Source organism: Myxococcus sp. CA056 (assembly GCF_013336715.1).
Classification (GTDB): domain Bacteria; phylum Myxococcota; class Myxococcia; order Myxococcales; family Myxococcaceae; genus Myxococcus; species Myxococcus llanfairpwllgwyngyllgogerychwyrndrobwllllantysiliogogogochensis.
In genome coordinates, this window is sequence record NZ_JABUMT010000019.1 from 115,344 (window position 1) to 171,008 (window position 55,665).

50 protein-coding genes and 1 pseudogene (2 of these 51 running past the window's edge) are annotated in these 55,665 nt (G+C 68.5%); 24 read left to right on the forward strand and 27 right to left on the reverse strand.

Annotated elements, in window-relative coordinates; genetic code table 11:
• A protein-coding gene (locus tag HUA76_RS40605) for a nucleotidyltransferase domain-containing protein (RefSeq protein ID WP_174463925.1) crosses the window boundary here: on the forward strand, nt 1-95 show its 3' portion. The gene continues 760 nt to the left of window position 1, outside the view; the window shows 95 of its 855 coding nt (coding positions 761-855); its start codon lies beyond the left edge, outside the window; its stop codon occupies nt 93-95.
• A gap of 11 nt (nt 96-106) precedes the next feature.
• Here the strand turns inward: HUA76_RS40605 and HUA76_RS40610 are convergent, their stop codons facing one another.
• The gene (locus HUA76_RS40610; protein WP_174463926.1) at nt 107-1,531 is read right to left on the reverse strand and encodes a M1 family aminopeptidase; all 1,425 of its coding nucleotides are present in this window, start codon (nt 1,529-1,531) and stop codon (nt 107-109) included.
• Nucleotides 1,532-1,749: 218 nt separating this feature from the next.
• Here HUA76_RS40610 and HUA76_RS40615 point away from each other — a divergent pair, with 218 nt between their 5' ends.
• From HUA76_RS40615 to HUA76_RS40630, 4 genes are all read left to right on the forward strand, one after another.
• On the forward strand, nt 1,750-3,180 hold the full coding sequence (locus tag HUA76_RS40615) for an FAD-dependent oxidoreductase (protein WP_371823592.1): 1,431 nt from the start codon (nt 1,750-1,752) through the stop codon (nt 3,178-3,180).
• 153 nt (nt 3,181-3,333) lie between these two features.
• The gene (locus HUA76_RS40620) at nt 3,334-4,770 is read left to right on the forward strand and encodes a S28 family serine protease (protein WP_174456317.1); all 1,437 of its coding nucleotides are present in this window, start codon (nt 3,334-3,336) and stop codon (nt 4,768-4,770) included.
• 33 nt (nt 4,771-4,803) lie between these two features.
• Nucleotides 4,804-7,623: a DUF4157 domain-containing protein gene (locus tag HUA76_RS40625; protein WP_174463928.1), complete on the forward strand. Its 2,820-nt coding sequence runs from the start codon at nt 4,804-4,806 to the stop codon at nt 7,621-7,623.
• A gap of 8 nt (nt 7,624-7,631) precedes the next feature.
• A complete protein-coding gene (locus HUA76_RS40630; protein ID WP_174456319.1) occupies nt 7,632-7,979 on the forward strand; it encodes a hypothetical protein in 348 nt (115 codons plus the stop codon).
• A 48-nt stretch (nt 7,980-8,027) separates the two neighbouring features.
• Here HUA76_RS40630 and HUA76_RS40635 read toward each other — a convergent pair whose 3' ends face one another.
• Nucleotides 8,028-8,372, reverse strand: coding sequence for a helix-turn-helix domain-containing protein (locus HUA76_RS40635; RefSeq protein WP_141640352.1), 345 nt, complete (start codon nt 8,370-8,372; stop codon nt 8,028-8,030).
• 74 nt (nt 8,373-8,446) lie between these two features.
• On the opposite strand from HUA76_RS40635, the gene HUA76_RS40640 reads away from it, so the two are divergent.
• Complete coding sequence (locus HUA76_RS40640) at nt 8,447-9,472, forward strand: NAD(P)-dependent alcohol dehydrogenase (RefSeq protein ID WP_141640353.1); 1,026 nt, start codon at nt 8,447-8,449, stop codon at nt 9,470-9,472.
• Entirely contained in the window at nt 9,469-10,302 is an 834-nt protein-coding gene (locus tag HUA76_RS40645) for an NAD(P)H-dependent oxidoreductase (protein WP_141640354.1), read from the forward strand. Before HUA76_RS40640 ends, HUA76_RS40645 begins: the two co-directional genes overlap by 4 nt.
• 32 nt (nt 10,303-10,334) lie before the next feature.
• Here the strand turns inward: HUA76_RS40645 and HUA76_RS40650 are convergent, their stop codons facing one another.
• Nucleotides 10,335-11,162, reverse strand: coding sequence for a hypothetical protein (locus tag HUA76_RS40650; protein ID WP_174463929.1), 828 nt, complete (start codon nt 11,160-11,162; stop codon nt 10,335-10,337).
• 246 nt (nt 11,163-11,408) lie between these two features.
• Nucleotides 11,409-12,344, reverse strand: a complete 936-nt coding sequence (locus HUA76_RS40655; protein ID WP_141640356.1) for a LysR family transcriptional regulator — start codon at nt 12,342-12,344, stop codon at nt 11,409-11,411.
• Nucleotides 12,345-12,405: 61 nt separating this feature from the next.
• On the opposite strand from HUA76_RS40655, the gene HUA76_RS40660 reads away from it, so the two are divergent.
• Both HUA76_RS40660 and HUA76_RS40665 read left to right on the forward strand, forming a co-directional pair.
• Nucleotides 12,406-13,122, forward strand: a complete 717-nt coding sequence (locus HUA76_RS40660) for an SDR family oxidoreductase (RefSeq protein WP_141640357.1) — start codon at nt 12,406-12,408, stop codon at nt 13,120-13,122.
• A gap of 559 nt (nt 13,123-13,681) precedes the next feature.
• Nucleotides 13,682-14,956: a hypothetical protein gene (locus HUA76_RS40665; protein WP_174463930.1), complete on the forward strand. Its 1,275-nt coding sequence runs from the start codon at nt 13,682-13,684 to the stop codon at nt 14,954-14,956.
• Nucleotides 14,957-15,063: 107 nt separating this feature from the next.
• Here HUA76_RS40665 and HUA76_RS40670 read toward each other — a convergent pair whose 3' ends face one another.
• Nucleotides 15,064-15,357 carry a hypothetical protein gene (locus tag HUA76_RS40670; protein ID WP_254614798.1) on the reverse strand — a complete coding sequence of 98 codons (294 nt, stop codon included), beginning with the start codon at nt 15,355-15,357 and terminating at the stop codon, nt 15,064-15,066.
• A 373-nt stretch (nt 15,358-15,730) separates the two neighbouring features.
• Here HUA76_RS40670 and HUA76_RS40675 point away from each other — a divergent pair, with 373 nt between their 5' ends.
• Nucleotides 15,731-17,890 (forward strand): molybdopterin cofactor-binding domain-containing protein, encoded by a 2,160-nt coding sequence (locus tag HUA76_RS40675; protein WP_174456324.1) that lies wholly within the window; start codon nt 15,731-15,733, stop codon nt 17,888-17,890.
• Between the two features lie 2 nt (nt 17,891-17,892).
• Nucleotides 17,893-18,378: a (2Fe-2S)-binding protein gene (locus HUA76_RS40680; RefSeq protein ID WP_141640360.1), complete on the forward strand. Its 486-nt coding sequence runs from the start codon at nt 17,893-17,895 to the stop codon at nt 18,376-18,378.
• 78 nt (nt 18,379-18,456) lie between these two features.
• Here HUA76_RS40680 and HUA76_RS40685 read toward each other — a convergent pair whose 3' ends face one another.
• Complete coding sequence (locus tag HUA76_RS40685; RefSeq protein WP_254614800.1) at nt 18,457-18,891, reverse strand: DUF2147 domain-containing protein; 435 nt, start codon at nt 18,889-18,891, stop codon at nt 18,457-18,459.
• 531 nt (nt 18,892-19,422) lie between these two features.
• Between HUA76_RS40685 and HUA76_RS40690 the strand changes: the two genes are divergently transcribed.
• Complete coding sequence (locus HUA76_RS40690; RefSeq protein ID WP_174463931.1) at nt 19,423-20,412, forward strand: aldo/keto reductase; 990 nt, start codon at nt 19,423-19,425, stop codon at nt 20,410-20,412.
• A 130-nt stretch (nt 20,413-20,542) separates the two neighbouring features.
• A pseudogene (locus tag HUA76_RS40695) lies at nt 20,543-20,710 on the forward strand (deaminase); the annotation flags it as partial.
• A 31-nt stretch (nt 20,711-20,741) separates the two neighbouring features.
• On the opposite strand, the gene HUA76_RS40700 reads toward HUA76_RS40695, so the two are convergent.
• Nucleotides 20,742-23,069 (reverse strand): arylsulfatase, encoded by a 2,328-nt coding sequence (locus HUA76_RS40700; RefSeq protein WP_174463932.1) that lies wholly within the window; start codon nt 23,067-23,069, stop codon nt 20,742-20,744.
• 184 nt (nt 23,070-23,253) lie between these two features.
• Here HUA76_RS40700 and HUA76_RS40705 point away from each other — a divergent pair, with 184 nt between their 5' ends.
• On the forward strand, nt 23,254-23,514 hold the full coding sequence (locus tag HUA76_RS40705) for a hypothetical protein (protein WP_174456327.1): 261 nt from the start codon (nt 23,254-23,256) through the stop codon (nt 23,512-23,514).
• A gap of 211 nt (nt 23,515-23,725) precedes the next feature.
• Nucleotides 23,726-24,820 (forward strand): SGNH/GDSL hydrolase family protein, encoded by a 1,095-nt coding sequence (locus HUA76_RS40710; protein ID WP_371823593.1) that lies wholly within the window; start codon nt 23,726-23,728, stop codon nt 24,818-24,820.
• Nucleotides 24,821-24,882: 62 nt separating this feature from the next.
• Here HUA76_RS40710 and HUA76_RS40715 read toward each other — a convergent pair whose 3' ends face one another.
• The 9 genes from HUA76_RS40715 to HUA76_RS40755 form a co-directional block, all read right to left on the reverse strand.
• Nucleotides 24,883-25,314, reverse strand: a complete 432-nt coding sequence (locus HUA76_RS40715) for a DoxX family protein (protein WP_174463933.1) — start codon at nt 25,312-25,314, stop codon at nt 24,883-24,885.
• Nucleotides 25,315-25,532: 218 nt separating this feature from the next.
• The gene (locus tag HUA76_RS40720) at nt 25,533-25,736 is read right to left on the reverse strand and encodes a cold-shock protein (RefSeq protein ID WP_141640366.1); all 204 of its coding nucleotides are present in this window, start codon (nt 25,734-25,736) and stop codon (nt 25,533-25,535) included.
• 237 nt (nt 25,737-25,973) lie between these two features.
• Nucleotides 25,974-27,869, reverse strand: a complete 1,896-nt coding sequence (locus tag HUA76_RS40725; protein ID WP_254614801.1) for a bifunctional UDP-sugar hydrolase/5'-nucleotidase — start codon at nt 27,867-27,869, stop codon at nt 25,974-25,976.
• A 248-nt stretch (nt 27,870-28,117) separates the two neighbouring features.
• Nucleotides 28,118-30,259: a M28 family peptidase gene (locus HUA76_RS40730; protein ID WP_174463934.1), complete on the reverse strand. Its 2,142-nt coding sequence runs from the start codon at nt 30,257-30,259 to the stop codon at nt 28,118-28,120.
• Nucleotides 30,260-30,267: 8 nt separating this feature from the next.
• A complete protein-coding gene (locus tag HUA76_RS40735; protein WP_174463935.1) occupies nt 30,268-30,648 on the reverse strand; it encodes a GFA family protein in 381 nt (126 codons plus the stop codon).
• Nucleotides 30,649-30,670: 22 nt separating this feature from the next.
• Nucleotides 30,671-31,261: a DKNYY domain-containing protein gene (locus HUA76_RS40740; protein ID WP_174456331.1), complete on the reverse strand. Its 591-nt coding sequence runs from the start codon at nt 31,259-31,261 to the stop codon at nt 30,671-30,673.
• Between the two features lie 149 nt (nt 31,262-31,410).
• The gene (locus HUA76_RS40745; RefSeq protein ID WP_141647839.1) at nt 31,411-31,782 is read right to left on the reverse strand and encodes a hypothetical protein; all 372 of its coding nucleotides are present in this window, start codon (nt 31,780-31,782) and stop codon (nt 31,411-31,413) included.
• A complete protein-coding gene (locus tag HUA76_RS40750) occupies nt 31,779-32,870 on the reverse strand; it encodes an acyl-CoA desaturase (protein ID WP_217440866.1) in 1,092 nt (363 codons plus the stop codon). The genes HUA76_RS40745 and HUA76_RS40750 overlap by 4 nt, the downstream gene beginning before the upstream one ends.
• Before the next feature lie 431 nt (nt 32,871-33,301).
• Nucleotides 33,302-34,312, reverse strand: a complete 1,011-nt coding sequence (locus HUA76_RS40755; RefSeq protein ID WP_174463936.1) for a zinc-dependent alcohol dehydrogenase family protein — start codon at nt 34,310-34,312, stop codon at nt 33,302-33,304.
• 238 nt (nt 34,313-34,550) lie between these two features.
• Between HUA76_RS40755 and HUA76_RS40760 the strand changes: the two genes are divergently transcribed.
• Nucleotides 34,551-35,354: a helix-turn-helix domain-containing protein gene (locus HUA76_RS40760; RefSeq protein ID WP_174463937.1), complete on the forward strand. Its 804-nt coding sequence runs from the start codon at nt 34,551-34,553 to the stop codon at nt 35,352-35,354.
• A 12-nt stretch (nt 35,355-35,366) separates the two neighbouring features.
• Here the strand turns inward: HUA76_RS40760 and HUA76_RS40765 are convergent, their stop codons facing one another.
• On the reverse strand, nt 35,367-36,191 hold the full coding sequence (locus tag HUA76_RS40765; RefSeq protein ID WP_174463938.1) for a hypothetical protein: 825 nt from the start codon (nt 36,189-36,191) through the stop codon (nt 35,367-35,369).
• A gap of 115 nt (nt 36,192-36,306) precedes the next feature.
• Between HUA76_RS40765 and HUA76_RS40770 the strand changes: the two genes are divergently transcribed.
• On the forward strand, nt 36,307-37,542 hold the full coding sequence (locus HUA76_RS40770; RefSeq protein WP_174463939.1) for a hypothetical protein: 1,236 nt from the start codon (nt 36,307-36,309) through the stop codon (nt 37,540-37,542).
• A gap of 232 nt (nt 37,543-37,774) precedes the next feature.
• Here HUA76_RS40770 and HUA76_RS40775 read toward each other — a convergent pair whose 3' ends face one another.
• Entirely contained in the window at nt 37,775-38,617 is an 843-nt protein-coding gene (locus HUA76_RS40775; protein WP_174463940.1) for a dienelactone hydrolase family protein, read from the reverse strand.
• A gap of 92 nt (nt 38,618-38,709) precedes the next feature.
• Here HUA76_RS40775 and HUA76_RS40780 point away from each other — a divergent pair, with 92 nt between their 5' ends.
• Nucleotides 38,710-39,666, forward strand: a complete 957-nt coding sequence (locus HUA76_RS40780; RefSeq protein ID WP_141647833.1) for a GlxA family transcriptional regulator — start codon at nt 38,710-38,712, stop codon at nt 39,664-39,666.
• A gap of 91 nt (nt 39,667-39,757) precedes the next feature.
• On the opposite strand, the gene HUA76_RS40785 is transcribed toward HUA76_RS40780, so the two are convergent.
• Both HUA76_RS40785 and HUA76_RS40790 read right to left on the reverse strand, forming a co-directional pair.
• Nucleotides 39,758-40,183, reverse strand: a complete 426-nt coding sequence (locus HUA76_RS40785) for a PaaI family thioesterase (protein ID WP_174463941.1) — start codon at nt 40,181-40,183, stop codon at nt 39,758-39,760.
• An 86-nt stretch (nt 40,184-40,269) separates the two neighbouring features.
• The gene (locus tag HUA76_RS40790; RefSeq protein ID WP_174463942.1) at nt 40,270-41,232 is read right to left on the reverse strand and encodes an AraC family transcriptional regulator; all 963 of its coding nucleotides are present in this window, start codon (nt 41,230-41,232) and stop codon (nt 40,270-40,272) included.
• Between the two features lie 145 nt (nt 41,233-41,377).
• On the opposite strand from HUA76_RS40790, the gene HUA76_RS40795 reads away from it, so the two are divergent.
• From HUA76_RS40795 to HUA76_RS40810, 4 genes are all read left to right on the forward strand, one after another.
• Nucleotides 41,378-41,821: a DUF4267 domain-containing protein gene (locus tag HUA76_RS40795; protein WP_174463943.1), complete on the forward strand. Its 444-nt coding sequence runs from the start codon at nt 41,378-41,380 to the stop codon at nt 41,819-41,821.
• 243 nt (nt 41,822-42,064) lie between these two features.
• Complete coding sequence (locus tag HUA76_RS40800; protein WP_174464686.1) at nt 42,065-42,718, forward strand: hemolysin III family protein; 654 nt, start codon at nt 42,065-42,067, stop codon at nt 42,716-42,718.
• Between the two features lie 76 nt (nt 42,719-42,794).
• Nucleotides 42,795-43,577 carry a polymer-forming cytoskeletal protein gene (locus HUA76_RS40805; protein WP_174463944.1) on the forward strand — a complete coding sequence of 261 codons (783 nt, stop codon included), beginning with the start codon at nt 42,795-42,797 and terminating at the stop codon, nt 43,575-43,577.
• Between the two features lie 506 nt (nt 43,578-44,083).
• Nucleotides 44,084-45,115: a class I SAM-dependent methyltransferase gene (locus HUA76_RS40810; protein WP_141641500.1), complete on the forward strand. Its 1,032-nt coding sequence runs from the start codon at nt 44,084-44,086 to the stop codon at nt 45,113-45,115.
• A 26-nt stretch (nt 45,116-45,141) separates the two neighbouring features.
• On the opposite strand, the gene HUA76_RS40815 is transcribed toward HUA76_RS40810, so the two are convergent.
• The 3 genes from HUA76_RS40815 to HUA76_RS40825 are packed head-to-tail and all read right to left on the reverse strand — an operon-like array spanning nt 45,142 to nt 48,698.
• Complete coding sequence (locus HUA76_RS40815; protein WP_174456341.1) at nt 45,142-45,954, reverse strand: hypothetical protein; 813 nt, start codon at nt 45,952-45,954, stop codon at nt 45,142-45,144.
• A gap of 39 nt (nt 45,955-45,993) precedes the next feature.
• Nucleotides 45,994-46,590 carry a hypothetical protein gene (locus HUA76_RS40820; protein WP_174456342.1) on the reverse strand — a complete coding sequence of 199 codons (597 nt, stop codon included), beginning with the start codon at nt 46,588-46,590 and terminating at the stop codon, nt 45,994-45,996.
• Nucleotides 46,591-46,646: 56 nt separating this feature from the next.
• Nucleotides 46,647-48,698 carry a PAS domain-containing sensor histidine kinase gene (locus HUA76_RS40825; RefSeq protein WP_174463945.1) on the reverse strand — a complete coding sequence of 684 codons (2,052 nt, stop codon included), beginning with the start codon at nt 48,696-48,698 and terminating at the stop codon, nt 46,647-46,649.
• Nucleotides 48,699-49,013: 315 nt separating this feature from the next.
• Here HUA76_RS40825 and HUA76_RS40830 point away from each other — a divergent pair, with 315 nt between their 5' ends.
• Nucleotides 49,014-49,718, forward strand: coding sequence for an NADPH-dependent F420 reductase (locus HUA76_RS40830; protein WP_174456344.1), 705 nt, complete (start codon nt 49,014-49,016; stop codon nt 49,716-49,718).
• Nucleotides 49,719-49,774: 56 nt separating this feature from the next.
• On the opposite strand, the gene HUA76_RS40835 is transcribed toward HUA76_RS40830, so the two are convergent.
• From HUA76_RS40835 to HUA76_RS40850, 4 genes are all read right to left on the reverse strand, one after another.
• Entirely contained in the window at nt 49,775-50,191 is a 417-nt protein-coding gene (locus HUA76_RS40835) for a hypothetical protein (protein WP_174463946.1), read from the reverse strand.
• 141 nt (nt 50,192-50,332) lie between these two features.
• Nucleotides 50,333-52,183, reverse strand: a complete 1,851-nt coding sequence (locus HUA76_RS40840) for a M48 family metallopeptidase (RefSeq protein WP_174463966.1) — start codon at nt 52,181-52,183, stop codon at nt 50,333-50,335.
• Between the two features lie 137 nt (nt 52,184-52,320).
• The gene (locus tag HUA76_RS40845; protein WP_174463947.1) at nt 52,321-53,121 is read right to left on the reverse strand and encodes a GNAT family N-acetyltransferase; all 801 of its coding nucleotides are present in this window, start codon (nt 53,119-53,121) and stop codon (nt 52,321-52,323) included.
• Between the two features lie 75 nt (nt 53,122-53,196).
• Nucleotides 53,197-54,024 carry an AraC family transcriptional regulator gene (locus HUA76_RS40850; protein ID WP_174456347.1) on the reverse strand — a complete coding sequence of 276 codons (828 nt, stop codon included), beginning with the start codon at nt 54,022-54,024 and terminating at the stop codon, nt 53,197-53,199.
• 230 nt (nt 54,025-54,254) lie between these two features.
• On the opposite strand from HUA76_RS40850, the gene HUA76_RS40855 reads away from it, so the two are divergent.
• Nucleotides 54,255-55,665, forward strand: the 5' portion of a protein-coding gene (locus HUA76_RS40855) for a PAS domain-containing protein (protein WP_371823594.1). 548 nt of this gene lie beyond the right edge of the window; 1,411 of the gene's 1,959 nt are visible here — the first part of the coding sequence; the start codon lies at nt 54,255-54,257; its stop codon lies beyond the right edge, outside the window.

A 55,665-nucleotide genomic window follows, 5' to 3' on the forward strand; every position in this document is an offset into this window, starting at 1 on the left:
CGGACGCCAGTCACTTGCGGCCTCGCCTTCACGCCCTGGAGAAGCTGGTCGCGGAGACAAAGGCCCTGTGCCAGGCGAAGTTCCCGGAGCTGTAGCGAGGCGTACGTCACGGCTTGGGCCCCGACGTGATGGGCGACGTGGCGGGGACGCCCAGCCCTCGCAGCCAGCCCTGCGCGAGCGGCCCGGGGTCATGGCCCGTCTCTGATTTCACGAAGTCGAGCAGTTGCTGCATGCGCGCGGCCTTGCCCACGTGGAGCTGGTAGAAGCGCGCCAGCACGCTGTCCAGCGCGGCGGTGCCCACCTGCTTCTCCAGCTCATGGAAGAAGAGGCTTCCTTTCAGATAGGGCAGCCCAGAGGCGAGCGGGTGCGTGCTCATGTCAATCGCATTGCACGTGGCGTCAGGCAGGACCACCGTGTCGCGCCGGACCACCAGCGCCTCGAGCGTCTTGCGCCTCGACTCCCACAGCTTCGCCTCCGCCTCCTCGCCCTCGGTGGCGCGCACCGCGCGGGCCGTGAGGTAGTCCGTCGTCCCCTCCGAGAGCACGAAGTCCTCCCAGCACTGGATGCGCACGCCATTCCCATACCAGCCATGCGCCGCCTCATGGTGATGCACCAGACTGTCCCCCATCGACTCCGAAGCCAGATGCCAGAACGGATGGTGCTCCATGCCCCCCTTGGCCTTGGGCCCCCAGTTCGCCGACACCGAGCCGACCTTGTCGCCAAAGGTATACGGCCCATACCGCGTCTCGAAGAAGTCCATCGCGTCCCGCAGGTGGCGCGTGCCCGCCAGCGCGGCCTCTTCCTCGCCCGGCAGATACCAGACGGACACCTGCGTCCCCGCGCGCGTGGCGCCCAGCGGTCGCTCCGTATAGGCCCCCACGGCCCATCCCAGCATGTACGCCGGGACATCGCCCGCGACCTGCTTCGGATACACCGCCACCTGCCCCTCCGGCAGGTCTCCGAGCCGCAGCGAGAACTTCACGCCGTCGTCGGGTGACGGATGGCAGGGAAACAGGTTCCCGCAGAAGGCCGGCCACGTGTACGTGGTCCCCGTGCGCCGGTACCCGTCGGTCTTCTCCGTCGAGGTGAACGTGTAGTCGACGACCACGGTGGTCGCCCACTCCGGCACACCGATGTCGAGCCGCCCGTCCTTCACGGTGTACTTCAGGTCGCCGCAGCGCCCCCGCACACCGGTGATGTTCAGCGTGCCCACCATCAACGACAGCCCAGGCTCCTTCGACTCCCCCACCTGGAGCGTGGCCGTGCCGCGCATCGCGCCCAGCTTCACGTCCAGCGCCGTCGCGATGAGGTCGCGCGTCAGCCCCTCCCGAGGTGGCGGCGCGGGCAACTGTCCCACGGCATCGCAGAGCTGGGGGCACGCGGAGAGGGCCCCGCCCTCCCCTGGCGTGGAACAGACCTGGGCTTCCCGGAGCCCGGCCCTGGACAGGTCTGGAGACTCCCCGCACTTGCACGCGCCCATGCCACCCATGAGCAGCAGGAGGATGGCGGTACTCGGAATGACACGCTTCATGATGTGAACCCCCTGGAGACGGAGAGCGCCCTCCGTCAGCTCACCAACACCCTGCTGGACATGACACACATCGCGGCGAAACCGCGCACGCGGCTCCTCGAAGCAGACATCCTCCGGTAGCACCTCCACCCACTGCCCGGATGTCAGACCACCGACGTGGAATGCCTCGGGCCAGGACTTGGACCGGAGAGATATCCTCTCACAACAGGAGCATGAACATGGCGGGGCGCGGATTGGGCGGTGCCGTGGTCATCGGCGGCAGCATGGCGGGACTGCTCGCCGCACGGGTGCTCGCGGACCACTTCGAGAAGGTCATCCTCGTGGAGCGGGACCTCCGAGCGGAGGGGCCTGTCCCCCGGAAGGGCCTCCCGCAGGGGGTGCACCTCCACGTACTGCTGGATACGGGCCGTCGCATCCTCGACCAGTCCTTTCCAGGCCTCTTCGAGCAGCTCCAGGAACAGGGAGCCGAGCTCATCGATTCGAGCCGCGACGTCGCCTGGCACCACTTCGGCGTCTGGAAGAAGCGCTACACCAGCGGCATCCCCCTGTTGCTCTGCACGCGAACCCTCCTCGAGTGGAACGTGCTGCGCCGGGTGAAGGAGCGGCCCAACGTGGAGTTCCGCGAGGGGTGCTCCGTCGAGGGCCTGCTCGCCGACGAGCGCGGCGGTCGCGTCACGGGCCTCCGCGTGAAGACAGCCCAGGGCGAGGAGTCCTGGGAGGCGGACCTCGTCGTGGATGCGAGCGGTCGGGGCTCGCGCATGCCTCAATGGCTGGAGGCACTCGGCCATGCGCGTCCGGAGGAGGAGCAGGTCCAGGTGGACCTCGCCTATACCTCGGGGCTCTATGCGCCCCCTCCCCGCTTCCACCGCGAATGGAAGGCGCTCATACAGTACCCCCGCCCTCCCTCGACCTGGCGCGCGGGCTTCATCTCCAGCGTGGAGGGTGGCAGGTGGCTGGTCACCCTCAATGGCTACTTCGGAGACCACGCGCCCACCGAGCCCGAGGGCTTCCTCGAGTTCGCCCGCTCGTTGAGCCGTCCGGACCTGTACGACTACCTGCGCGACGCCAGGCCCCTGGGGCCCCTCACCACGCACAAGGTGAAGGACACCCGCTGGCGGCACTACGAGCGGCTGGCCCGGTTTCCCGAGGGACTGGTGGTCCTGGGAGACGCCGCCTGTGCCTTCAATCCACTCTTCGGCCAGGGCATGTCCGTGGCGGGACTGGGCGCGGAGCTGCTGGACACCTGCCTGCGCGAGCAGGCCCACCGTGGTGACCTCACCGGCCTCGCCCAGCACTTCCGGCGGCGACTTCCCGAAGTCATCCGGCTGCCCTGGTTCATGAGCACGAGCATGGACCTCCAGTATCCACAGGCCACGGGCGAACGGGCCCCAGGCCTGGGCGCGCTGCATTGGTACATCCGTCAGTTGATGGAGCGCTCATCGACCGACGCGGGCGTCCATCGCCGGTTCAACCGGGTGCTCCATCTCCAGACCGGATTGGGAGCGGTCCTCCACCCCTTCGTGGCCCTGCCCGTGCTGACCCATGGGGCCCGGTCACTCGTCGTGCCGCTCCAGCGACTGGCGAATACCGAGACACGACCGCCACCTCCGGAGCCCATGAGCCTGAGCACCCCGCCGCGCGATGAGTGACGCGGTGTGCAAGCTGGCGCCCTCGGAAAGCGGCACGACGCTGCTCCCTCTCCTGAGCCAGCACCGCCTTCGCCGGACGCGATATCCAGCGGGTCCGATATGGGGACATCCGCGAGGCATTTGAACGGCACCTCGACCCCCCAGGTGCATCGCATGATGAAGATTCATAGGACGCCATGGCTGCTGGCCATGAGCGTGTTGCTGCACGCGTGTGGTGATTCATCTCTCGCGGAGCCTGACGCCCCGGAGCCAGCGGAGCAGGCGTCGGCCACTCAGGAGACCACGGCACAGCCCGAGGACATCCTCACCCAGCTCCAGTCCATCCCCGGGCTCACCGTCGTCCTCGAGCAGCCCTCTCCCTTCCCGGGCACACGTTTCTTCGTGCTGAGCTTCGAGCAGCCCCTGGACCACGAGCGCCCGCTCGGGGAGCGCTTCCAGCTCCGGATGACGCTCCTGCACCGCTCGGTGGACGCGCCCATGGTGCTCTCCACCGAGGGCTACATCGTCGCAAGCACACCCTCGCAGGCGGAGCCCACCGCGCTGCTCGGCGCCAACCAGCTCTCCGTGGAGCACCGCTTCATGGGTGTCTCGCTACCCGAGTCCCGGGACTTGCGGATGCTCACCCTCTCCCAGGCCGCGAGCGACAGTCACCGCGCCGTCCAGGCCTTCAAGCCCCTGTACCCCGCGCGCTGGCTCTCCACGGGTGGAAGCAAGGGCGGCGTCGCGGCCGTGTATCACCGCTACCTCTACCCGGATGACGTGGACGCCACCGTGCCGTACGTCGCGCCCAGCAGCCACGGGCTGCGCGACGGTCGCTATGTCCACTTCCTCGCACAGGTGGGGGATGAAGACTGCCGCGCGAAGTTGGAGGCCTTCCAGGTGGATGTGCTGCGACGCCGCGAGGAGCTGCTCCCCTTCGTGGAGGCGCTGGCCACGCAGTTCAACACCACCTTCACGGTGGTCGGCGGCGCGGACCGCGCGCTGGAGTTCTCCGCCGTCGAGACGTCCTTCTACTTCTGGCAATACGGCACGGCGTCCACCGCGTGCCCGCGCATCCCCGCGCCCGGCGCGCCGGCGGCGCAGACCTTCGCCTTCCTGAACGCCGTCGTCGGCGTGGCCTACACCTACTCGGACCGCTTCATCGCGCCACTCGAGTACGCCTACTACCAGGCCGCGACGCAGATTGGCTGGTCACGCTTCCCCACCCGACACCTGCGCGGGCTGTTGCGCTATCCCGGGGAGAACACGCCGGACCTGTACTTGAGCTTCCCCGTGACGGAGCCGTTCGATTGGGGCGCCATGCTCCGCGTGGAGCACTGGGTCCGCAATCACGGCGAGCGGATGCTCTTCATCTACGGGGAGAATGACCCCTACTCCGCCGCGGCTTTCTCCGTGCGCGCGAGGAACGACTCATTCCGCTACTTCGCCCCGCAAGGCAACCACGGCTCCAGCATCAGCCGCCTCGCCGAGCCGGAGCGGACGCTCGCGCTGGAGCGCCTCTTCACCTGGATGGGAATGAGCGCGCCCTCCCCATCTCACCTCCAGGGTGAGGTCCCAGACAGGCTCCGTATGAATTCACTCGGAGAGTGAGTAGAATTGGCATGAGCCTTCCTGGAGGGCCTCATGTTCGCGTTCGACCGTAAGCCCCAGCCGTCCGCGGCTCGGGCTCCCGCCGCGAAGACCGAGCCGCGGCGCTCCTCCCAGGCACGCCAGGCGGAGCCGACAGACCCGGGGCCCCGGTTCGACTTCGCCCGCATCAGCGTCATGCCCCCGACGCCGCGAATCCAGCCCAAGCTTCGCATCGGCGCCCCCGATGATGCCCTGGAGCGCGAGGCCGACGCCGTGGCGGACCGCGTGGTGGGGGGAGGCGACGCACAAGCCTCCCAGCCCACGATGCGAGACCGCATCCAGCGCAAGTGCTCGACGTGCGAGGACGAGGAAGGACCCTCGCCTCTCATCCAGCGCAAGTGCGGCAAGTGCGCGGAAGAGGAGACGGAAGGAACCCTTCAGCGCAAGGCGGACTCCGGAGCCACCGCGTCCGCCCCCGACTTGCAGAGCCAGCTGAGCGGGTCGTCGGGAGGGCAGCAGCTCCCGACGGCCCTCGGAGGACAGCTGGGCGCGGCGATGGGCACCCCGTTCGACCGGGTCCGCATCCACACGGATGACCACGCGGCCCGGATGAACAGCTCCCTGGGAGCGCGCGCCTTCACCCACGGAACCCACATCTACTTCAATCAAGGCGAGTACAACCCGGGCACGCGCGCGGGCCGGCATCTGCTCGCGCACGAATTGGCGCATGTCGCGCAACAGGGCGGTGCGGGGCACACGCTGCGGAGGAAGGGGGGCGCGCCCGCGTCCGGCGTGTCGCTCGTGGAGATCGCCTGCGCGGACAACACGATTACGTTCCACGCCAGCACGGGGCCGGTCTCCTACCAGCTCACCCAGTGCGACATCGTCGACGGCGAGTTCGATGCCAACGTCGTCATCGACGCGGCGAGCAACAGCGTCCGCTTCGACATCCAGTCGAACGAGGTCGCCGCCGAGGCCTTCCAGTTCGGCTTCTCCATCGCCCCCGGCCAGCTGAACCCCGTCACCCTCTTCCGCGGCCAGAAGACGGTCAAGCTCTCCGCGAAGAGCGGCATGACGACGCTGACGGCGGCGACGTCGCTGGCGGAGTTCAAGCAGCGCGTGAAGGAGGCGGGCAAGCTGCGGATGGACAGCAACAAGGCCCGCCTGGAGGAATGGAAGAAGTTCTTCACCGAGAAGCTCAGCGCCAATCAGGTCCAGGGCCAGGTGATGGCCAGCCGGGCCAACGAGCTGGGGATGCTGGCGGCCAGCGAGGGGGGCATGACCATGCTCACCTTCGACAAGTGGGCCAGGACGGACAACCCGCTGCTCGGCTGGGTCTACGAGCAGCAGATTGAAGGCCGGTACCGCGCCTGCACCGGGTGCCACGCCCTGGTGCAGGCAGAGGACCGGTGGCGCAACCGCCCCGCGTTCGTCGCGCCGGCGCGCAGCCCTGTCTCATCGCTCCAGGAACACGCCCAGGCGGAGTCCGCGAACCCCGCCCCCCGGCTCCACGAGGGGCCCGACGCGGAGAGCACGGTCGCCGACCCGAACAAGTTCACGGGCTACGAATCCGCCCAGCAGGCGATGCAGGCCGTCAAGACTCTCAGGCCCTATCTGGATGAGCTGGGCCCGGCCCGGTACGACATCCTGCCGCTCGACATCTTCTCGACGAACCGGTCGCCCGCCGCGCTGCTGGCGAGAATCATCTCCAGCATCGACAAGCGTCAGGCCGACTACGACCTCTTCAAGACGAAGATCGACTCGGCGGACTTCGACTACCTGCTCCTGCGTCCCATCGTCCAGGACCTGATGGTGCTGGCGACGCCGGAGGTCCAGCAGCAGGTCCTCGACGAGATTGCCTCCGCGCAGCGGTGGGAAATCGCCCAGGCCATCGTCATGGGCGCGGCGACGGTTGGCCTGCTGGTGCTCACCATCTTCCCGCCCACCTCGGCGGTGGGTGTCGCCGGAGTCATCGCGCTGGAGACGTCGCTCGCGACGTATGGCGCCGTCAGCGGCCTCAAGATGTATCAGGAGGGCTCGATGCTCTCTCTGACCCAGGGCGCGAACAACGTCGTCGACCCGGCGCAGCAGAAGGCGGCCGACACGATGATGGCCATGGGCCTGGTGTCGGTGGGCTTGTCGGCCCTGTCACTGGGGACGACGGGCATCCGGGCGGTCACCATCATCCGAGGCGCGCGCACCGGCGAGAAGACCGTGGGCGCGGCGGTGGCCATCGAGGCCCAGCTGCAGAACGGCGGCACGGTCAAGATCTCCGAGCTCGTGGGAGGCAGCCCCCGGGTCGTCGTGCTCGGGAAGGATGGCGAGCTGCTCGCGGAGGGAGTCCTCACGGACGCCGCGCTCTTGGGCTCCAAGCCCACGAAGCTGGCCCAGCTCCCCGACCAGGGCATCCAGGGCGTCACGCCGAGGGCCGCTTCGCCCGGCAGGCCCCTCTCCTTCCAGGGGCCGGCGCCGACCTGCGGCCCGGTCTCCTGCGAGATGATTGCCAGCATGGGCGGGCCCGTCAGTCCGACCCTCCTCAAGGACATGCTCAAGGGGGCGGGCCCCTCGGGCACCACCATCGAGAAGATGGTGGAGATGCTGAAGTGGAACAGGGTCGCCGCTGAAGCCAAGACAGGCTGGAAGGTGGCGGACCTCGCGTCGGCGACACAGGGCGGCAACCCAGCCATCGCCGTCATCAAGACCAACAATCCCACCCATCCGCTGCATGCGGTGGTCATCGACGGCGTCACCGTCAGAAGCGGGGTCAAGGTGGTGGCGGTGCGAAACCCCTGGGGCATCCAGTACTTCCAGTCGGAAGCGGAGTTCTCGCAAATCTTCACCGGTCAGGCCGTCAAGGTGCTCCACTGGTACTGACGAACCCCATGGAAACTCCCATCTCGGTCGAGGCGCTCCTCGCACAAGCCCAGCGGTACGACGGCCAGCCCGTCGCCGTGGAGGGACAGTTCATCGCGATGTTCTCCAAGGCGTTCATCAGCGCGCCGCGAGAGTCGCTGGAGCTGACACCCGAGCGGCCCCGAATCCAGCTGGAGTACCCGAACATCGAGGACCGCTGCTTCCAGGTGGTGTCCGCCTACGTGGGGGGCCCCTGGTACTACAACGACCCCGCCGTCGTGCGCGGCCGGTTCCTCGCGGGGCCGGAGCCTCGGCTGGTGGAGCTCTCGGAGCTCATCATCCGGAGACCGGACGCCGAGCACCGGGTGGCACTGTAGCGGCGGGCTGGACCCAATGATGCGGTCGGGTGGGCAGGCCCGGTGCGCTCAGGCCGCGCGCTGCAACCGGCGCTTGTACTTCTCACCCCACTCCCGCAACCCCATCAGCACCGGCTCCAGGGAACGACCGAAGGCGGTGAGTTCGTACTCCACGCGCGGCGGCACCTCCGCGTAGACGGTGCGCTTCACCAGTCCGTCTTCCTCGAGTTCGCGCAACTGCAAGGTGAGCATCCGCTGGCTGCAGTTCGGCAACCGCTTGCGCAGCTCGCCGAAGCGGTGCGTGCCCTTCAACAACCAGTACAGCACCACGCCCTTCCAGCGCCCGCCGATGACGCCCAGGGACGCCTCCACCGCGCAGTTGGTCTTCGAATCGTCGTCGCGTTTCCGGGCCATGGTTCCCTTTTTGTGCGTACTCACCAAACTTGTGCGTACTTGCGAAGAAATAACCTGAATCGTACGTCTTCACCATGAAGACATGGGAGCTGCAGCCGAAGCCGGGGTTTGATGCACTCACGCGGGCCGAGCGCCCCTCGCCCAGCGTGGGCGCGGGTGAGGTGAAGGTGCGCGTGGAGGCGGTGTCGCTCAACTACCGCGACGTGCTCATCGCGAAGGGCGCCGAGAAGAACCTCAAGTCACCGCGCGTGCCCACCTCCGATGGCGCCGGCGAGGTCATCGAGGTGGGTCCTGGCGTCACGCGCTGGAAGGCAGGCGACCGGGTGATGGCCAACTTCTTCCCTCACTGGGTCGACGGCGAGCTGAGCGACGCGCACCACGCCAGTGCGCTCGGCGGCAGCGGGGTGGACGGCATGCTTCGCGAAGAGGTGGTGCTGCCGGAGCACAGCTGGGTGCGAATCCCTGCGGGGTACTCGTTCGAGGAGGCCTCGACGCTCCCCTGCGCCGGGCTCACCGCGTGGCAGGCGCTGTTCGAGGTCACGTCGCTCCGGCCGGGTGAGACGGTGCTGCTCCAGGGCTCCGGCGGCGTCTCGGTGTTCGCGCTGCAGCTCGCGAAGGCCGCTGGCGCGCGCGTGCTGATGACGTCGAGCAGCGCGGACAAGGCGGCGAGGCTGCGCGAGCTCGGCGCCGAGGAGGTCATCGACTACCGGGCCGAGGCGAAGTGGGGCGAGCGGGCGAAGGCGCTCACGGGCGGGCGCGGCGTGGACCTCGTGGTCGACGTCGGTGGACAGGCCACCTTCGACCAGTCCTCCGCGGCGCTGCGCTACGGCGGCACGATGAGCATGCTCGGCGTACTCACCGGCGGACGGGGCGAGGTGAACCTGCACTCGGTCTTCTACCGGCGGCAGACCGTGCACGGCGTGTACGTCGGCTCGGTCTCGATGTTCGAACGCTTCGTCGCGGCGCTCGAGCACACCCGCATCAGGCCCGTCATCGACCGCGTGTTCGGCTTCGACGATGCGCGCGCCGCCTGGGAGCACCTCGCGAGCGGCCAGCACCTGGGCAAGGTCGTCGTGAGCCGCGCCGGGAGGACGTCATGAACGTCCTGCTGGTCTATGCCCACCCCGAACCGCGTTCACTCAACGGGGCGCTGAAGGACCTCGCCGTGAACCACCTGACCGCGCTGGGTCACGAGGTCCGCGTCTCCGACCTCTACGCCATGGGATGGAAGGCGGTCGCCGATGGCGCTGATTTCCTGAACCATGATGCCAGGGAGCGACTGTCCTACGTGGGGGCGTCGAAGCACGCCTTCGCCAACGGCTCTCAGAGCCCGGACATCGAGGCCGAGCAGGAGAAGCTGCTCTGGGCCGATGCGGTGCTCTTCCAGTTCCCGATGTGGTGGTTCTCGATGCCGGCCATCCTGAAGGGTTGGATTGACCGGGTCTTCGCCTACGGTTTCGCCTACGGCGTGGGCGAACACGGAGGCGAGCGCTGGGGCGACCGCTATGGCGAGGGCACACTGGTGGGCCGCCGCGCCATGCTGTCCGTCACGATTGGCGGGCGCGCGCCGCACTACACCGAGCGAGGCGTCAACGGCGCCCTGGATGACCTCCTCTTCCCCATCCAGCACGGGGTCCTCTTCTATCCCGGCATGGAGGTCCTGCCGCCATTCACGGCGTATCACGTGGACCGCCTGACAGAAGAGCAGTGGCCGTCCATCGCGGCGGCGTTCAAGGCGCGCCTGGACGGCTTGTTCACCGATGACGTCATCCCGTTCCGGAGGCAGAACGGTGGCCACTACGACACCCAGCAGGTGCTCAAGCCCGGCCTCGGGCACGCGGCCTCCGGCACCAGCATCCACCTGGTCAAACCGGGCGAGCCGGAGCAATTGCCAGTCGAAGTGAGCCCGCGCGCGACGGGAACGCGCTGAGCACTCGCCCGGAGCGAGCGACGACGTCCAGCTCAGCTGAAGGTCGTGGTCAGGTTCAACGGACCCGCGGGGACGCCCACATCGCGGCCCGCGGGGTCATCCGAGGGCGTCTGCCAGGCGTTGGCCTGCGTCACGGTGGCGCCCCCGGCGTCGTTCTTGATGGACATGTTTCCATTGTGGCCCGCGGGGCTGATTTGACTGGTGTCGTAGCCGCTCCAGCCCGTGCCGGCATTCGCGAACGTCGCCTCTCCCCAGGTCTGACCTGAGTTCGCGCCGGGATTCGCCGTACCGTCCTTGGACACGCACCACGCCACGCTGCTGTTGGTGTCGAACGCCACGACCTGCGACTGGCCGGGCTGCAGGGTGAAGGTCTTCGGCGTGCTCTTGTCTAAGTTCTGCCCATCATTCGGACCGCCATTCTCACCCGTCTTGTTCCAGAGGGTGACGGTCTGCGGCTGGCCCGTGTTGTTGGTGAACGTGTTCGTGTACGTGTACTGGCTCTTCTGGCCCGGGTCGATGAGCAGCATGTTGCTGTTGTAGGGCGAGCCGACGTTGTTGCGGCTCAGCCACGGCTCACTCGGGTTCGCCTGCTGCGTGGACCCGGCGGAGGGCGCGCCGAACCCGGGCCCCGCGTCACTGGATGATGAAGCCCCCGAGGGCACGCCCGCCGCGCGAGAGCTTCCTGGCCGGGTCGGGGCCGGCTCGAAGGAGTCCGTCATGAGCTTCTGCCACACGTCGTTGCGCGGCTGGCGCGCGGCAGTGCTCTCCACTCCCTGGACCGGAGCCGAGACGGGCTGGCTGGTGGAAGTGCCCGCGTGGGGAAGGGAGAAGCAGGAGCGATTGAGGACCGAGATGGACATATCAGACCCGGGGAAGTCGAAGAGTGGGGGCAAGCCCAGGGAGGACACCCAGGCCGCCATGGCGAGGCACGCGGGGGCATAGAGCAGGACGCATGCCACCCCGCCGGCCCCATCACCCACCAAGGGCGTGGCGCTCCTCCTCGTGGGAGATCAAGCACTTGGGGCGGACGCACGCGACAGCTCAGCCCGCTCGACACCGGGGAGCCCGATGACGGCATTCATCCCCCTGATGTCCCGTGTCATCAGCTACTCGTGAGCGCGGGTTGCCCGCTGCTTCGCCGATGGGGCCGTCGAGCCGTGCTTCATCACCCAGTCGAGCACCCGGCGCGCCCGCGTGGAGAGCTGCCGGCGTGAGGGATACACCGCGAAGACGTCTCGCGGCTCCAGGGTATGCCCCTTCACGGTGAGGGACACGAGCGCGGTGCCTTGCTGCTCGACCATCTCCCTGATTCCGCTGACCACGCCCAGCCCCTCCTGGGCAGCGGCCAGGGCCACCCGGGGGTCATTCACCGTGACGCGAACATCCCTGGGGCGGACTTCTTCGACTCGGCCGTCGCGGCGGCGCAGACGCCAGACACCTTGAGGCTGCGAGAGCACCGCTGGCACGTCCTGGAGTTCCTCCCGGGTCAGCAGGGTTCGCCCCTTCAAGACGTCTTGCACGAAGCGTGGGGAGGCCACGAACACCGACTCGATGCTCCACAACCGTCGGGCCACCAGCTCGGCGTCGAGGATGGGGCCGACTCGGAAGGCGATGTCGAAACCCTCTTCCACCAGGTCCACCTTCGAATTGGTGAGCAACAGCTCCACGTCCACGCGGGGATGCCGGGCCATGAAGGAGAACAACAAGGGGGCGATCCGCTGGGCTCCGGACGTCACGGGCGCTGTCATCCGCAACCTGCCCGCGGGCTCCTCCTCCCGGTCCATGGTCTGGTCGAGCACTTCGCCCAACTGGTCCAGGAGCGGCCCCGCGCGCTCCAGCAGTCGAGCCCCCTCCAGCGTCAACCCGACCCTCCGCGAGGTGCGCTGAAGGAGCCGAGTCCCCAGCGATTCCTCCAGGAGCGCCACCCGACGGCTCACCGTGCTGGTGGGAATGCCCAGGCGCCTCGCGGCCTCCACGAAGCTCAGCTGTCGTGCCACGGCCACGAAGAGGCGCAGGTTCTCGCTCATCATCATCCCATCCATGGGATGGAGTCTTTCATTTCATCCCGTGGTTGCAATCGTCTTCGAGCGCTAGTCATGCGTCATGACCCTCGAACAACAACATGTCGTGGTGGTGGGAGGCTCCTCGGGCATCGGGCTCGGAGTGGCCCAGGCGGCGCTGGAGCAAGGCGCGCGTGTGACGCTCGTGAGCCGTTCCCCTGAAAAGCTGGCCCAAGCCGCCGAGCAGCTCGGGAGCCCGGACCGTGTGCGAACCGTCTCAGCCGATGCAACCGAGGAGGACGCGGTGCGCCGGCTCTTCGAAGTGCTCCCCCCGGTGAACCACGTGGTCGTCACGGCGGTGGAGGCTCGCTACCTTCCCATCAAGGAGATGGATTTCGCCGCCGCGCGCCGCATCATCGACTCCAAGCTCATGGCCGCGTTCCATGTCGCGAAGCATGCGCGGCTCCAGCCCGGCGGTTCGCTCGTCTTCACCACGGGAATCGCCTCGGTGCGCCCCATGAAGAACGGCTCTGTCATCGCGGCGGTGAACGGCGCCATCGAGTCCGCCGTGCGTGCCTGGGCCTTGGAGCTCGCGCCGGTGCGAGTGAACGTCCTGTCGCCCGGCTGGATTGACACCCCCGTCTGGGACGCGGTCGCGGGGGACGCCAAGGGCCCGCTCCTCGAACAACACGCGCGCCGGCTCCCTGTGGGACGCATCGGCACCACGACCGACACGGGCCATGCCGCGGTGTTCCTGATGAGCAACGGGTTCACCACGGGAGAGGTGCTGCACGTGGATGGTGGACATCCCCTCGTCTGACCACGGCCCGCCAGGCCAGTGGACCTTCCTCCCCCGCTCAGACGTCAGTTCGAGGTCCCTCCATCGGCACCGTCCGAGAAGGAGCTCCCACCAGCGTGTGAGCAGCCGTTGAACGCGGTGGGGCTCGAGGAGGAGAGTCTCCTGGCCCACCCGCTCTGGAAGGAGTGGTTCGCGGGGAGTGGGCTCCAGGACCCAGTGTTGGCTCTCGGCTATCCACAAGCCTTTCAGGAGGATTGCCTCAGGACTTCGCGAGCCGGAGCTTCAATTCCGGTGTCCCCTTCACCTCTTTCAAGGACTCTTCGCATGGGCGCGATTTCCACGAAGGATGGCAGGCAGCCCTTCGACGAGGACCGCGGACAGGGGCACCTCATCGAGTCCTCGCACGGCAGGCTCCTCACCAGCGCGGCCTGACACACTTCCAGCAGTTCGACATCCCGACGCCGACGCGCCACGAGGACGTTGAGCGACCCGTCCCGCCGAGCCTCGGTGTCTCAGTTCACCTTTCGTGGGGGGTCAGCGAATGCGGAATCGACAATCATGGTGGTGTGGGGCCGCGGTGATGATGACGGTCCTGGTGCCGGCAGCGGCGCGGGCCTTCGCCGAGGACGTGTGCTACCCGAAGGGCTCGGGGACGGTGGCGAACTGCACGACGTTGCCCAAGAGCTGTTCACTCAAGGAGCCGACGAGCCCCCGGTGCCGCGCCGAGGCGCTGGAGGTGCTCCTCTCGGCCCCGAACAAGTTCGACGGAGGGCGGAGCGTCGTCCATTCCGACGCCACCTACCTCATGGCGCGGGCTGTGGGCTTCTCCTTCTCCGATGCCTATTGGATTGCGGCCTACGACGAGGCGACCGACCTCGGTCAATTCATCCCGCGAGACATTTATGGGCAGCCCGTGCCGGGTGCGGCGGACCTGACCACGGTCGACGTCAGTGGACTGGTGCGCACCAACCTCAGCACGGGAGGCGTGCTCTACCACTACCTGGCGCCCTACAACGGCGTGCTGGCGGTGCCGCCCACGGGGGTGAATGGGCTCGCGCCCGAGGTCGATGACGCGGACACCGAGGTGATGCTCGCCCACACGCGTGCATGGGCGATGGAGGGCGCGGGCGCCGCCGCGCCGTTGTGCACCGCGGGCCTGACGGTGGCGAGCCCCGGGGGAGACCTCGCGACCGGCTCGGCCTGCTACACCGACAAGGGCGGCGAGTCGGTGGAGGTGAAGGGGCTCATCGGCCTGTACGACGACCTGGCGATTCCCTTCACCCTCTCCACGGGGGAGCAGGTGATCTCCGTGTCTTCCGACAGCGGCACGCCTCCCGTGCTCTCCAATCAATTCGACACCTGGGTCGGTGGCAGCGCGTCCCATGTGGCGGACGCGCGGCTCGGCATCCACCTGCACGCGCTGGCGGACCGCATCTCCCACCACGTCTGCACGGACCGCGCGGAGTTCGTCGGCCCCCTTGGCGTCGACGGCGGCTTCCGCCAGGACTTCACGGGCCATGAATGTGGCCAGGGGCTCCATTCCCTCCGGCACCTGTATGAGATTGGCGTCGACTTCTCCAAGCTCAGCCCACAGGACCGCACCACGGCCGCCACGCTCTCCGCTGTCTATGACGAACTGGTGGTCTTCGCTCGACTGCGGGGGGTGCTCATCCCCGCCGCGACGGAGCCCGCCTTCAAGGCGGCGTTGATCAACGGGCAGCTCCTGCCCGCGATGCAAACGCCTGAAGTGCTGTCTCGGCTCGCCAGGCTCAGCGCCACGGCCTGTGGACGGGGCTGGTCGCCGTTCCCCGGGTCACCGAGCTGCCCGCGAACCACTCCCGAACCAGAGGAGTGAGCAGCGCCCGGGGAGGGGCGTGTCCAGCTTCGCGCCTCTCCCTGGAACGCCTCGCCCCTGCTCGGAGGCGACCACGCATCCGCCGACTCCGAGCTTCAACAGGACGGCTACGGGCAGATGAAACGGATGTCCGTATAGTAGGGCGTCACCTGGCCCGACACCGTGATGTACCCCTCACAGTCGTAGTGCCAGGCCCCGGCCCAGGTCGTCTTGGTCGCGCTGGTGTAATAGGTCCGGTGCTCGCCGTACCGCACTTCTCCGCCCGGCGGCTCTGAGTGCTGCTCCACCGTGCTCACCTCGGCCGCGGGAGTTGCCTCCTCGGACTGCTCCGGGGGCGGCCCACCGCAAGCGCTGGCCAGCAGCGCGGACATCCCAACGACCCAACGGGACAGCGTCATCATGAACTCCTTGTGACAAGTATCGATGTTTCAATTGTAACCCTAGCAAGGTCCATCATCGGGCGTCCATCCAGCGCCAGCCTCGCGCCTCGGAGGGTGGCTCGTGGCCAGACGCGAAGAGGTCCTGCTGTCGACGGAGAACAAGAACGTCGTGCGCGTGATACCCGTGCGCGAGACTGACACTCCACAATCCCTCACATGTGGCGCTCAACTCCGGAGCGGACGTACCGCGCGACTCGAATGTTCGCCCAGGCGTGCGGCTCCTTCGACACAAACCGGGACGGATGTCCTCGCCTGGACGGAGGGCCTGTCAGCCCGATGAACCAGGCGGCCACGTCGTCTTGGGCACACCGTGGCCGTGTGCGATGCTTTGCCCATGGCGGATGCGCTCGAATCAGACGCGGCGGCTCCAGGAGGGATGGACCGCCGCCGGTTCCTGACGTGGGTGGTGGCTTCTCCCACGTTGATGATTGCAGCCCGGCTGGGGCTGGACGTGCCCGAGGCGGCGGCAGCCGAAGCGCCCGTGACGGAGGCGCAGACGCCGCTCAGCCTCTACATCGCCATCCAGTTGGACGGGCGTGTCGTCACCACGCTGCCGCGTACCGAGATGGGCCAGGGCATCACCACGGCCGTGGCCATGCTGGTCGCCGAAGAGCTCGACGTGGCGCTCGACTCGGTCGACGTGCGCAGCGCCGACGCGGACCCTCGCTGGCTCATCCAGCTCACCGGGCTGTCCTCGACGATGCGCTACCTGGCGGGGCCGCTTCGCTCCGCCGCGGCGGAGGCCCGGGCACGGATCGTCACCGCCGCCGCGCTCCGCCTTCGGGCCCTCGCCTTCACCCTCACCACCGCCAACGGTGAGGTGCACGCACCCGACGGCCGCCGTGTCGGCTATGGCGAACTGGCGGAGGACGCCGCGCACGTGCTGCTGCCCGCGGTCTCCTCCCAGCCCAAGCCTCCGAGCGAGTACACCGTGGTCGGTCGACCCACGGGACGCATCGACGCGCTGGACATCGTCACCGGTGCGGCGCGCTATGCGCTGGACCTCGACGTCCCCGGGGCACTGCCCGCGGTGGTGGCTCGGCCTCCGACGCTGCGAGGCACCGTCCAATCCTTCAACGATGCCGTGGCCCGAGCGATGCCAGGCGTGGTCGGCGTGGTGCCCCTGGCCTCGGGTGTGGCGGTGGTGGCCCAGACCTTCGCGCAGGCGTTCGCGGCGCGCGACGCCCTGCAGGTCTCCTGGGCAGCGGGCCCGGCCAGCACGCTGTCCGACGTCGACATCCGGGCCCGGCTGCGCGACGCGATAGGTCCCAGGCCCCTGCCCCCGCTGCTGACGACCCGGACCGTGGAAGGACGCTTCGACTTCCCCTACCTCGCGCATGCGACGATGGAGACCCAGAGCTGCGTGGCCCGGGTGCAGGGGAATCAAGCGGAGATCTGGCTCGGAGCGCAGGACCCCAAGTACGCGCAGCGCGAGGTCGCCAGGGCGCTCGGCTGGGACCTCGCCCCGCAGCGAGTCACCGTGCACGTCGTCCGGGCCGGTGGCGGCTTCGGTCGCAGGTTCTTCAATCAGGTCGCGGTGGAAGCCGCGCTCGTCTCGCGCGCCATTGGCCGGCCGGTGAAGTTGATGTGGAGCCGCAACGACGACATGCGCCACGGACACTTCCGGCCCGCCAGCCACCACCGCATCCTCGCCCACCTGGGACTGGGAGGAAGCCTCCTCGGCTGGAACCACCGCGCCGCCATTCCCACCGTGGAGCTCCCTCACGGCTTTGGAGATGTGCTCACGGCGCTCGCGGGCGAAGTCCTCCCCAACGTGACGAGCGCGGTGTTCTTCGCCCTCTCCCAGCGCCTCCACTACCGGTTCGGACTGGTGGGCCACGAGCTGCGCGAGGTCGCGATTCCGATTCCCACCGCCTCCTTCCGCTCGGTGTTCACCAGTCAGGTGGGCGTCGCCAACGAGGTCTTCGTCGACCAGTTGGCCCGCGAGCTCCAGGTCGACCCCGTGGCCCTGAGACGCTCGCGGCTCACGTCCAGCCGGCTCAAGGCGGTCCTGGAGAAGGTCGTGTCCGAGGGCCAGTGGGGCCGAGCGCTGCCGCCCGGAGTGGCCCAGGGCGTCGCCGTCCTCGAGGAGTGGGAGAGCGCCATCGCGCACCTCATCGAAGTGGACGTCACGGGAGGCACGCCTCGGGTGCTGCGCGTGGTCATCGCCGCGGATGTCGGCCTGCCCATCAACCCGAAGGGCATCGAGGCGCAGCTCCAGGGCGCGGCGGTGGACGCGATGTCCACTACGCTGAGCGCGGGACTCCACATCGACGCGGGAGCGGTGCGCGAGGGCAGCTTCGCGGACTACCGGTGGCTGCGGATGAAGCACGTCCCGTCCGATATCCAGGTGCACCTGGTCCGGTCGGATGACCGCGTGGGCGGTGTGGGAGAGCTGGGTTATCCCAGCGCCGCGGCGGCCCTGGCCAACGCGATTGCCCGAGCGACCGGCACGATGCCCACCCGCTTCCCCATCCTCGACGAGGGAGTCTGACCATGGTGGCCCATCAATTCATCCTCAATGGTCAGTCGGTGACGGTGGAGACGCCCGCGGACCTGCCCCTGCTGTGGGTGCTCCGCGATGTCCTGGGTGTCACCGGCCCCAAGTATGGCTGCGGGGTGGGCGTGTGCGGCGCCTGCACCAGCCACCTGGATGGAGAAGCCTTCCGTCCCTGCATCCACCCCGTGGGGAGCACGGCGGGCCGCGAGGTGATGACCATCGAGGGGCTGGGCGCCCAGGGGCTGCATCCCGTGCAGCAGGCGTGGGTGACCGAGGATGTGGCCCAGTGTGGCTTCTGTCAGCCGGGGCAGATCATGGCCGCCGTCGCGCTGCTGAGGAAGAACTCCCACCCATCCGACGCGGACATCGACGCCGCCATGAGCGAGAACGTCTGCCGATGCGGCACCTATGTCCGCATCCGGGCCGCCATCAAACGCGCGGCGTTGTTGCTGCGAAGTGGAGCGGGCGTCAACGGCGGGTGATGCCGTGAGCGGCTGCATCCCGTGGTGGCGTGGACTCCCCTCGAACAGGGAGTCCACCCGGGCTCACGCGGCGACGCGCTACTCCTCGGCGCGGACCCAGTGCTGGGTGCGGCCCAGCAGCGACATGCCGATGTAGCCACGGACCTTCAGCTTCTTGCCGCCGTCCTCGAGGGCAATCTTGCACTTGTAGGTCTTGCCGTTCGCCGGGTCGAGGATGGTGCCACCGGTCCACTCGTCGTCGTCCTTCTTCAGGTCGCGCAGGATGGTCATCCCGATGATGGGCTGGTCCTTGAGCGAGCCCTGGCACTTGTCACAGACCGGGTTCTGCTCTTCCTTGGGGTCGCGGAAGAGCTTTTCAATCTTGCCGACGAGCTTGCCGTCCTCCTCGGAGATGACGATGACCGACTTGGGCTTCTTGGTCTCGTCATCGATGGTCGTCCACTTGCCGACGGCGCCATTCGTCGCGGCGGGAGCGGGGGCCTTGTCCTCGGCCAGGGCACTCGAGGCAAGCATCAGGGTCAGGGAAGCGAGTCCGAACCACCGGGTTGCATTCATGTCTTGAGGTCCTTCTGCGCGGGGGGCTCACAACGGAGGGGGCTTGCGCTCAAGCGTCCCATCACGTCGTTTGTACTCCACCGCTGTGCGGACCGGCAGCCCTTCCTCGCGTTCTGTGCAGCGCTCAAACGTGCCGCTTCGCGGCATGCACGGCCCGTGGTGCCTCCCCTGCATGGTGGAGTTGTCACCCCGGGAGGCGCGCCCCCATGCTGACGAGGAGACGGCGAGCCCCCTATGCCGCCGTCATCGGACGCCCGGTGCCCGCGAGGCAGCCCCGCCGCATTATCAATCAGGCCTTACAAGCCCATGGGCTTCGGCGCGCCTGGTCCACTCAGGACCCGGGGCGTACCTTTCTTCGTGAACAGGGTGCGGCAGACCCGAACTGCCCCCCGGCGCGCGTCGGACAGACCGGCTCGAGGCCGTCGTCGCGGGCATCGCGCGAGCGGGCGGCCAGGCAGGGGCTCCGAAAGACCCACGGGAGGTAGCGCCATGAAGAAGCGCGGACTTGGGAAGAGCGACCTGGAAGTCTCGGCCATTGGACTTGGCTGCATGGGCATGAGCTTCGGCTACGGCCCTGCGATGGACCGGCAGCAAGCGATTGCGCTCATCCGAGCGGCCGTCGAGAAGGGCGTCACGTTCTTCGACACCGCCGAAGTCTATGGTCCCTACACGAACGAGGAGCTCGTGGGCGAGGCGCTTGCGCCCTTCCGCAAGCAGGTGGCCATCGCCACCAAGTTCGGGTTCAAGCTCGATGAGAACGGGAAGCAGGCCGGCATGGACAGCCGGCCCGAGCACATCAAGCAGGTCGCCGAGGCCTCACTCAAGCGACTCAAGGTCGAGACCATCGACCTGTTCTACCAGCACCGGGTGGACCCGAACGTGCCCATCGAGGACGTCGCGGGCGCGGTGAAGGACCTGATTCGTGAAGGCAAGGTGAGGCACTTCGGGCTCTCCGAAGCCGGTGCGCAGACTGTCCGTCGGGCGCACGCGGTCCAGCCCGTCACGGCGCTGCAGAACGAGTACTCACTCTGGTGGAGACGGCCGGAGGAGGACGTGCTGCCGACCCTCGAGGAGCTGGGCATCGGCCTCGTCGCCTTCAGTCCGCTCGGTAAGGGCTTCCTGACGGGGAAGATCGACGAGACGACCTCCTTCGCCAAGGACGACTTCCGCAACATCGTCCCGCGCTTCACCACCGAGGCCCGGAAGGCGAACCAGGCCCTGGTCGACCTGCTGACCCAGGTCGCCGCCAGGAAGCAGGCGACACCGGCGCAGATTGCGCTCGCGTGGCTGCTCGCCCAGAAGCCGTGGATCGTCCCCATCCCAGGCACCACGAAGTTGCACCGCCTCGAGGAGAACCTCGGCGCGGCCCGCATCGAGCTGACGGCGCAGGACCTTCACGAGCTCCGGGACGCGGCCTCGAAAATCACCGTGCAGGGTGCGCGCTACCCGGAGGCGCTGGAGAAGACGACAGGCCGCTGAATCACCGCGTCCCACGCGCCAGCACAGGCGCTCAGCAATACTCCGGGGAGCAGCGACCCCGGCCTTTTCGCGAGGACACCGCGGATGCGTGAAGTGAAGCGCCCATGCGTGGATGACTGGCCGGATTTCAATCGACGAGCTGAGCGTACTGGTGGCGCCCATCGCCGATGGTTCCATCGGCACCCCGTCGCTCTTCGATGCACGCAAGGGGAAGGGACCCACTCGCCATCTCAAGCGGGTCTCCTTCGAGAAGCGCACCGGCGACCTGCTCTGGCTGCGCTACAAGCCCAAACGCTGAACCGACTTCGCCATGGGGAGGGTCCTCCTCCTCACTCCTGGGAGAAGGCGAGCCGCAGCTCTCCTTCCGCGTCACGCTCGCCCTTCACGTCCACCACGAGCTTCTCCAGCGTCCCCGTGAAGACGAACGGCACCTGGTAGCGAGAGCTGACGGCCGTGCCCGTGTTCCGCCCCACGAGCAGGCCATACCCCGTCATGGCGCTGTACATCGCCCCCATCTTGATGCCCTTGAGCGCTCCGACCTGCTCGTCGTCCATCAACAGGACCACATCGCCCGTGGAGAAGTCCGGCTTGAGATGTTTTCCCGTCGGCGTGAAGCGCACCCCCAACCTGTGCTGCCCGGCTGGGACCACCCGGGTCGAGGACACGGCGTACTCCTCGATCTTGAGGTAGTTGTGGACGTAGTGCAGCCGGCCCTCCTGGACGAACAGGGTCCATCCACCGAACGCCCCGCCAAAACAAGCCAGCACCCCCTCCGCGCCAGCGTCAGGGAGGGAGACAAACGCGGTGACGGTGTGCGGCTTGCCCAGCAGCGCAGGCCCCGCCAGCGGGTGCAGGTTCGACGTGCCCGTGTAGAACGTATAGCGCTCCCTGGGCAGTGCGGCGACGGGGCGCCCTGGGTCCGCGGCACGCTCATAGCGCCGGTCGTCGAGCGGCCGGACCTGGTACTTCCTGGCCTCGACCTCCCACAGCGCAATCAGTTGCTGGAGCTTCTCGGGGTGCTTCGCGGCGACATCGTCGAACTCCGTCGTGTCGACGTCGGTGTTGTAGAGTTCCCAGCGGTCCTCGTCCCAGGACGTGCCCTTCTTGTGCCACGCCACGGCCGTCCAGCCGTCCGACCACAGGGCCCTGCTGCCGAGCATCTCGTAGTACTGCACCTTCTTGCGCGTCTTCGCCGTCGCATCGTCGAACGTATAGGCGAGGCTCACCCCCTGAACGGGCATCTGCTTGACGCCGTTGACTGACGTGGGCTCGGGAAGCCCACCCACTTCGAGCAGGGTCGGAACGATATCGATGATGTGGTGGTACTGATTGCGAATCGCTCCCCGCGCTCGAATCCTCGCGGGCCAGGAGATGATGAGCGCATCGGTGTTGCCACCCATATGCGTGTCCTGCTTCCACTTCTTGAAGGGCGCGTTCCCCGCGAGGGACCAGCCCATCGGATACAGCGGGTCCGTCTCGGGACCGCCCACCTGGTCCAGGAGCAGGGTCATCTCCTCCACGGTCTCCGGGTTGAAATTCCGATACCGGTCCGTATTCGTGACGCCGTGCTCCAACCCTTCTTGAGACGCCCCGTTGTCGGAAGCGACCAGGATGAGCGTGTTGTCACGGAGCCCCAGTTCGTCGAGCGCGGCGAGCAGGCGACCGATGTGGTGGTCGGCATGGTCGAGCATCCCGGCGAAGGCCTCCTGGAGCCGGCAGTACACCGCCTTCTGCGCCTCGCTCAAGTCGCTCCAGGCGGAGACCGCGGGGTCTCGCGGAGTCAGTCGCGCGCTTTCGGGAAGGAGGCCCAGCACCTTCTGCCGCGCGAGCACCTCCTCGCGGACCTTGTCCCAGCCCTGCGCGAACCGACCCCGGTACTTGTCGACGAACTCCCGGGGCGCATGGAGCGGTGAGTGGCAGGCCCCGAGCGCGAGATACGTGAAGAAGGGTCGCCCGGTGTTCGCCTGTTGCTGGTCCCGGATGTAGGTGATGGTCCGGTCCACCAGGTCTTCGGTCAGGTGATATCCCGGACGCGTGGGCGTCTCGATGAACTGATTGTCCTGGACCAGCAACGGCGCCCACTGGTCGGTCTCTCCGCCGAGGAACCCGTAGAACTTCTCGAAGCCCATCGCGACCGGCCAGCGGTCGAACGGCCCCGCTGCGGTGTAGGCGGTATACGGGGTGAGATGCCACTTCCCGAGGGCCATGGTGTTGTAACCATTCTGCTTCAGTACTTCAGCCACCGTGGCGGCGCTCTTCGGAATCGACCCGTAGCTGCCAGGAAAACCCGTGGCCGCCTCGGTGATGGCGGCGAGCCCCACGGAGTGATGATTGCGACCGGTGAGCAACGCCGCGCGCGAGGGTGAGCAGAGCGCCGTCGTATGGAAGTTGTTGTACCGCAGCCCCGTGCTCGCGAGCGTGTCGAGGTTCGGCGTCTCGATGGGGCCGCCGTAACACCCCAACTGCCCGAAGCCGACATCGTCCAGGAGGATGATGAGCACGTTCGGCGCACCCTCCGGCGCGACCAGGGGGAGCGCGGGTGTCCAGTCGGGCACGGAGTCCTGGTAGGTCTCGCCAATCGTCCCACCAAAGGCAGACGGCTCGGGCGGCAGGACGGTGCGTTCCGGCGTGGAGTGATTGTGTTTCCTGGAAGTCATGCGAGGCCCCCCTCTTCATGGAGAAAAGAGACTGGGGAGCGGAGGGTGCGCAGGCAATGACCACTCCCCGCATGCCGCGAGCGGAAGACACAGCAGCCAATGCTCCTCACGCGTGCCCTCCGGGCGGAAGCTCGCTATCCTGGGAAGGCTTCACATCCCCGAATTTCTCTCCGAGGGTCTCATCATGCGCAAGAGCATCATGGGTGGGCTGTTGGCGGTCGGAATGCTGGCGGGCTGCGGCGGTGTCGACAACGTGGGTGAGGACTCCCAGTTGGGCACGCGCGCGGACGAGCTCCCCTTCTGTGAAGGGTTCTCCTTCGTCACGTACTACAGCGACGCGACCTACAGCGTGCAGGTCGGTCATGGGGACTGCAGCTGTGGCCACACGCTGCGCGTCGTCGGCCAGAAGACGGACTTCGCCGTGTATCTCCCCGAGAACTGTTGAGCAGCGTCGCCCCAAGGAAACCTCGGCCCGCGTGTCGCGCGGGTCGAGCCTCGCGGCGCGGCACCAGGGCACCGGCCCCCGCGCCGTGGTACGCATCGAGGGCATGAGGATGAGCCTGCATGCGCCGCGCGGTATCGCAGTCATCCTCGGCCTCGGCTTGACGATGGCCGCGTGCAGACCACCAGCGCCTCCCTCCAAATCCCTGACGTGGGTGACCATTCCCGCCACGGACCCTCGGCTGCGCTACACCGGGCGGTCGTACCGCGCACCCACCGGCGTCGTCTTCTCCCACCCCGGAGTCACGATTCGCGCGAGCTTCTGGGGAGACGCCGTGCGGATGCAGCTCAACGACATGGGGCTGGGCGGCGATGCGGGGACCAACTTCTTCGATGTCGTGATTGACGGAGCACCGCCCCAGCAGCTCGCGGTTCATCGCGGCCAGCTCACCTATGTGCTCGCCACCGGCCTGGACGAGGGACGGCACACGGTGGAGCTCGTCAAGCGCACCGAGTCCTCGGTGGGCGCAAGCGAGCTGGTGGCACTGGAGGTCCATGGCGAGCTTCAGGAGCCTCCCGCCCACGAGGGGCTCCGGATGGAGTTCATCGGAGACTCCATCACCTGTGGCTACGGCAACGACGTCACCGTCATCCCCCAGCCACCGCCCTGGAGCGCGCCGACCTTCACCTCGAAGCACCAGAATCCCCAGCGGAGCTACGCCTGGCTCACGGCGCTGGCGCTGGGCGCGGAGCCCGTCCTCCTCTGCTATTCCGGCCGGGGGGTGTATCGCAACCTGGACGCGTCGACGTTGGGACTGCTGCCCGCCATCTACGAGTTCGCCGTCCCGGACCAGGCCGTCCCGTGGGACTTCTCGCGCGAGTCGCCCGACGTGATTGTCGTCAACGCCGGCACCAACGACACCTTCGCCGGCAGTGGCACCGACGCGTACCTTCCCGATGAAGCGACCTTCAAGTCCGCCTACCGGGCCTTCCTCGAGCGACTGCGGACGCTGCACCCACGGGCGCACATCGTCTGCACGCTGGGCAGCATGACGGACGGCCACAAGGACGCCGAAGGGGCTGGCGGGCCGCCGTCGGTGCATGTCGGCCAATGGATTTCCGACCTCGTGGCGGAACGTCACCAACAGGGGGATGCCCGGGTCTACCGCCACGAGATGGCAGAGCAGGTCCCCGAACTCGACGGTGTCGGCGAGGATTGGCACCCGTCCGCCGCCACGCACCGGAAGATGGCGGCGGCGCTGAGCCAGTTCATCGAGACAGTCGTGTGCCCCTGTCGCACGTCTCCGTGACGTGGACCTGGAACACCGGTGAGCCCCCCACCTTCGCGCTCACCGACCTGAGCGGCCGCGGCTCAAGCGCCGGCGAGTCTCTTCCGCAGCCAGGCGTCCACAGAGAATCGTCCAGGCCCCACGGTCAGCAGCACCACCGCGATGACGAGGTACAGGAGCGCTATCTCGTAGCTGCCCGTGTGGCCGACGAAGGGGTCTCCCCGAATCACCGCGTGGAAGTGCACCGCGACCGCCATCGTGAAGAAGATTCCCAAGGAGGCCAGGGGCACCAGCGCGCCCAGAATCCACGCGAGCCCGCCGCCGAACTCGGAGAGCGCCGCCAGCGCCTGGAGCACGCCCGGCGTGGAGGCCTCGGCCCCCATCCAGTGGAACGGGTCCTGAATCTTCGACCAGCCGTGGAACATGAACGCGGCCCCGGCGACGACCCGGAGCAGCAGGAGCCCCGTGCTGGCCAGCGTCGATGGGGGTGGAGGAAACAAGGAGGCGAGCTTCATGGCAGTCCCTTCGAGGAGCGCGGCACCTGGGCCGGAGCGGGGACATAAACCGGCGGGTCCGCGCACGCGCTCTCGCTGCCAATGGATTGGAATCTTGCCGAAGCCGGCGGCCCTCACGCGGGGCGGACACCGCGGGGCCCGGAAAATACAGAAGGCCCGACCCACGAATGGATCGGACCCTCTGGGTGAATCACGAAGTCGTCAGGATGACGATGGGCTTAGATCGGGCGAACGTTCTGAGCCTGCAGGCCCTTGGGGCCCCGGGCGACATCGAACTCCACCTTCTGGCCTTCGGCCAGCGAGCGGAAGCCGTCCGCCTGGATCGACGTGTGGTGGCAGAACAGGTCCTCGCCCCCGCCGTCCTGGGTGATGAAGCCGAAGCCCTTCGCATCGTTGAACCACTTCACGGTACCGGTTGCCATTGCCTTGTTCTTCTTTCATCGCGGACAGGGAGAGTCGCCGTCCGGCCCCACAGAGTATCAACCCTACAAGACGGTGCAGCCTAAGCATCTGCCTTGGAAGATGTCCACCCCCACGCACGTCACCCATGACGCTTCTGCCCCTTCTTTCACTTCTGGACGGGGCAACGCAGCGAGCCAACATCCGCTCCGTTCAAAGTTTTCCCCTGCTGACGGTCTGCCAGCTCCGCCAGCCCGGGATTACTGGTGCCCGGGAAGCCGTCCGAGGCCTCGGAGGCCGCCCCCCTGGCGGCCAACGGAGGGACCGCACTTCGCGGGGCCGAGCGTGGAGGCGAAGTACGGCGTGTAGAGGTCGGGCACGAGGGAGAAGTTGCAGGTGTTCACCGCCTCCGGCGACAGGCCCTGGTGCGACTGCATGTAGCGGGCGACGTAGTCGCGAACGCCGTCAGCGGAGGTCCAGAGCACGCGGCCCTCCTTGAACATGGCGTACCCGCCTCCTCCACCCGCGCGGTAGTTGTTGATGGCGACGATGAAGACCTGGTCGTCGGTGACGTCCGCGCCCTGGAAGCGCAGGTGCGTGAGCCGGGAGCCGGCGGGCTTCGTCAGGTCGTAGCCGTAGTCGATGCGCGAGTAGAGGTCCCAGTTGTAGTCGGCGACCACGGGCGAGGTGGCCTTGGCGCCCTCGGGCCTCGCAGGCAGGTTGCTCGCGTCGAGCGTGCCGAAATAGAGGGTGTTCATCTCCAGCGCGCGCCGGAGGATGGAGCCGTTGATCTCCATCACGTACAGCGTGTTGTCGTAGATGTAGATGCTGTAGGCGTCTCGCAGGGTGACGTCGCCGGCCGGCAGCGCCCCATCGTTGGTGAAGAGGGCGGCCAGGGACAGGTCCACGTCGAAGCCGGCCTCGTGAGCGGCCTCCTCCTGGACGATGTTGATGAGGTCCCCCAGGGGGCTGTCGACGTAGCGTCCCGCGAAGCCTCCGGGGAACGGGGCGGTGGTGGTGCCAATCTTCTGGTTCACGTAAGCAACGGTGGTGTCGTGGTAGTTCTGGGTGAGCTGCGTGACGGCGGCATCCGCGGCGACCTTGTCGTCCACGACGTGAAGCCGGGCGTCATGAGCGTCCACGCCCCACCGCTCCCCGTTCCAGGTGACCTGAAGCTGAACGTCCGCCAGGTGGCTGCCCCAGCGGTTGGGCTGGGTGAGGAGGACCTCGCGGCCTTGCGGGTTCTTCAGCAGCATCTTCGGGATGGGCTGGTGGGTGTGGCCGGTGAGGAGCACGTCCACGTCGGGTACGCCCTGGGCAATCTGCACGGCCTCGTTCTCACCGGGGAGGTTGCCCCGGTCCGCCCACTTCGAGTCATCCGTGTAGTCGGCCAGCCACGAGTCGGGGTTGCTCGCGCTGCCGACGGGCTGCCTGTCCGGGCCGCTGTGGATGGCCACCACCACCACGTCCGCGCCGGCCTGCTTCATCCTCGGCACGTAGGTCTTCGCCGTCTCCAGCGGGTCATCGAAGCGCAGACCGGGGATGTTCTCCGCGCGCTCCCACGTCGCCACGCCGGGCGTCACGAGGCCGAGGATGCCGACCGTCACGTCGCAGACCTTGGTGAGCACGTAGGGCGTGAAGACCTCGGAGCCGTCCGCGCTGTTGCGCACGTTGGCGCCGAGCAGGGGGAAGTTGACCTCGCTCTTGAACTTGTTGAGCACGTCGAGGCCGTAGTTGAACTCGTGGTTGCCCACGGCCATGGCCACGTACCCCAGCTCGCTCATCGCGGCGGCCATGGGGTGCCGGGGCGCGTTGTCCACCAGGGCATAGTAGGTGCCGAGTGGCGTGCCCTGGATGGTGTCACCGGTGTCGACGAGCAGCGTGCAGTCCGGGTTCTTCTCGCGCTCCTGCTTGATGAGCGTGGCCACCTTGGCGACACCGCGCTTCGCGTCGGGCTTCCCGGTGAAGTAGTCCCACGGGAAGATGTTCGTGTGCAGGTCGCTCGTCTGCAGCAGCGTCAGCGTGCGCGGCGAGGTGTCCCGAGGAATGGGCCGGGACGGCACGTCGGTGGATTCACAGGCTGTCAGCAGCGAGCCGGCCCCCACGAGGCAAACGGAGGCGGTGCGCAGCTCGCGCATCAGGACAGGGAAACGCATCAGAAGACCTCGACGAGGAGTGATGCCGGGACGAACCGCCCAGCGCGAGGGGACCCTAACGCTCCCCTCTGACGCGTCCCACCCTCGAGCCCCCGCGATGCCCACCCGTGAACCTCCCGTGGCCAACACCCCGCGGAAGCTCCGGGTGCGCCGCCATGGCGACAGGCCGTGGCGTCCCCGCGAATGAAGAGCCGGGCACACCCGCGCTGTCCTTCACCAGGAAGTGCCGCTCCTCGCGAGGCCCGCCCTCAGCGGGCGCTCGTCATGATGCCGCCCTGCTCCAGCAGCCCGAAGAGGTCCATCAGCGCCTCCACGGGGAAGACGTAGCCGTACTCGGCATAGGCCGCGTCGCGGATGTCCGCCACGGAGCGCCTGCCGTCGGCGTAGCTCGCGATGGCGTCGGGCAGTTGGTAGAAGCGCAGCTCGCCTTCTCCGCGCTCTCGCAGGGCGGTGGTCGCGTCATTCAGCGCGGCCTGCACGGCTGCCACGCGGGGCTTCGTCTCGGGGCTGGCCTTGGTCACTACATCGTCGAACGCCGCCAGCTCCTGCCCCTTCACGCGGCGCGGAACGAAGGCCCGGGCACGGCGCTCGGCCTCGGTGGGCGGGGGCTCTCGCGAGGCCCCTCCGCGCGCCTTGACGTCCGCCTCCACGCGCTCCAACGCCTGGGCCTCGGAGGTCTCCAGCGTCCTGGTCAGCGCGCGCACGGCGGTCGCTGGCGCGCCCAGGAGCTGGCAGGAGCGCAGGGCCTCGCGCTCGCGCTGGTAGCCGGCGCGCACCACGGCGCGAGCCAGCCGGGAGGTGCCCGCGACTTGAGCGACGGGGGCCGAGGCCAGGTCGCGACGGGCCCGGAACTCGTCCTCCGCCACGCGCCGCACACCGTGCACCGCCACCAGCCGCGCCAGGTCCAGCGCGCCCGAGCCCTCCGCCCAGGCGGCGACGGTGATGGAGGCCAGGCCCGCGAAGGCGGCGCGGTGAAGCTGCGTGGGGTCCACGTTCTCCGGCCGGTCGCCGCTGGTGTGGTAGCCGTCGTCGGGCCAGGTGGAGAAGGCCACGCCCGGGATGCCGTGGTCGTTGAAGAGCTGGTGGTCCGAGCCGCGACTGTAGCGGTCCATATGGGCATCCAACGGGTCCTGGGAGCCGGTGACCGAGCCGATGCGGAAGTCCTTCCGAGGCGGATACGTCACCCCGTTGAAGCGGTTCATGAAGGCCACGGTGGACTCGGACACCGCGTTCACGAAGCTGCCATTCCAGTCCGGCGTATAGGACACCAGGAAGCGGGAGTGGACGCGGGACAGGCTCGCGCCGAGCATGTCGAAGTTGAAGTGGGCCACCCTCCGCACGGGGTCCGCGCCGTGGTGGGAGAACCACTCGCGGGTGCCCTCGAACTCCGGCAGCCACAGCACGCGCACTGTGCGCACGGGAGGCAGCAGCACGCCCCGGCGGATGAGCGTGGTGTACGTGCGCACCAGCTCCAGCAAGGTGGCCGAGCCCGAGGCGTTGTCATCCGCCCCCGGCTTGTAGTGGTCCAGGTGCGCGGTGAGGACGACCTCTTCACCGGCGCGCGTGCCGGGGATGACGCCACTGACGATGCTGTAGTGCCCCGGGTACTCCTCGGTGGCGACGCTCACGTCCACCTTCACCGGGCCCGTGCGCATCTGGGCTCGCAGCTCGCGCCCCTGGCGGTCGGAGACCATGAACAGGAAGGGGTTCCGCGCGCCCTGGGGCACCAGGCCCGGCGGGACGATGGCCCAGCCCACCTGGTCCGGAAAGTCGCCGTCCATGCGGTGGGGCGTGTTCCAGGGCGGCGTCGAGTAGGAGGAGACGACGCCCACCGCTCCGAGCTTCGTCACGGCCGTGCGCAGGGTGGCACTGGGATGGCCGCGCGTGAGCGCCACCTTGCCCTTCAGGTCCTTGCCCGCGTACTCCTCATCCCGGGCGCCGGTGCCCACGTCGACCAGCTCCAGGCCCGTGCCCTCGAAGCTGCCGCTCTTCAGCGCCAGCGACATGGGCAGGTCCGCGTGGGAAGTGACTCTGTACCGGTGGGGGCCCGTCACCCACAGCTCGCCCCGCGCGGCGCGCCACTGGGGCGCATCCTTCATCGGCTCCAGGCGCACATCCTTCAAGCCGGCGGCCTCGGCGGCGGCCTTCGTCCACTCGGCCGCTTCGGTGTAGCCCCCCTGATTGTCCCGGGCGAGCAGCGCCAGCCGCTGCACCCCATCGTGGATGCGGTCGCCCGAGCTCTCCTGGATGAGCGCGCGCACCACGTCGTCCCGCAGCACCAGGCCGGTGGTGGGCGACACGGGCCCCAGTGGAGACGAGGGCGCCTGGGCGGCGGCGCTGAGCGCGGCGAGGACGACGAGGGCGGCGAAGGGGCGTGGGAGGGTGTGCATGCGCCGTCCTATTGTGCGTTCTGGGGCAGGCCGTCGCCCAACTCGTAGTAGTCGCCCTTGTCGGCCACGAAGATGTGCTTCGCGAGCCGGGTGTCCGTGGGCGAATCGAAGGCGCCCATGGCGATGGCCACCACGTCCTTGTTGAGCGGCTCCCAGAAGAGCACCGAGCCGCAGGTGGAGCAGAACCCTCGCCGCACCTTTTCGGAGGAGCGAAACCAGGTGACCTTGTCGGCGCCATGAATGGTCACCGCGGCGCGGGGGACGTCCGTGGAGGCCCAGAAGTGTCCCGATTGCTTGCGACACTGTGAGCAATGACAGGCATTGGGTGGAGGAAGGGGGCCCGTGACTTCGAACGTGATGGCCCCGCAAAGGCAGGATCCTCTGTGCATGGCGTGCTCCTCTCTTCGTGGTCTACTGGGAGTCCTCTGCCGCTTCCGCGTCGCTGATGAATTCGCCATTCACCATCCGGCCGCGCTCCTCCAGCCGGTAGGAGGCGTTCTTGTCCTTCGCCATCGCCCCGTCCTGGCCGACCAGCTCGAAGGTCGCGACATCGACACCTTCCATGCGCCGCCCCACGCCATACACGGCGACACCATCCGTCCCGTAGTAGGCGCTCAGCAGCCGGAAGCGCTCGGCGTCGACGCCCGGCAGGGCGCTGGCGCCGTAGAACACCGTGTCCTGGTCTTTCGACCAGTACGAAGTCTCGCGCAGCACCTCGAAGCTGTCCCGGTCAGCGCCCGGGAGCCGCTGCTCATGGAAGTAGATGCTGTGCTTGTCTTCAGCGTACCCGCGAGCTCCCCTCCTCAGCTCCCGGAAGGTTTCGGCGTCGGCGCCCAGCACCTCGGACAAGCCGATTCCGGCCGCGTGATAGAAGACCTTCCCGCCCTTGATTTCGTAGCTGTTCCGGAAGGCGAAAAAGAGAAAGCCGCCGGAGAAGAACAGCACGACCCCCACGAGGACGAGGACGCCAATTGCGAGCACGATGATTCGGGTGGGGCTCATGGCCGCCGAGCCTAGCGTGGGGCGTTTCACCTCGCAGCAAAACCCCCGACTCCGTCAGCCGCGCCGGACGGCGGTGTCACCCACCGCGTCCACGGAGTCGCGTCCCGTCAGGGCGCGGGGTGGAGCGGCGAGCCACTCCACCGCCCCGCCTACCAGTAGCGACGGGGAGGCGCCACGCGCGGCGGAGGCGCCGGCAGCGGCTCCAGCATGCCGCACTTCAACAGCCGGTCGACGGCTTCCTTGACCGACTTCGCGGAGATGTCGCAGCCCTCGAGGCTCTGCGTCGCCTCCGAGACGGTCCGCCCTCCTGCCTCGAACTCCACCAGGTAGAGCCCATCCTCCGCGGCGAGCCCGAGCGACGCACCCCAGGTGGCGCGCGCTGCATCGAACTGGGCACGACCCGTGCCGGACTTGGCCGCTTCAATCATCACGGAATACGCCGCCACGGCTTCCGTGCCCTTGGGCGAAAGCCGGAACTTCTGCGCCCGCCCGTACCGCACCTTCTCTGTCTCGTCACTCATACCGCGACCTCGATGGCAGGCTGCCCCATCCGCTTGAGCCACCGCACGTGGCTCTTCAATGCCGCACCCACGCTCTCGTTCGCCCGATAGCGGATGCCGTGCTCCCGACAGGTGTCCTCGACGATACGAGACAGCGCCGGGTAGTGCAGGTGACACACCCTGGGGAAGAGGTGGTGTTCCACCTGGAAGTTCAGCCCCCCCAGGTACCAGCTCACCAACGGGTTGCCCCGCGCGAAGTCCACCGTCGAGGCGACCTGATGTGAGGCCCAGTCGCGAGGAAAGGTGGCGCCACCCTCGGGTGGCAGGGAGAAGTCCGCTTCCTCCACACAGTGCGCCATCTGGAACACCGTGGCCAGGATCAACCCGAGCACGAACGAGGTGAGCGCGTGGCACAGCAGGACCTGCCAGAGCGGGTGGAAATACCACGGCAACAGCAGCGACCAGCCATAGAACAGGAGCTTGCCGCCCACGGCCCCGGCCAGCTTCCGCTTGTTCGGGCGCGGCATCTTCTGTCGCCCCACGCGCCCGTTGACCAAATCCTTGAGGTCATCGACGAAGTGCCACTTCACGGTCAACAGCCCGTAGAGCAACCAGATATAGGCGTACTGGAAGCGATGCGCCTTCAGCAGTCGCTGGCCTGGTGCGAGCCGACACAGCGGCTGGATGTCGATGTCCTCATCGAGCCCCACCACGTTCGTGTGGCTGTGATGGAAGATGTTGTGTTTCCAGCTCCACACGTAGGACGAGCCGCCGATGGCGTCGAGCGTGCCGCCCAGCAGCTCGTTGATGCCACGATGCGCGGAGTAGCTTCCGTGGTTGGCGTCATGCTGGACGCTGAACCCCACGCCCGCGATGGCCAGCCCCAGCGACAGGCACCCGGCGACCGCGCCCCAGGGGCCCGTGGCGCCGAAGACGAGCCAGGCATAGGACGCCGTGAACCAGCCCAGGATGATGACCGTCTTCGCGTACATCCAGGGGAGGTCGCGGGGTGAGCGCCCGCTTGCTCCCAGGTAGAGCTCCACTCGCGCCTGGAGGTCCTGGAGAAAGGCCCCTGACTCGAGAAACTTCGCCTTCGTCGCGTGCGACAACGTCCACCACCTTCACGCCCCAGGGACACCATCGGTGGAGTCTGGAGTCGCGCTGGGAGGACCCCGCCGCGGCCATCGCCTGCCTGGTGCCGAAGGTCCATGTAACACATCGACCCCACGAACTGTTCCGGCCTCTTGGGCCCCGAAGCTCCCCGGGCCGTCGCCAAACAGAACGCCCCCCTGGCGTCCATGTCGAACCCTTGCATCCAACACCGCGCCAACAGTGGGCCTCTGTGCGCAGCCGCCTTCCCCCGCGTCGACATTCCACGGGGGCGTGATTCGGACGCATGCGGATTGAGCAGCGGCTTGGATTTCCCACCCATGACGTGCTCCTCGATGGGGCCGACTTCGCCCGCCGCCATTCCAGGGGCGGCGCGCGGCGTCGGTCCTCAGAGAGGTGTTTCGAGCTCCTCCGCCAGGGCATGGCTCCGTCAGCGTCCGGACACCGTGGACTCCTTCGGCATCCGGAAGAAGCGCTTGCCGGCCTCGGGGCGCCCGAGGCTCTCCTCCACCGCGAGCTTGAAGTCCTCCAGCGCATGGGAGGGGCCCAGGGGGACCTGGAAGCTGGCGGGCGCGGAGAGCTTCACGAGGTGCTGGAGCAACGCTTCGTCCTCCTGCCTCGGCGCATCGAAGAAGTAGCGATACACGTAGGCCCGCAGGTGCAGGTCCTTCATCAGGAGGTCGAAGTTGTGGAGGCTGAAGCGCTCCGGACTGAAGCCTCCATAAACAATCACCTGTCCGCCCGGGGCGCTCTCCTGGATGAGGGCCTCCAACAGCGCCCCACCCACGCAGTCGATGACGCCGTGGACCCCCAGCCCATCCGTGAGCGCTCGTACACGCGCGCCGAGGTCCGACCTTCCGTCCGAGAGCGCCAGGACAGCGGAGACGCCCAGCGACTCCAGGTCCAGCGTCGCCTGTCGCTGTCGCACGATGGAGAGGACCTTCACACCGCGAAGCCGGGCGAACTGCGCCACCAGCGTCGCCACCGTGGAGTTGCCCGCGGTGAGCGCGAGCCACTGCCCCGACCGCACGTTCGCCCGCTCGAGCAGGTCCCAAGCGGTGATGATGTTGAAGAACTGGGAGGCCTTCTCCAGCGGGTAGTCCGGTGGCAGCCGGATGAGCCGCTCGGCGGGGAGGGCCACGTGCTCGGCCCAGGAGTCGAAGTGGCTGAACGCGACGAGGGTCCCCGGCTCCCACGAGACGACACCCTTGCCCACGCGGGTGATGATGCCGGCGCCGTGGTTGCCCGCGACCTGCCCCGGCAACGCGGGCTTCTTCGGCTCCGGATACAGGCCCTGGATGAAGAGGAAGTCTCCCGGGTTGATGGACGCCGAGAGCAGCCTGAGTTGCACCTCGCCCTCGCGGGGCTCCGGCACGGGGACCTCTCGAAGCTGAAGCACCTCCAGCGGCGGGCCCATCTGGTCGAACACAATCGCTTTCATTCGCACCTCCAGCTCGGCGGACTTGCCGAGTGGGCGCACCCTCTCTCCGACACGGTGCTCGCATCGCGCACACTCCGCTTCGCGCGGAGCACAATCGGCTGCTCGCGAGCCCCCACGGAAAGCCGGGCGTGGGCGCGGACACCCCACTACATCTGTCGCTTCCGGACCGGAGCGCGAGATGGACCTGCGGGACGGGGCGAGCGCCCCACGAGCAGCAAGTGAAGTCGGAGACCTGGGCATGGCGCGACACTCGGGCGCCCCAGGCCGGGTGGGACTGCGCGTCGAGCCGCGCACGGAGCCGCGAGGCCGGGTGGAGCTGGCGCCTCTGACCGAGCACCTGCTGTCCATCCACGTGGGACCTTCCGCCCGGATGACCTGCCATGTCCGGCAGCGCTACTCCTCGGGAGATGCCACGCTCCTGCCCGCGGGCTTCTCTGGAAGCTGGGTGGAGGAGGAGCCCAGGCGCTCCCTCACCGTGCGGCTGGCACCGGCGCTGCTGCGACTCGCGGCGGAGGACCTGGGACTGCCTCCCGAGCGCGCGGGCCTGACGCCCCAGCACCGATTCCGCGACGCCCGCATCGAGCACATCGTCCACGCGCTCGAAGCAGACCGCACCGCCGCACGCCCCAACGGCAGGCTCTACACGGAGGGCCTGGGACTGGCCCTCGCGGTCCATCTCCTGAACCACTACCCCGCGCCCCGGGAGGTCCGCGGCCAGCTGTCCGCACGGCAGTCACGGCAGGTGACGGACTACATCGAGAGCCACCTGGACAAGAACCTCTCCCTGGCGCGACTCGCCCGTCTCGCCGAGGTGAGCACGTCCCACTTCAGGACGCTGTTCAAGCGCTCACTCGGAATGCCCGTGCACCAGTACGTCATCCTGCGCCGGGTGGAGCGGGCCAGGGCGCTCCTCCAGGAGGGGACGCTGCCCATCAGCCAGGTGGCGCTCGAAGCGGGCTTCTCCCATCAGAGCCACCTGGCGCGCTGCATGCGACGCGTCCTGGGAGTGACGCCCAAGGCCCTCGCACGCGGCGAACGGTAGCCACACTGTCGCTCAGCCGGGCAGCAGCGCCGTCGGCACCACGAACGTCAGCTTCCGCTTTCCCTGCTGATAGGTCATCCGCGTGCGTCCCGCGCCAGCGTTCCCCTGTGCGACGGGAGGCCCCTGCCAGAGCTCGCTCCGCAAGATGCGGCCCAAAGCGTCGAGTTCGGGCTCGACGGCTTCCGCCCTGGCGACGAGCGACAGCGCGGCCTCCACGGGAACCTGGGCCCGGTGGGTCCGGCGCGTGACGCCCAGGGCCAGTCCCACCAGCGCGGCGCCCGCCTCCGACGCGACGTTCGCGCGGGGCTCCGCCGGGAAGAACCGCACGCCGTTCGACTCCATCACCACCGCGCCGGGCTGCAGCTCCATTCCAGACACGAGCCACGCGGAGGCCACCTTCAGGGCCGGGGTCGAGGACGTCGGCGCAGGCGGCTTCCACTGCTGGAGCAGCGCCAGTCCACCCCACAACTGCTTGTACTTCCACAGCAGCGGCATCGAGACCTTCCGCTCACCACGCAGTTGCACGCTCCTCAAGCGAGGCCCGACATCGACGTCCAGGCTCCGAAGCGCGTCGCGGGGAACGATGACCGCCTTGCCCAGGTTCGGCTTCCAGATGAGGCGGTGGCTGGTGAGCAGGAACTTCCCGGACCGGCCCCAGAAGAACCAGATGCCCAGCAGGGGAAACACCACGGTCGGCAGCAGCGTCAGGGACACCATGAACGCGAGGAAATACGCCATGAACCACGGGCCTCCCGTCGCCAGCACGTGCTCACCCTCCTGGGGTGGGAAGGCCTTCGCCCACGTGGGCCAGTCAGACGTCGGGGGTGTGGAGTCCATGGCGCGGAACCGAACGCAGCACCTCCGCGAAGTCAAGCCGGCGCGCCCCGCGACCCACGAGCCCTCATGGTATAGGGGCCGCCCCGCAGGATGAGCCCCAGAGGTGAAATCACGGATGTCGGAGCGGCATATTGAGATGTTCTGGCGGTGCTCCAGCTGTCAGCACCGCAACCTCGGTCGTCACATGGTGTGTCAGGGCTGCAAGAACGCCAAGGACGGCAGTGAGCAGTACGAGATGCCAGAGGACACGGCCTCCGCGGTGACGGTGACCGACGCGGCGCTCCTGCGAATGGCCACCACCGGCCCCCACTGGCGTTGCGCCTACTGCGACAGCGACCAGCGAGCCCTGGACGGCGGCTGCAAGAACTGCGGCGCCTCGCCACCGGTGAGCCCTGGCACGCCCGACAAGGCCCCGGCTCCTCCCGAGAAGAAGAAGTCCCGGCGCGGGTGCATCTCCATCGTCCTCATCGTGGCGTTCTTCGGCTGCTGCTGCCCCATGTGGATGAACTCGGGGAAGTCGGGCTCGGCGTCCGTGCAGCAACCACCCGAGCAGGTCCAGACAGGCCCCGAGTGGACGAGGAGCCTTCAGGTCAAGGAGCTCGCCTGGGAGCACACGGTGTCTGTCGAGCGTCGCCATCAGGTCGAGCGCGAGGGCTTCGCCGAAGACAAGCCGTCGGACGCCCTCCAGGTGAAGGCCCAGGGACAGCGTCACCACCATGACGACCAGGTCCTCAATGGCTACGAGACCGTCTACTTCACGGAGCGGAAGCAGTCCGGTTACACCACCGAGACCTACCGCGACAAAGAGGCCTGCGGCGAGGACTGCTCCACCACGCCGAAGAAGTGCAAGGAAGACTGCACGAGCAACAAGAACGGCTTCGCCACGTGCAAGACCACGTGCACCGGTGGGGAGAAGCGCTGCACCACCCGCTATTGCTCGGTGACCAAGACGCGGAAGGAGCCGCGCTATGTCGACGAGCGGCGCTCGCGCAAGGAGCCGCGCTATCGGAGCGTGCCCCGTGACGCGCCGTGGTTCTCCTGGAAGGAGTGGACCTGGAGCCATGAGCGGGACGTGAAGGCGAGCGGGAAGACTCTGGAGACCCGCTGGCCCGCTGATGCCGAGCTGCGCCCGCCCAAGGCACTGCCCAAGGGCACGCAGGAGCGGAACTCCCGCAGCGCGAGCTACACCGTCGTCTTCCAGGGCGAAGGCCATCCTCCCGTCACGTACTCGCCGGAGACCCTGGAAGAGTTCCAGCGCTTCGCCATCGGAAGCACGCACACCGTCCAGCAGGAGAAGGGCGAGGTCTCGGTCGTCCCCGCGAAACCACCGCCGCCCGCCGCGGCGAAATGAAGTGAGCGCGAGCCGCCCGAAGAGTTCCGGGCGGAGGCAATGAGTAGCGCCAGCGGAGACCGCCTCCCGCCAGTTCGTGGGCAGGCGGCTCGGCTCCAGTCCGTTGTGGCTGCCCCGTTGGATCCGAACGACCCGCCAGTTCGTGGGCAGGCGGCGCCGTTCCAGTTCGTCGTGGCAGCTCCCGTTGGGTCAGCACGCCCCGCCCCGGCGGCATGGGCCCGCTGCACTCCCACTACGCCAGGAGTCTCCGGCGGAGGAACGCCAGGATTTCGTCTCGCGCGGCGGTGGTGGGTGCGTGCTCCTCATCGACGAAGTGGACGGTCAGGACGCTGTGGGGCGTGGGGATGAACTTGAAGAAGTCGTCGGAGCGCTCGGACTTCGGGCCCGCCGCGCTGTCGGGCAACACGCGTCCGAGGAACCGCTCCCCAAGTGCCTGCTGGTAGGCGGCGAAGCGCTCCGCACGACAGAAGGAATCGCCCTGGAACCGATAGGCGAGGACGGTCAGGTCTTCATCCACCAGTCGCTGCCTCACACGCTCCAGTTCCTCGGGAGCGATGTTGACGCCCCCAGGTTCGTCGAGCGGCAGCGACGGCTGGGACAGCACCGGCGCCAGCACCGCCTTCTCCAGCATCATCGACAGCGCGAAGTTGCCCGTGAAGCACATGCCCACCGCGCCCACTCCCGGGCCGCCACATTCCTCGTGCGCCTGCGCGGCAAGCGCCCTCAGCCACGCCGCGATGGGACTGGAGGCATTCGCGCCGAGCGCCCTGAACTCCTTGCTGATGCACGCGCGCTCGAAGATGGCCTTGCCCTCCTTCGCGGTGGGCACCGCGCCATCACGACCGAAGAGGCTCGGCATCCACACGGTGAAGCCGGCGTCCCGCACCCAGCGAGCGAAGCGCGCGACGCGGGGACTGATGCCCGGCATCTCCGCCATCACGATGACCGCGGGCCCCTCTCCCGCCGTGTAGACCTTCCGCATCTCCCCCAACAGCGTGACGTCGCGGCGCTGAAAGTCCTCCAGGGAATCGTCCTCTTCGAGATTGCGCGAGGCAGGCGCGGCCTGGGTCGTCATGTGCGGTCAACTCCTTTCGCACGCAGAAGAACACCAGCCCTTTCGACATCGCCAGTGTCCGAAAAGACGATTTTCGGGCAGATTCAGACACCATGTCCTTCACCATCATCGTCATGGAGGGCGCCTTCGCGACGAGCGTCGCTGCGACACTCGACATGCTCCGGGCCGCGCGCGCCCTGGGGGCGGAGTCGCTGCGCTTCGAGGTGTGCTCGGTCGACGGCGGACAGGTCCCACTCACGGAGCGCGTGAGCATCGACACGTCGCGCCTGCGTGCGATGGCCCGAGGTGACACGTCGACCTGGGTCATCCCGGGACTCGGCATGACCCACGCCGCCGCCGTGCACGCACGGCTCGCGAGGCCGGACGCCACGAAGCTCTCGAAGGCCATCGCCCGTCATGTCTCGCGCGGAGGGCGCGTCGCCGCCTCGTGCACCGCCGTCTTCCTGCTGCGACAAGCGGGAGTCCTGACCGGCCGAAGAGTCACCACCACCTGGTGGCTCGCGGGACTGCTCTCGGAGCTGGAGCGGCAGTGCCGGGTTGATTCGAACGCGATGGTCTGCGCGGATGGCCCCATCATCACCGCCGGCGCCGCCTTCGCGCAGACAGACCTCATGTTGCACCTGCTGCGAGAGCGCTGCGGCGCGCGACTGGTCGACCTCCTCGCGCGAACCATGCTGCTCGACGGCAGGCAGGCGCAGGCGAAGTTCATCGCGCCGGAGCTGCTCGCGAACGGAGATGCGTTGATTGCGCGAATCACCGCGGCGCTCGAGGCGGGCTTCCCGAATCCCCCGGGAGTCGCCGAGCTCGCCACGCGCCTCGGCATGACGGAGCGGACCCTGTCGCGCCACGTCCAGCGTGCGACGGGCCGAAGCCCTCTCGCGCTCGTCCACAGCGTCAAGGTGCGGCGCGCCCAGGCGCTGCTTCAATCGACGCACCTGAGCATCGACGACGTCGCCGCCGAGGTCGGCTACCAGGACGCGAGCACGCTTCGCCGGTTGATGAAGAAGCTCGGAGGCGGGTCACCGCGTGCGCTTCGCCCGGCGCGGTAGAGCAGGGGCCCATCAACGCGCGCACGGTCAGCGAAACGCTTCGACGCCATCGAGGGCTCAGCCACGCGGGAGGCCTCCTCGACCTTCGGGCTCAGGAACCCGCGCCGCTCCGGCCCACGGGCGGAATCGCATAGGTCCCCACCGCATGCGCCACGGGCTCCGGCAGGCCTTCCGAGTAGAGGGACACCTCTCCCACCGCCAGCGTCCGGCCCAGCTTCAGCAGCTTGCACACCCCGAGGATGCGGCGGTCCGCCGACGGCTTTCGCATGAAGTTGAAGCTCAGGCTCGTCGTCACGGTGAGCGGGACGATGCCAAGCTCGCCCAGAATCGCGACATAGAGCGCCACGTCCGCGGTGGCCATCAGCACCGGGCCGGACACCGTGCCTCCGGGCCGCAGCTCCGCGCGCCCGATTTCATGCGCCACGGTGGCGGACTTGTCCCCGACCTCCAGAATCCGCACCCGCGTCTGCGGGAACTCCGCGGCGATGAAGGCCGCGATTTCTTGCTGACTTGCCATCCTCCGAGTCTGCAGGAAATGCCTCGACGAAGCGTGACGAAGTCGCGCTCACCCGCGTCGACGCGCCCGGAGTGTCCACCTCATTCTCACTGCGGGTGCCCTTGCGACGGTGGGAGTTCCCCACGCGCCCTGCGTCGGTACTCGCCAGGAGGCAGGCCCATGACCCGGCGAAAGGCCCGATTGAAGGCGAACTCGGACTCATAGCCCACACGTCCCGCGATGGCCGCGAGCCCGTCCTGGCCCTCGCGCAGTGCTTGCGCGGCCTCCTGCATCCGCAGCCGGGTGAGGTACTCGTGAGGCGCCACGCCCACCTCGCTCGCGAAGCGCCGCGCGAGTGTCGCTCTCGAGGTGCCCGAACGCCGTGCGAGCTCGCTCACCGTCCAGTCCCTCCCTGGCTCGGCGTGCATCCAACCCAGGACACTCGCGAGCGTCCTGTCTCCGAGCGCGCCCAACCAACCAGCACCTCCTGAGGTCTGCGCATCGGCCCAGGCCCGCAGCACCTGCACCAGGAGGATGTCGAGCAGTCGCGAGACAATCACCGAGGCGCCCCGCTCCCCCCGCTCATATTCCCGTTCGAGCAATGCCACCGTGGGCAACAAGGCACGTGCTTCCTCGGACGCTCCACGCAGATGGACTCGCTCGGGAAGCAGTCGAAGCACGGGATGGGCTCCGGGCTCGTCGAACGCGAAGCAGCCACAGAGCAGGCGCGACTCCACGCCAGACCCGCCCAGCACGTAGGACGACTCCCCTTCCCCTCGCGTCGCCAGCCAGTCCTCCAGCCGAAGCTTGGGGCTGCGCGGCGAATCCGCCACGGCATGTCCATCCCCACGAGGCAGCAGCACGACGTCACCGGGCCCGAGCGCGATGACCTCTCCGCCCTGCGTCAACTGGCAGGTGCCCGCGATGACCAGGTGCAGGGCCGCCGTGGCCGTCGGTGCGAAACGCAGCCCCCACGGGGCCCGCGCCACGGTGCGGCAGTAGATCCGCCCACGAAGATGAGTGCGCTCGAGAATCTGCCCGAGCAGGTCGGAGGCATGCGTCAGGTCCATGCCTCCAGGCTAACAGCGGACTGTCCATAGCGCTCGCGCACTGAGCGTTTCAGACAAAAGACTGAGTCATCGGCGAATGGCGCTTCCGGGGCCTGAACGGCACATTCCCCTTCACAAGCGACACCGAACTCCCCCTGGAGGCCCCATGAATCCGACCCCCTCGAACTTGTCCTGGAAGCTCACCTCTCCCACCGCGCTGTTCACGCTGCTGCTGGGGGCCTTCATGCTGTACCTCAGCGTCGGGGGAGTGTTGGACCCCGTCGGGGCGGCGACGGGCTTCGGCCTCCCGCTCACCGGGTCCGAAGCCATTCCCTGGATGCACATCAAGGCGGGGCGAGACCTCGGCCTGGGGCTCGCGATCTTCGCCCTGGTGGCGACCCGGCAACGGCAGGCCGCGGGCGTCTTCGTCCTCGCCACCATCGTGATGCCCACGGTGGATGCGCTGACCGTGATGCAGAACGGGGCCTCACTCGCCTACGCACTCATGGTTCATGGAAGCGCCGCGGTCTACGGCGTCGTCCTGGCCACCGCGCTGCTGCGCCCCCGTCGCCCGTCGCAAGCCGTGCTGCCGGAGAACGGAGTTCGATGAACGGGGCTGCTCTCACCTTCCCCCACGCGGATTCGACTCGCGGATGTGTGCGGGGAGGTGCGCCACTCGCTTCTGACACGGCACCTGTGCTTCTGATGTACCCATGTTCGTCACGCACCGCGCCAAGGGCTTCGCAGCGTCTTCCTCCCGCCACGGAAGCGGTGCCCTCGCGCTGCGAGAGAAGCCAGGCCTGCGCGCACCCGGTTCCGGCACCCGCTGTCTGGTGGGTGCCGGGGGCCTGTCCTGACCGCCCAGGCCGTCGAGAAGCCGAAGCTGCGCGGAGTGCTGCACCAGTTCGCCGCCGTGGGCGCGTTCGGCGCCGGCAGCGTGCTGGTCTCCATGGCGCCCACGCTCCGGACCGCCACCGCCGCCGCGCTGTATGCCATCAGCCTCGTCGTGCTGTTCTCGGTCAGCGCCACCTACCACCGGGTGGACTGGTCCGTGCGCGGCCGGGCCTGGATGCGGAAGATGGACCACGCCTCCATCTTCATCCTCATCGCCGGCACGTACACGCCCATCGCATTGATTGGACTCTCCGGAGCCGCGGGTGACAGCCTGCTGCTCGCCATCTGGTGCGGCGCCCTCGTTGGCGTGGTGAAGTCGCTGTTCTGGGCCCATGCTCCCAAGGTGCTCACCGCCGCCCTCGCCCTCGCGGTCGGCTGGACGCTGGTGCCCTACCTCGACGAGGTGCGCGCCGCGCTCGGCGGCGTCGAGCTGACGCTCATCCTCCTGGGGGGCGTCGCCTATACCTCGGGCGCCATCGCCTACGCCTTGAAACGCCCTGACTTCCGTCCCGGCGTCTTCGGATATCACGAGCTGTTTCACGCGTTGACCATCGTCGGCGCGCTGTTCCACTTCGTGGTGGTGCTGCGGCTCGTGCGCGCCGCGGGCGCATAGCCCCGCGCGGTCGAAGCAAAACCGCCGTGACAGGGAACACATCGGGATGTGGCCCCCGTGCGGTATCGTGGCGAACATGATGGGCACGAAGAAACATCTGCTCCCGAAGGCACAGCGCTTCAGCGCGGGGACCCTCACGGAGGAGTCGGCGCTGGCGCTGCTGAAGAAGCACGCCCGTGGGAAGTTCGCGAAGTCGAGCACCCTCCGCTCCGCCAAGCGCTTCATCGAGCAGCGCGCCGGGGGCGACCGCGCCGACAGCGACATCCTCCACCACGTGGGGAACCTCACCCTGGAGGAGCTCGTCACCGGGCGCCGGCCGCGAATCGGCCTCCTCATCGTCGAAGGCGACCTCACCGTGAAGGGGCGTTACGAGGACTCGCTCGACCCGGAGTCGGTCGTCATCGTCACCGGCTCGCTGCGGGCCCGGGACGTCATCACCACGGGGTTCCTGGAGGTACACGGGGACCTCGTCGCCAGCCAGTCCATCCTGTTTCTCGACAATGACGCCTGCTGCGAGGTGTTCGGCGACGTCAGCGCGCCCTTCGTCTACACGAACTACCACGCGGTGAAGGTGCACGGCGGCGTGAAGGCCCGGCTCGTCACCGGGGACGCGAAGCACATCCGCAGCGCACAGAAGCACGCGTTCATCGAGGAGACCGACCCGCGCGTCCGCGAAGTCCTCTCACCGAAGCTGCTGAAGGTCTACGCCGACGAGGTGTTCGAGGACGAAGAAGGCGAGGAGGCCGACCCCGAGGCACCGTGGATCGACGCCATCGACGCGGAGAAGCTCGCGGCGTTCATCCGCCGGGGGCAGCCCGCGCTGGCTCAGCCCGCGGCTCCCAGACGTCGGAAGAAGTGACGGTGGGCCGCCGGGCCCTCCACGGGGACGTGAGGGGTAAGGCCTCCGAGCAGGACGCCAGCGCCCGGTAGGACCGTCACCCCAGGCGCGACGGTGGCTCGCGGACGTGTTACCCCCTCGGATCCATGCCCCCCCGCTCCCCTCGCACCGCCCCCCCGTCCAAGAGGGCGGCTCCCCGCGCAGCCGCATCCCCGTCCAAGGGGTCGGCGCCCCGCGCCACCACGTCCCCGTCCAAGGGGTCGGCGCCCCGCGCCACTGCATCCCCGTCCAAGGGGTCGGCGCCCCGCGCCACCGCGTCCCCATCCAAGGGGTCGGCGCCCCGCGCCACCGCGTCCCCATCCAAGGGGTCGGCGCCCCGCGCCACCGCGTCCCCGTCCAAGGGGTCGGCGCCCCGCGCCACCACGTCCCCGTCAAAGGGCGCGGCTCCCGTCGCCCCGGCGACCCCGCTCCCTCCTGGCGCCCCGTTCACCTGGCGCTCGGAGAGCAACGAGCCCTCGCCCACCCGGCTGCATGCGGTGAATGACCGGCTCAGCGCGGACACGGCGCTCAAGCGGGTCCGGAATGGCGAGTTCCTGCTGTACTCGGGCGACTTCCACAACGCGAAGCAGCTCCTGGGCGCGCTGGGTCGGAGGCTCGAACGGGCGTCGAACGCGCGCTCACCCCTGGAAGCCTTCCGGGCCGAGCGTCGCGCACGGCAGCTGGAGCACGAGACGCTGTCGCGCATCGTCGTGTCGCTCGACCGAGACTACCGGCTCGCGCTAGCGCGGGCCCCCGACGTGGCCCAGGCGTGCCGACAGGTCTGGGGTGAGCCGGAGACGGAGTTCACCGTCGTCCCCCTCAAGCAGCTGCTCGGCATGCTCGGAGCGACGGAGTGGCGGCGAAAGGGCCTGGCGGTGCCCGGCCTCACGGGCCTCATCCATCCGCACTACGGCGTGTACCTGCCCACGCGCACCGACTACGTGGAGCTGCTGCTCTGGCTGCCCCTCCTGAAGGGCCAGCGCGTATTCGACGTGGGCACGGGGACGGGCGTGCTCTCGTTCCTGCTCCTCCAGCGGGGCGCCGCGTCCGTGCAGGCGACGGACTGCGACTCGCGCGCGGTGGCCTGCGCACGGGAGAACGCGGAGCAGTTGGGACTGAGCAAGTCCTTCCAGGTGGCCGAGGCCGACCTCTTCCCCGAGGGGAAGGCGGACCTCGTGGTCTGCAACCCGCCGTGGATTCCCGAGCCGCCGAAGAACCGGGTGGACCGCGCGGTGTTCGACGAGGACAGCCAGTTCCTGCGGCGCTTCCTCGAAGGACTCCCCGCCGCGCTCACTCCGGGAGGCGAGGGGCTGCTGATTCTGTCGGACCTGGCGGTGCTGCTCGGCCTGCGTCCGTCCGGATGGCTCCAGGAGCAGTTCACCCGGTGCGGCCTGACGGTGAAGTCGAGCCGCTCGACGGTGGCACGGCACTCCAAGGCCCAGGACACCTCGGACCCGCTGCACATGGCGCGCTCACGCGAGACGACCACGCTCTACTGCCTCACGGCGGTGGCGCCGTAATCCAGCGGGGGAGCGGTGGCGCCTGACTACGAGGCGCTCCGCCCCGGGTCCGCGCGCTCCAGCGTCAGCACTGCCGACGTGAGCCGAGGCTGGTCCAGCTCACGCGCGAGAATCGCCAGACAGAGCTCGGCGTCTCCCAGGGAGGCGTCGGGCCTGTCGCCAAGCCCCTGGAGTCGAGCCTGGAGCTGCTCCAGCGAGAAGCCCCGGCGCTGGATGTCCGCGAGCATGCCCTGACGGAGCGTCTCCAAGACCCTCCCCTCGTTCGCCAGTTCGAACACCAGCTCCTCCAGGCTCACGCTGACAGGCATCCACGCCTCGTCGGGAGCCCTCGCACCGTAGAGACCTTGCGCCACGTTCGCGTCGGACATCGTGACGCGTGAGCCATCGCGCTCCAGGCCCAGGGCGGACTGGTCCCAGACGATGGCGCCCGCGGAGGAGCGCTCGCCATCGACGAGCAGGGTCTCCACCGCGGTGAACCAGCTCGCGACCTGCCAGAAATGGTCGAAGGTCCCCTCCGTCCAGGACCGGCCTCCGATGCGGACCTCCAAACCGAACCGCAGACGACAGCAATTGAAGTTCGGCATGTCGAGGCAGAGCTGCACCAGCTCGCGCTCCTTCCCGAGGAGCGAGGCGCCCTCCATCACGAACGACTCGCTCGCATCCTCGCCGAACGCGCTCGCCCGGTTGGGCACGGCGAGGAGCCCTTCCGGCACCGCGACGCGGCCCTTGGAGCCATATGCTCGCGCCCCGGGCGGACCCACCTGCTCGTCATGGAACAAGGGAGCGGCGACGAGCAGCGTCGCCAACAACTGCGTGGCTTCTCTCGGGGGCGCGCTCACGTGACGTCCGGGCCTGCCATCAGGAAGGGAGGCTCGACTTCACTCGATATCCACGACGCACGCACCCACCTCCAGCAGGAGCGGCTCTCGCGCGGAGACCCGACAGCGCTCACCGGGCGTCGACAGCTGCTTGGCGCCGACCGTCGTCACGCCCTCCACCGCCTCGATGTAGAAGCAGGGGTGGTGCCCCCCGCCGACCGTCACCTTGACCTGGTGCTCGGCCACCCCCTCCTGGTCCACGACGATGACGTTGGTCGCCGCCCGTCCGACGGTGAGCGGACTGGACCAGACCTCGTGCCGTCCACCGAGCAGCAGCTTGGAGAGGACCTCGCCCTGCTTCGAGCGAACGGTCACCTTCATCCGGTATTGCTCCACGCGCCAGTACACCAGGGACGTGCTGAACGGCTTCACGTCCCCCCAGGCCAGCGTGCCCGTTTCGGGGTCCACGCGGACGGTCTGAAAGTTCTCCGGCGAGCGCAGCCAGTCGCGCGTCTCCTCGGTGAGGTCGGGGACGCGCGCGGGCTCCCAGTCGAAGAGGCACGGCTTGAGGCTCGCCTCGCCCTCGTGCCCGTCGCTGAAGCGCACGCGGACGACGAAGGGAGCGACACAGCGGGCATCGAGAATCACTGCGGCCATGCTCGGACCTCGCCCTGTCAGGGGGTCCTCCACCTTGCGGCGCGCGTGTCTCATTTTCAAGAGCGGGGGGTGGGCCCGCCCCGACCCGACGGCCCGGGTGAGTCCTTCGCGCCCTGGCGCAGCTCGAAGCTGAACGTGGCGCCCTGGCCCGGCTCGCTCTCGACCGAAATCCTCCCGCCATGCTCCAGGATGAGCTGCTTGGAGATGTAGAGGCCCAGCCCCAGACCGCTGGACTCGCTCGCGGAAGTCGCGCGCTCGAAGCGGACGAAGATTCGCTCGTGATGCTCGGGAGGGATGCCACGGCCTTCATCCCGGAGGCTGAACTTCACCCAGCCCTCCCGCGACTCGAGCTTCGCGTGCACCGGCTTGCCGGGCGCGTACTTGATGGCGTTGGTGATGAAGTTCGTCAGCACCTGTTCGATTCGCGCGGCATCCAGACGGACGACGAGGCCGTCCGCCACCTGCTGCTCGAGCTGGATTCCAGCGGCCTCGAACTGGGGCGTGAAACGACCCAGCACTTCCCGCACCAGGTCGGAGAGGTTCGTCTCCTCGGGTATCACCGTCAGCTTGCCCGTGCTGATGCGCGACACGTCGAGCATGTCATTGACCAGGCGCCCCAGCCGGTCCACCTGGATGAGCGTGGTGTCGAGCAGCTTCTCGAAGCGCGCGGGCGGAAACGCCGCGAGGCCCTGGTTCGCGAAGAGCCGCTTGCTCATCTGTGCCTGCAGCTTGAGCGTGGTCAGCGGCGTATTGAGTTCATGCGAGGCGACCCCGAGGAACGTGTCCCGCGAGACGATGGCCGCGCGGAGGTTCTCCGCGAGCTGCTCAATCTCTTTCTGCTCGTTGACCTGGTCGGTCACCTCGTAGATGACCACCAGGATGCCGTCGATGCGCCCGGCCGGGTCGCGCTTCGCCTGGTAGGTGAAGTTGATGAACAGCTCCCGCTCGGCCCCGTCGGACTGGACCATGGACGCGCGCAGCTTCGTGCCATGGAAGCTCTTGCCCGTCTGATAGACGCCGTCGAGAATCTCGTGGAACCCCTGCCCCTCCAGCTCCGGCAGCGCCTCCCGGACGGGCAGGTGCAAGAGGTCCGTGGCCGGGCGCCCTCCGAACAGCATGGACATGTAAGGGGCGTTCACGAAGGTGTAGACGTGGCGCGGCCCGCTGAGGATGGCGATGCCCAGCGGCGCTTGCAGCAGGAAGCTCTGGAGTTCCTGACGCGCGAGCTGGCCCTCCTCCTCCGCCCACTTGCGCTCGCTGATGTCGAGCGCCGTCCCGATGAACCGGGTGGCCCTTCCCTCCGCGTCGAAGGAGACCTGACCTCGCGCTTCGACCCAGCGAGGCCGCTCACCCGAGCCCCCTCTCACCCGGTGCTCCCGCAGGTAATGACCCTTCGTCTCCCCCGCGAGCGCGGCGGCGATGCTCACGCGCACGGCATCCACGTCATCGGGATGGATGCGCTCGAGGAACTGGGGGATGCCGTACTCCGCCTGCTCCGGCAGCCCGAAGAGTTCGGTCATCCGCGCATCCGCCGTCAGCACCCTGGTGGCGACCTCCAGCTCCCAGGTGCCTGCCCCGGAGGCCTCCACGACCCGGCGCAGGCGGTCCTGGCTGCGCCGCAGGGCCTGCTCGCTGAGGATGCGCCCGGTGGTCTCCGTGCAGACCACCAGCGTGCCTTGAATCTTCCCGGACTCGTCGAAGACCGGGGAGTAGCCATAGGTCCAGTAGACGTCCTCGATGCGGCCGTTGCGGAAGATGGGGACGAGCTGGTCCTCGTTCCAGCTGGCCTTCCCCTCGCGCATCACGTCTTCGATTTGCGGTCCGATGATGGGCCAGATTTCAGGCCACGTCTCCCGGCCCGGCCGCCCGAGGGCCGCGGGGTGCTTGCCCTTGCCGAAGCTGGGCACATAGGCGTCGTTGTAGAACTGGATGAGCTGGGGGCCCCACCAGAGGAACATGGGGTGGCGCGAGTGGAGGAGGGTCTGGACGGTGGTCCGCAGTGAGCCGGGCCAGCGCTCCACGGGGCCCACGGGAGTCGAGGCCCAGTCCATCGCGCGCATCCGGGCAGCCATCTCCCCGGTCCCGCTGAACAGCTCCTCCGCATTCACGTGGTCGCGCTCCCGGGTCGTGCCGCGGGAGCGGAGTTCTAGAGCATCGCTCCCTTGCATGAAACAACTCCGCGACGCCGGGCACGCCCATGCGGCCGGCCGGTCCTTTTTACAGCCGCATCCTCGACATCGCGTGCTCACGGAGGCACCGCTCGCAGGCCAGGACACTCCCGCGGGCCCTGAACCTCCTGTCGGAGGATGCCCTCCTCGCTCGGCGCCCCCTCTCTCACGAGCGCCCGCGCGGCGAAGGGGTTATCACCGGGGTCAGGTGGCGAGGCGCACGCCTTGCCGTCCCCCTACCAACCGGAGTGACAGATGAAGATTGGAATCATCGGCGCGGGCCATATCGGCGCGGCACTGGCGAGGAAGTGGGTGAAGCTGGGTCACGAGGTCGTCATCGCGAACTCGCGCGGACCGGACTCGCTCCGCTCGCTCGCGGCCGAGATTGGAGCCACCCCCGTCACCGTCGAACAGGCCGCTCGCGGGGGCGAGGTCGTGGTCGTCACCATCCCCCAGCGCGCGGTGGAGGACCTGCCGAAGAATCTCTTCGCGGGCGTCCCCTCGGACGTGGTCGTCATCGACACCGGCAACTACTACCCGAGCCGCGACGGCGGCATCTCCGCGCTGACGGGAGGACAGATTGAGAGTTCCTGGGTCAGCGGCCTGCTCGGGCGGCCGGTCGTCAAGGTGTTCAACAACATCTACTCCCAATCCCTGGCGGAGAAGGGCACGCCGAAGGGGACTCCCGGGCGTATCGCGCTCCCCGTCGCGGGCGACCCGCCCGACGCGCGAGCGAAGGTCCTCCGGCTCGTCGACGAACTCGGGTTCGACGCGGTCGATGTGGGCGGCCTCGAGGAGTCGTGGCGCCAGCAGCCGGGGACGCCCTGCTACACCCGGGACCTCGACGCGCGGAGCCTGAAGGAAGCGCTCGCGTCGGCGGACCGGAGCCGCATCCCCGAGTACCGCAAGGCCGCGGATGACGCGGCGAAGGCGTTCTTCGAGGCGCAGAAGAAGGGCTGACCGCGTCGGCAGGCGGGGTGGCGCGGCCCCAGGTTGGGACGCGTCCCCCGGTGCACTCAGAGCGGCGAGACGTCGCTTGCGGATGCGGGCGCTGGCGCGGGTGCGGGCGCCGCCTCGTCCTGGCTCACCTGGGAGTTGAGCACCCAGCTCAACGAGTAGCGCGAGCCGAGCAGCCGGTAGGTCGCGCGTTTGCCGCAACCCGTGACACCCGCAGTGTGCTTGTCGAGCCGCGTCGACTCGAGCTGCGCGCGTGCACAGCCCAGGTCGAACTCCGCGCGAGCCTTCACGTCGGGAACCCAGGAGCACTGCCCCATCACACAGCGCAGCTCATAGGTGCCGGAGGTACCGCAGCCGCTCAGCTGGTACTGATTCTCGCCGAGATAGGTGGGCGTCAGCTCCTCGGAGCACTTGAGGTCCTCGGCGGCGATCTTCTCCAGATTCGCATAACGCTTGGAGTTGATGGACAGCCCCATCGGAGCGCCACACCCAATCCAGTCATCAGCCCGAGCGAGAGGTTCATGGACAGACTTCTATCATGTCCATGGTGTCTGCTTCAGCCTCCCGCTCGCGGCTCGGGAGGGCGCCACTGATTGCGGCTCACCGCGGCCCGCGCCTCAGGCTGCCTGCTGCGAGCGCGCCTGGTATTCCTTCATGGCCCTGCTGCGCCCCAGGTAGTGCTCGAAGGCGCGCAGCAGGGCGTCCGGGTCCTTCAGCTTGCTCAAGCAGATGGAGCGCTTCTCCTTGGAGCGGCCCTCGCCCGCGAGCTGCAGATCCAGGTACTTCTTGAACATGCGGTCCTCGGTGCTCGCGTTCGTCACGTGCTCGAGCAACACGGGCTCCTCCCACTCCGTGTAGCTCACCTGTGCGAAGTCCAGTTGGGCGTCCAGTCCGACGTCCTTGCCCTCGAAGGTCAGCGGCGGGAAGTGCCGCTCCACGTGCTCGCGCTCCGCCGCGTTGGACGGCACGTAGCGGTAGGCGAGCACCATGTCGTGTGCCTGGGAGAAGCGCGCCTCGTACGCGCCCCACAGCCGCGCCTCGATGGCGTCCACGTCCTCGATGGTGGTCACCCAGGAGAACGTCACCGGCTCGAGCAGCACCTGCGCCATGTCCGCCGGCGCCAGCCGCGCGTTCACGTTCTCCAGCCGCGCGGAGAGCGGCGGGTGGGAGTCGAACGGATGCGGCGTCACCGTCCCGTGCAGGTCGCCATGCACGGCGTCGGACTGCGCGTATTCCGCGAAGCCGAGGGCGACCCGCCGGGCGATGGCCACGGACTGCTGCCGCTCGTCGCGGGAGAAGAGGTCCGACTCCACGCGCTCACGAAAGCCCGCGTACGCGCCCACCTTCACCAGCGAGCGGGCGATGTCCCGACCCGAGGTGAGGCCCGCGGCGAGGCGATCCGCGGCGAGTTCGCTCGCACGCCGGCTGCGTCCCAGCGACAGCTCGAAGAGCCCGCGATAGGCCACCATGAAGTGGTAGATGGGCCGCGTCAGTCCGCCCTCGTGCAGCGTCTGGAGGTACTGGCCGAAGTGCGCGAGCATCGGCGCGAGCCGCTTGCCGTGCCCCGTGTCTCCGCCCAGCAGGTGCCCCATCTCGTGCGCGAGCACCGCGTCGGCCTCCGACTGCTCCAGGAGGCGCAGCAGGGACAGGCTCACGTAGAGCGTCCTGCCCGAGAGCGTCCGGTCCCCGACGCGCACGTCGCCCTCGGTGACGAAGAAGTTGGCGTCGATGCCCGCGAGGATGTTGTTGGGAGGAGGCGTCTGGAGCCGCGCGCACAGCTTGCGCACGTGCGCCCAGAGTTCCGGCGCCTTCGACTCCTCGAGCACCTCCGCCTCCACCTCGAAGTCCATGGGCGGACGACGGAAGATTCCGACCACCACCAGGAAGATGGCCATGGCGGCCAGCGCGCCCACCACCAGGATGAGCTTGGGGGAGTAGCGGTTGAACCAGAGCGCCGTCACCCAATAGGACAGCCACACGGCGAGGCCGCCCTGGCCTATCGCCTGGAGCGCCCCCGTGACGCGCAGCACGTTCCAGCCGATGACGAAGCTGCCGTACTGGAAGGGGCGAGAGACGAACGCGGCCAGACCACACAACAGGGCAATCACCGTGGTGGCGAGCCCGAGTGCCAGCAAGCCCAGCGCCAGGCTGTGCATCCAGTCGAACTGCTGCACGTCCTTGCACACCCCGCCGAGGTTGCTCCGGAAGTTCGCCAGCTCCGCATCCGTGCTGAGGCAGGCCGCGGAGGCAGGCACGGCGCGGAAGAAGGCCAGGGTCTCCTGCCGCTGCTGCTCGTCGAGCTGGGTGTCCTGGGCCACCTGCCGCTCGATGGACGAGAGCACGTCCCCGTCCACGCTGGAGGTGGCGTGGCCGGTGAACCACAGACCAAAGAGAGGGAGGGCGAAGAGCCAGAGGGCGGGCAGCACATAGCCGCGCAGGAAGCCGGGAGCGGTTGTCGTAGGGCGCATGATTTCGGTGCCGGGAATCTTACGCATGGGCGGGTGTCCCCTCACCAGCCCCCTGGCGCACGTCTCCGTTCCCAAGAGTCTGGAACTCCCGCCATGCCAGGACCGAACACTGATGCCCGACACAGCCGCGCACGGCGCTACGAGCGCTGCCGCATCATCACCACCTTGGGGTACGCGATGAAGAACCCCATGCGCTCCATGTTCCGCTGAGACGCACTGGCCGGCAGGGTGCTGCTCGCCGCCAACGTACACCCCTGGCGAAGGGCCCACGCCAGTCGCGCGGCAATCAACTCCTGCTGCAGCCCCCTGCCCCGGAAGCGCTCCCGCACCCCCGTCCCGGACAGCGTCGCCACGCCGTCATGCAGGGCCACGGTGCCGCCGCCCGCGGGCTCTCCGTCCACCAGCGCGAGGAAGCAGGTGGTGCCCGACATCGACGCCGTGCCCAGCATGAGCGAGGCCTCCGCGTCCGACACCTCCTCGCGTCCGAGAAAGCCCTGGGCCACCGTGCGCGAGAAGACCTCCGCCTCGCCAGGGCGAAGGGGACGAACCTCCGCGACTGTCGGCGGAGTGGGACTTCCCGGCAACTCGCGCACGAGCACCTGCTGGAACTCGCCCACCTGGTAGCCCCGCTGTGCCAGCCCCTGGGCCAGCGTGTGATGGGCGAAGGGCAGCAGGTCTATCTGGAGCACGCCGCCGCCCTGGCCCAGATGGGACTCCACCCGGTCCAGGTCCTCGGCGCTGACGGGCCCTTCCAAGCCCAGCGCGAGCGCCTGCGTGAGGGGCGAGTCGGGGCCGTTGAAGAGGGCCAGGCCCCCCGCGACTTCAAGGACACCGGAGGGCGGCGTGGCCCCGCGATTCTGCGCGGCCTGGGCCAGCTCCAGGCGTCGGGCGAGCAAGGGGTCCACGACCAGGCGTGACGGCGAAGAAGAGGGCTGCATGGCGCGCACCCTCATCCACGACGGACGGCGGCGTCTACCGGCTTCCGGCGCCGCTTGTCACAATCGTGCGCTGCTTCACGCCCGCCGCGCACGGCGGAAGCGCGCGGGCGTGGCGCCATGACGGGCACGGAACAGCGCCGTGAAGTGACTCTGGCTGCAGAAGCCGGTCGCCTGCGCCACGTCCCCCAGTGGCAGCGCGCTGGTGACGAGCAGCTCCCGGGCCCGCTCCAGTCTCCGCGTCAGGACGAAGCGGTGCGGCGTGCTCCCCGTCGCCCGCTTGAAGCTCCGAGCGAAGTGCGACGGGCTCAGCCCCACCACTCCCGCAAGCGCCTCCAGTCCCAGCGGGCCGTCCAGGTTCGCCTCCACGAAGTCGGTGACGCGACGAAGCTGCCAGGTCGCGAGGCCCACCGCCTGGAGGCTCGCGCGCCGCCGCTGCCCATCCAGCCGCAACAGCCGCAGCCCCACCACCGTGGCCAGCGCCTCCATCTCCAACCGCGCGGGTGGCAGGCCGTCACGCAGCGCCTCGCCGCTGGCGCGCAGCAGCTCCCGCAGCACCGGGTCTCTCTGACACGCGGACGGAATGGACCGCAGTCCGCGCCCCGCGCCGGACTCCCCGCTGAGCACGGCGAGCCGCTCCGGGTGCAGGAAGAAGGACACCACCTGGGCGCCTTCCGCCCACGCGAAGGCATGGGGCTGCTCGGGGCTGACGACGCCCACCTCCTCGCAGGTCACGCGAAGGTCCACCGGACGCCCGGCGGGCCGCCACCGTCCCTGGAGGGACTGGCGGACCAGCGGCATGAGCAGCTGCGACTCCGGATGATGGTGCTCCGCCGTGCACACTTGTTGATGCTGGTAGAGGGCCACGCCCACGCCCTCCCAGGCCACCGAGGCCAGGGGTTCCATCCGTCTCGCAGGTCCTGTCACGTGGCGCTCCAGCTCGGGTCGGCTTCCAGGGCGACGCCAGCGTATGTCCAGATTCATGAACATCGCAGCGCCAGCCGAGCGGGACCTCACACGGGCCGCGAATGAGTTCAACGCGGAACGTCGTGTTCGCACGGCACCTTCGCTTCCGTGCTACGCAACGCAATCCTCGCCTCACCGTTCGCCGCTCCAATCCCTCCCCCGCCCCACTCGTGAACTCGCGCATCCCTGGCCCTGGAATCGACCCTGCACCTCCTCGCGCGGTGGACCCGGCCCGCGTGTGGATGGTCGATGACAGCGCCATGCAGATGGAGCGGGCTCGCGCGCTCCTGTCGAAGCACCACGCGGTCGAGACCTTCCGCGACGCGGAGACGATGCTCGAGCGGCTCACCCAGGGTCCGCCTCCCGACGTGCTCCTGCTGGACTGGCAGTTGCCGGGCGTTTCGGGCCTGGATGCGTGCCGCTATGTGCGCGAGCACTACGATGACGTCTCGCTGCCCATCCTGATTCTCTCCGCGCGCGGAGCCCACGCGGACTTCACGGAGGGACTGCGCGCCGGGGCCAGCGACTACGTCGCCAAGCCCTATGACGACGCGGAGCTGCTCGCGCGCGTGGGCAGCCTCCTGCGCATCCGGGCCCAGGGGCAGCAGCTGCGCGAGCGCGAGGCGTACCTGGCGACGACGCTCTCCAGCATCGGCGACGCCGTCATCACCACGGACCGGGCCGGGCGCATCACCTTCCTCAACCCCGTGGCCGAGCGGGTCACCGGCTGGCATGACTCGGACGCGCGCCAGCGTCCCGTGTCGGAGGTCTTCCGCCTCATCGACGCGGGCACGCGGGCCCCGGTGGAGGACCCCGTGGGCCGCGTGCTCACGCTCGGCACGCCCCAGGGACTCATCGGGGCCACGCTGCTGTCGCGCAAGGACGGCTCCGAAGTCCCCATCGAGGACAGCGCCGCCCCCATCCGCGTGGGCGCGAGCGACCTGACCGGCGCCGTGCTCGTCTTCCGCGACGTCACCGAGCAGACGCGCGTGAGGCGACACAGTGAAGCCCTGGACGCGAAGATTCGCGCCAGCGAGGCCGAGCTGCGCGTGCTGCTCGACGCCATCCCCGTCCTCGTCTCGTATGTCGCACCGGACGAGACCTACGGCCGGGTCAACAAGGCCTATGAGGAGTGGTTCGGGATTGAGCAGGACAGCCTCCGGGGAAGGTCCATCCGGGAGGTCATCGGGGAGGCGGCGTACGCCGTGCTCGGCCCGTACGTGAAGCGAGGCCTCGCGGGCGAGAGCTTCTCGTTCGAGCAGCACGACGTCCCCTATCGCCTGGGCGGCACGCGCGACGTGAAGGTGACCTTCATCGCGCACCGGGAGCCGGGGCAGGACCCGGGCGGTTATGTGGCGCTGCTCCAGGACATCACCGCCGAGCGGAGGCTGGCGAAGGAGCGAGAGCACTCGGTCGAGCAGCAGCGGCGGCAAGCGGAGTTCGAACAGCAGCTCATCGGCATCGTGAGCCATGACCTGCGCAATCCCCTGGGCGCCATCCTGATGGGGGCCGCCCGGCTGAACCAGCAGGACGGGCTGGACCCGGGTGTCCGCAAGCTGGCGGCCCGCATCCAGTCCTCCG

What these genes read in the sequence shown, in the direction of transcription:
- HUA76_RS40725 (WP_254614801.1), bottom strand. Translation starts at nt 27,869, where the DNA reads ATGCGTTTCCCTGTCCTGATGCGCGAGCTGCGCACCGCCTCCGTTTGC.
- HUA76_RS40690 (WP_174463931.1), top strand. Translation starts at nt 19,423, where the DNA reads ATGAAGAAGCGCGGACTTGGGAAGAGCGACCTGGAAGTCTCGGCCATT.
- HUA76_RS40765 (WP_174463938.1), bottom strand. Translation starts at nt 36,191, where the DNA reads ATGGACTCCACACCCCCGACGTCTGACTGGCCCACGTGGGCGAAGGCC.
- HUA76_RS40615 (WP_371823592.1), top strand. Translation starts at nt 1,750, where the DNA reads ATGGCGGGGCGCGGATTGGGCGGTGCCGTGGTCATCGGCGGCAGCATG.
- HUA76_RS40660 (WP_141640357.1), top strand. Translation starts at nt 12,406, where the DNA reads ATGACCCTCGAACAACAACATGTCGTGGTGGTGGGAGGCTCCTCGGGC.
- HUA76_RS40775 (WP_174463940.1), bottom strand. Translation starts at nt 38,617, where the DNA reads ATGACGACCCAGGCCGCGCCTGCCTCGCGCAATCTCGAAGAGGACGAT.
- HUA76_RS40635 (WP_141640352.1), bottom strand. Translation starts at nt 8,372, where the DNA reads ATGGCCCGGAAACGCGACGACGATTCGAAGACCAACTGCGCGGTGGAG.
- HUA76_RS40645 (WP_141640354.1), top strand. Translation starts at nt 9,469, where the DNA reads ATGAACGTCCTGCTGGTCTATGCCCACCCCGAACCGCGTTCACTCAAC.
- HUA76_RS40715 (WP_174463933.1), bottom strand. Translation starts at nt 25,314, where the DNA reads ATGAAGCTCGCCTCCTTGTTTCCTCCACCCCCATCGACGCTGGCCAGC.
- HUA76_RS40625 (WP_174463928.1), top strand. Translation starts at nt 4,804, where the DNA reads ATGTTCGCGTTCGACCGTAAGCCCCAGCCGTCCGCGGCTCGGGCTCCC.
- HUA76_RS40840 (WP_174463966.1), bottom strand. Translation starts at nt 52,183, where the DNA reads ATGCGCCCTACGACAACCGCTCCCGGCTTCCTGCGCGGCTATGTGCTG.
- HUA76_RS40630 (WP_174456319.1), top strand. Translation starts at nt 7,632, where the DNA reads ATGGAAACTCCCATCTCGGTCGAGGCGCTCCTCGCACAAGCCCAGCGG.
- HUA76_RS40845 (WP_174463947.1), bottom strand. Translation starts at nt 53,121, where the DNA reads ATGCAGCCCTCTTCTTCGCCGTCACGCCTGGTCGTGGACCCCTTGCTC.
- HUA76_RS40805 (WP_174463944.1), top strand. Translation starts at nt 42,795, where the DNA reads ATGATGGGCACGAAGAAACATCTGCTCCCGAAGGCACAGCGCTTCAGC.
- HUA76_RS40780 (WP_141647833.1), top strand. Translation starts at nt 38,710, where the DNA reads ATGTCCTTCACCATCATCGTCATGGAGGGCGCCTTCGCGACGAGCGTC.
- HUA76_RS40640 (WP_141640353.1), top strand. Translation starts at nt 8,447, where the DNA reads ATGAAGACATGGGAGCTGCAGCCGAAGCCGGGGTTTGATGCACTCACG.
- HUA76_RS40685 (WP_254614800.1), bottom strand. Translation starts at nt 18,891, where the DNA reads ATGCTTGCCTCGAGTGCCCTGGCCGAGGACAAGGCCCCCGCTCCCGCC.
- HUA76_RS40755 (WP_174463936.1), bottom strand. Translation starts at nt 34,312, where the DNA reads ATGAAAGCGATTGTGTTCGACCAGATGGGCCCGCCGCTGGAGGTGCTT.
- HUA76_RS40680 (WP_141640360.1), top strand. Translation starts at nt 17,893, where the DNA reads ATGGTGGCCCATCAATTCATCCTCAATGGTCAGTCGGTGACGGTGGAG.
- HUA76_RS40620 (WP_174456317.1), top strand. Translation starts at nt 3,334, where the DNA reads ATGATGAAGATTCATAGGACGCCATGGCTGCTGGCCATGAGCGTGTTG.
- HUA76_RS40650 (WP_174463929.1), bottom strand. Translation starts at nt 11,162, where the DNA reads ATGTCCATCTCGGTCCTCAATCGCTCCTGCTTCTCCCTTCCCCACGCG.
- HUA76_RS40760 (WP_174463937.1), top strand. Translation starts at nt 34,551, where the DNA reads ATGGCGCGACACTCGGGCGCCCCAGGCCGGGTGGGACTGCGCGTCGAG.
- HUA76_RS40820 (WP_174456342.1), bottom strand. Translation starts at nt 46,590, where the DNA reads ATGGCCGCAGTGATTCTCGATGCCCGCTGTGTCGCTCCCTTCGTCGTC.
- HUA76_RS40785 (WP_174463941.1), bottom strand. Translation starts at nt 40,183, where the DNA reads ATGGCAAGTCAGCAAGAAATCGCGGCCTTCATCGCCGCGGAGTTCCCG.
- HUA76_RS40745 (WP_141647839.1), bottom strand. Translation starts at nt 31,782, where the DNA reads ATGAGTGACGAGACAGAGAAGGTGCGGTACGGGCGGGCGCAGAAGTTC.
- HUA76_RS40705 (WP_174456327.1), top strand. Translation starts at nt 23,254, where the DNA reads ATGCGCAAGAGCATCATGGGTGGGCTGTTGGCGGTCGGAATGCTGGCG.
- HUA76_RS40740 (WP_174456331.1), bottom strand. Translation starts at nt 31,261, where the DNA reads ATGAGCCCCACCCGAATCATCGTGCTCGCAATTGGCGTCCTCGTCCTC.
- HUA76_RS40700 (WP_174463932.1), bottom strand. Translation starts at nt 23,069, where the DNA reads ATGACTTCCAGGAAACACAATCACTCCACGCCGGAACGCACCGTCCTG.
- HUA76_RS40610 (WP_174463926.1), bottom strand. Translation starts at nt 1,531, where the DNA reads ATGAAGCGTGTCATTCCGAGTACCGCCATCCTCCTGCTGCTCATGGGT.
- HUA76_RS40655 (WP_141640356.1), bottom strand. Translation starts at nt 12,344, where the DNA reads ATGGATGGGATGATGATGAGCGAGAACCTGCGCCTCTTCGTGGCCGTG.
- HUA76_RS40675 (WP_174456324.1), top strand. Translation starts at nt 15,731, where the DNA reads ATGGCGGATGCGCTCGAATCAGACGCGGCGGCTCCAGGAGGGATGGAC.
- HUA76_RS40835 (WP_174463946.1), bottom strand. Translation starts at nt 50,191, where the DNA reads ATGGGGCTGTCCATCAACTCCAAGCGTTATGCGAATCTGGAGAAGATC.
- HUA76_RS40665 (WP_174463930.1), top strand. Translation starts at nt 13,682, where the DNA reads ATGATGACGGTCCTGGTGCCGGCAGCGGCGCGGGCCTTCGCCGAGGAC.
- HUA76_RS40830 (WP_174456344.1), top strand. Translation starts at nt 49,014, where the DNA reads ATGAAGATTGGAATCATCGGCGCGGGCCATATCGGCGCGGCACTGGCG.
- HUA76_RS40720 (WP_141640366.1), bottom strand. Translation starts at nt 25,736, where the DNA reads ATGGCAACCGGTACCGTGAAGTGGTTCAACGATGCGAAGGGCTTCGGC.
- HUA76_RS40730 (WP_174463934.1), bottom strand. Translation starts at nt 30,259, where the DNA reads ATGCACACCCTCCCACGCCCCTTCGCCGCCCTCGTCGTCCTCGCCGCG.
- HUA76_RS40670 (WP_254614798.1), bottom strand. Translation starts at nt 15,357, where the DNA reads ATGATGACGCTGTCCCGTTGGGTCGTTGGGATGTCCGCGCTGCTGGCC.
- HUA76_RS40795 (WP_174463943.1), top strand. Translation starts at nt 41,378, where the DNA reads ATGAATCCGACCCCCTCGAACTTGTCCTGGAAGCTCACCTCTCCCACC.
- HUA76_RS40850 (WP_174456347.1), bottom strand. Translation starts at nt 54,024, where the DNA reads ATGGAACCCCTGGCCTCGGTGGCCTGGGAGGGCGTGGGCGTGGCCCTC.
- HUA76_RS40790 (WP_174463942.1), bottom strand. Translation starts at nt 41,232, where the DNA reads ATGGACCTGACGCATGCCTCCGACCTGCTCGGGCAGATTCTCGAGCGC.
- HUA76_RS40735 (WP_174463935.1), bottom strand. Translation starts at nt 30,648, where the DNA reads ATGCACAGAGGATCCTGCCTTTGCGGGGCCATCACGTTCGAAGTCACG.
- HUA76_RS40770 (WP_174463939.1), top strand. Translation starts at nt 36,307, where the DNA reads ATGTCGGAGCGGCATATTGAGATGTTCTGGCGGTGCTCCAGCTGTCAG.